The sequence below is a fragment of the Mesobacillus harenae genome, from assembly GCF_013343715.1.
Classification (GTDB): Bacteria; Bacillota; Bacilli; order Bacillales; family Cytobacillaceae; genus Mesobacillus_A; species Mesobacillus_A harenae.
In genome coordinates this window covers 1-57671 of record NZ_JABUNR010000006.1, presented here as the reverse complement: position 1 = coordinate 57671, position 57671 = coordinate 1, and the positions used below count along the sequence as shown (strand labels likewise).

Genomic DNA, 57671 nt, shown 5'->3' with positions numbered 1-57671 from the left:
ATTACAGTATCCCTGTTTTACATTGTCATCTCTTTCTCAAGCATCTTTCTTAGCTGGTGCTTTTGGATTTTATTCGAAGGGGTACGCGGCAGTTCATCGGTGAATCGAATAACTTTTGGCCACATAAACTTTGGTGTTTTTTGCTTAATCCACTCTATTATTGATTCTTCTGAGACTTCGATCCCCTCTTTTAAAACGATATATACAGCCGCCTCGTCTTCGTCCCCTACTTCAGCAGGTATTGGGAACGCAGCACATAAGTCTACCTGAGAATGTTCATTTATAATATCCTCTAATTGATAGGATGAAAACTTCTCGCCCCTGCTTCTGATGACATCACCGAGCCTGTCTACAAAATAAAAACAGCCATCATTATCTAAGTATCCAGCATCTCCTGTATGGAACCAGCAGTTTTTCATTGCTTTGACTGTGTTATCGGGCTTATTAAAATATTCGGTTAAGACGATGTCAGGAACATGCGGTCTTAAAGCTATCTGACCCATTTCTCCGGGTTCAAGCTCCTCGTCCCTTTCATTTAAAATCGCAACGTCAAACAAAGCGGATGGTTTTCCCATAAAGCCCTTCTTTAACTCTTTTTTTCCATCAATCGTTGTTATACCTAGCTGTTCGGCCCTATTCAGCATTTCTGCTCTTGAATACCCCTTTTGCAAAGTTTTAGGGGTTCCTTCATCTTCGCCTGTTTCAATGATCAAACCTACCAAAGGGTTTCCTGATTCTGTCTGTCCAAAACCTGCCGATACATAGTCAAATCCAAAGCGATCGGCCACTTTGTGATGGTAATTAGGCAGGGGCTGCATATGAACCTTATTGAGTGTATTTTTTTTGTCTTCGGCTGTAGGCTTTGCATTCATGAGCCAGGGAATCATTACATCGAGCAGGATGGCACTGCTTGCTCCACATTCATCAATACGCTGCCAAAATTCAGTTGGACTGAATTTATTCCACAATCCAATCGTACATCCCACATAAGCTGCTCTCGCAACATTGGCGAATGCACCCCCAACATGGTAGAGCGGCAAATCATTATATACGACATCGCTTGAATTCATGAGCTTTCTAAAATTATGCGTATATCCATTTATCCAGCGATGTGACTGAACGACTCCTTTAGCAGGCCCGGTAGTTCCAGAGGTATAGATAATATTAGCCGTATCCCAGAAATTTAACTCTACTTCTGGATTAGCTGATTTGTTTTCTAAAAGCTTTTCAAAGGAATTCCCTTTCGCCTCTCCGCTCGAGGCAGCCGTGTTAGAATAATATACAACTTCTTCAATCATCGAAATCCCATCAGAAATTTCTTTTAATGCTGGAACAAGTTCCTCCTCTGTCAGCAGTATTTTAGGGTTAGTATCCTTTAACTGATAGCTTAATAGTCTTCCTTCAAAGTTAAAGTTCACTGGGCAAAATACAGCTCCACTTTTCCATATCCCAAACATCGCTAAAGTTGTAATATAAGGATTCTTCATAAAAACACAGATTCGATCGCCCTTGACAATTCCTTTATCTATTAGAGAATGTGCAATGCTGTTGGCCATTCGATTAAATTGCTGAAATGTTACGCTCAGTTTCTCCTCACCATAATATACAAAGGTTTTATCAGGCTGTACTTCAGCCCAATGCTCGAGAGATTTTGTTACCATTTCATTTTCCTTCAGCAAGCTGTATTCTTTTTTAAACAGGCTTTTCATTTATCGCACTCCCTTATTATTCATCGTCAGAGAATCTTTTGAAAAGAAAAGCCAACCCTATATGCAGATTGGCATTAGTGAAACTCTATTCATTCATACTACGGTCTCATCCCATGCTGGGAAATTCCAAGCTGCTCAGGCAGGAGCCGGTAAGCGTCCTTTACCCATTCACAAAGAAGCGGTCTCGTGTCTCTTGGATCAATGATCTCTTCAATTCCAAATGCTTCGGCGGTCCTGATTGGTGAGCGGATCCCTTCAAGCCGATCCAAATATTGCTGAAGAAGGCCTTCAGGATCATCTGATGCCTCAAGCTCTCTTCGCAGACCTACTTGCAGCCCGCCTTCAAGCGGCAGAGAACCCCAATCACCGGATGGCCATGCATACCGCAAATTCAAGCCGTGTCCGTTTGTCATTCCTGCTGCTCCTACACCAAATGCTCTTCTAATAATGATTTCGATCAAAGGCACTGTCGCCTGATAAACGGCTGAAATGGCTCTGACCCCCCTTCGAATTGTCCCCTTCCGTTCACTCTCAAGTCCGATAACCATCCCCGGCTGATCGACAAGATTTACGATCGGCAGATGGAAGGTTTGGCAAAGGTCAACAAACCTGGCAAGTTTATCAGAGCTTTCTGCTGTCAGACCACCACCCAAAATATATGGATCGGGAGCAAGTACTCCTACCGGGTGACCGTCGAGCCTTGCAAATGCTGTCACAGTCCCTGCACCAAAATAGCGTCCCATTTCAAAAACCGAATCCTTGTCAAAAATCTTTGGCAAAATGTCTCTAATTTTATAGACCTTCCTCCTATTTTTCGGGATTACAGAAATCAACTCTTCCTCCCGGCGCTCGGGACTATCTTCAGCAGCGATAACAGGAGGCAATTCCCATACGTTTTGCGGGAGGTAGGAAAGGAACAGTTTCATTTGCCTAAAGGCATCCTCTTCACTTACAGCGATGTTATCAATGGCCCCGCTCGAACGATGGACCTGTGCTCCTCCTAGCTCCTCCTTCGTCAAATCCTGGCCAAGGCCATATTTGACTACTTGAGGACCAACAACAAACAGCTGAGAGCTACCCTCTACCATCACGGAAAAATGAGAAGCCGCCACCCTGGCAGCACCTAATCCCGCAACCGATCCAAGACAGGCAGAAACAACCGGAACACGTGTCATATTGGCGACGACAAGGTCCCAGGCAGGATTTACTGGTACGTAGGTATATCCCATTTCCTCCAGGACCATTACACTTCCGCCGCCGCTTGAGCCATCGACAAGACGGACAATTGGCAACTTCAAATCATGAGCCATTCGCTCTGCATAAATAGATTTCCCAATGATTGCTCCGTCAGCTGAACCGCCTCTTACAGTAAAATCATCTGCAGCAATGACGACCTTTTTTCCGCTGATCCTGCCGGTCCCGCAAACAAAATTGGCTGGCGTGAACTCCTTTAACTCCCCTTCACTATATTTGGCTTTTCCAGCGATCGCGCCAACCTCGCGGAAGCTATCTTCATCAAGTAGCTTGTCTATTCTTTCCCTTACAGGCAAACGGCCTTGAGAGCGGTGTTTTTCAACACGCTCTTCTCCGCCCATTTTCTTTGCCAGCTCTTCTCTGTGGCGAATTTCTTGAATTTCTTGCTCCCAAGACATAGCACAACCTCCGTATTACTTGTATTTCTTTAAGAAAGATTTCCAGATTCATAGGTTACTTAAATAGGTTTACACGTTTTTATTCTCGGGCTCCTTCAGTAAACGGCGAAGTACTTTCCCCGAGCTGGTTGCAGGCAGCTGATCAAGGAATTCAACATACCTTGGATACTTATAAGCGGCCATCTTTTCTTTTGCCCACTGAATAATGTCAGTTTCTGTTAAGTTTCCGGCAAAGTTAGGCTTCAATACTATAAAAGCTTTGACACTTTCGCCTCTCATTTCATCCGGCACACCAATTGCCGCACTTTGCAGGATGGCAGGGTGCTCATTTAACAGAGCCTCTACGTCCTCAGGAAATACACTATATCCGGAGCATTTTATCATTTCTTTAATCCGGCCATGGAAGTATAAATAGCCATCTTCATCCAAGCTGCCAATGTCACCTGTATAAACCCAGCCATCCTGGAGAGTTTCATCAGTAGCATCAGGCCTGTTTAAATACCCTTTAAAAACTCCCGGATTTTTGATAACAATCTCACCCTTTGTGCCAGGACCGACAGCTTCCCCAGAATCCAAGCCGATGATCCTCACTTCAGTTTCAAATGTAGGAATCCCACAGCTGCCCCACTTAATATTATCGGCGGGCATAAACGTGTCGCATGTATGGGTTTCGCTCAATCCATAGGCTGCCTCATACATAAGGCACCCTTTTGTAAGTTGCTTCCACTTCTCCGCAAGTTCTTCGGTTACAGGAATCCCAAAGCTTGTCGACATGTTCCTCCTTAAGGAAGATAAGTCCCTTTTTTCAACTCCAGGTGTTTGAAGAATTGCAACGTTCATAGGTGCAACACTGTACCACATGGTAATTTTATATTTTTCAATCGCATCAATGACTGTATTGGGTTCAAACCTTGTCAGCAGCACAGATTCGCAGCCGGTGTATATTGGTATATTGACGCCCATCACCATACCGGCAATGTGGCAGAGCGGAGCAATAGCAAGCGTACGGTCCTCTGGTTCTGCCTTATTCCCTTGAACAGTAGCCGCTGTTTTAAACAGGGCACTTCCGTAAGGGAGCAGGGCTGCCTTTGGCCGTCCAGTGGTTCCTGATGTAAATACCATTAAGCCAACATCATTCCATAAATCGATCTTGACTTCTGGTGTTAATGGCTGATGATTTCTTAACGCCTCGGTAAAATCATCTGTATCCGGAAGAAGCTCTTTCGTAACCTTTAATTCATCCGGCAGCGGCAAGCTTGGGGTTTCTGGCAGAAAGTCAGCATAACTCGCGGTTGTGATAAACTGGACGGATGAAATGTTTTTTCTTATGGTATGAAGCCGATTATAAAGTTCCGCACCTGCAGCAATCCCTTTAACGTTCCCCTCATTTAACAAAAATTCAAGCTCTGCTTCCTTATACATCGGATTTAACGGGACCACGACACCTCCTAAACTCTGAATGGCATAATGGCCAATAATGTATTGGGGACAATTTTGCATATATAGGCCAATGGCATCTCCCTTTTTCACGCCTTTTTCATTTAGATAACGGGCAAATCTGCCAATGTTTTCATGAAGATCTGTCCAAGTAATTTTTTTCCCGTAAAACGAATAGGCTACCTTGTCAGGAATTTGTGCTGCATGACCCCTGATATATTCATGCAAAGGCTTTTCTCCCTGAAGATAGTTTATTTCTTTTGCAACATCCGCCGGCCAACTTTTTTCGAAAATTTCTTTCATCTTCATATGTTCTTTCACCTCCTAATTCGAATGGTATGATGACATTTTTTCAACCTGTATTTTTGATGTCGAAGCAGTTATAGACGAAACGGTAAACATCGAGATAAATGATAATGGCAGCGCAATTAGAATTTCAGTATTATAGGGCATTTCAAAAGCGAAGAAGGCAATCAAAAAGCTGATAGCTCCAACGGATAAACCTGCAACGGCACCGGCTGCATTCGCTTTCTTCCACCATATTCCAAGCACAAGCGGATTAAAGAAGGACGCAACCATGAAGCCAACAGCTGCAGTGTACAAAACAATTAAAAACGGAGGCGGGTTAATGCTAAATAACATAACGACTATCCCAATAATCCATGTAACAACAAAGGATACCCTTAGCACCTGCTTTTGAGTCGCTTCCGGTTTAAGAACCCCTTTATAAAGATCATAAGCAACGGCAGAGCTCACAGCGAGCAAAAGAGCGTCAGTTGACGACATAACTGCAGCCATGATTCCGGCCGCAATAATTCCCATCATTAACGGGCCAAAGAATTTTTCTGCAACAAGCAGCATCCACATATCTGAGGCATTATTTTTCAATGTGTCTGCTCCGAGTGTGGCTATGAATGGAACAATAATCAAAGCAGAAACCAGCATTAAAATGCCATAGATCAGCATGCTGATATTAAGCGAAAGGCGGGCTGATTTTTCATCTTTAGAGGTAAATATCCTCATAACCAAATGCGGTGTAACGCAGACGGCTGCAGCCCATGTTACAAATGCCCCAATGTAGCCAGCAATTGGAACTGTCCCACCCGCGACCCCAAGTATCGGGTTTGCCTCTGTAGCCTGAACGAGAAAACTGCCGAGTCCTGTAGGCAAATTCATCAGGGCTGCAATGACAATAGCTGAAATCAGAAGAATCATCAAACCTCCCTGAAGAACGTTTGTCCACGTGACAGCCAGCATTCCGCCGAGCGAGACATATAAAATAAAGATGATGGTGACAATTATTAGACCCCATGTATAGGAGAAACCAGTAACATAGGAGGTGATCAAACCGCCGGCCTTCATCTGGGACATCAAATACATGCCAGAACCAAATATGATGACTAGCGGGACCGCTAGTTTAATAAACTTATTTCCTCCATACCTTTCATTCAGAAATTGAGAGACTGTCAGAGTGTTTGAGTTTCTTAATGGTTTAGCAACAAGGATGGCTGCAACACTAAAACCAGCAATCGCTCCAACTGTCATCCAGGCCAGAAACGGAAAGCCCAAGTTCCAAATGGTACCCGCCCCCGCCATAAACGATCCTCCACTGCCTAAAGCGGCCAGCAAGGCAAGAGAGTTAATTCCAGTTCCAATATTTCTTCCAGCAGCGTAATAGTCATCAATACCCGCTTTAGAATTCGCTATTTTCCTTTGCGTCCATAATCCTAGCAACACACAAAAGACTAAATAAATAAGTACGATAGATAACTGGAGTGTTTTCATGTAATATCCTCCCCTTGCTCGGCTTTACGTTCTCTCATTATTAGCCAAATTGCGAAAGCAGGGATTAGAATATGTAACGCATATGCTCCCCAAGCCAATAAGGAGATGTTATAAATCATGATTTCGTACGTAAAGGGCAAAAACAATAGCACTACTATCCCAAACATACCGAGTAAAAAGTATAGATCCGTCTTTTTCATAGTAAACCAATCATTTGAAGACATTTAAATTCCCCCTTATTTTTGTAAGCGTATTCATTTTGCTGCAAAAGCCTTCCATTTTCGCTTGTTTAATAGCTCTAGCAATATTGCATATTGAAATCTCGGATGAGTTCTAATTTTCCAAGGATGATAGGCTGCACTTTGGTCAAATGTTTGCAGAATGGTTTTAACTTTGCTTTTAGTCTCTGGAGTATAGTTTACGGATAGAAGCGTAATGCTTGCTTGTAATGAACCTGGGCTTATAAGCGACATGAAAAAACGATGAATCGGATCAGAGGTGACTTGCAGGAATGTGAATGAAATACCAGTTGACCTAAACTCAACCTGTTCTTTTCGTGCATCATACATAACATTTGGCGGCTTAAGTGACTTCTCGAAGGTTATTCCTATGGTTTTAAAAGCTTTTGCAAAAGATTCAACAACCTCTTCTTGCGGACTTCCTATATAAACTTCAAGTTTGTTGCGGTTGAATAGTAACAATTTCTCACCTCCTTTGCCGCACTAACTGAACGGTTAGTATGTTGACATATGCTTATTATACATAAACATAGTGAATATTATAATAATTTATTTGAAAATTAATATAATTTAGTTAATTTTCCCTAAATTTAAAAGTTACAAACTACTAGCTTAAAGGCCGTATTGCGAGGCTTATTATCGAGGTCGGACTTCATGATCTATAAAATGTTTCTCTATAAAACTACATTTAAAAAGTAAAAGAGCCGATAGAATATCGACTCTTAAGTTTCAGCCATAAAAAATGTATGTCACAGGCAAACCTATTATTTTCAGCCTAAGTTGTTCTCAATTAACGTCGGGTCTTTCAGTCGAAAAATTAGGGAGTGACAGAGAGGAATTCACCTTACGATCACGTTGGAACAGATGATTACCGCCTACCCCAATTTCTCCATGTAATATTTCACAAGCTCAGGATGCTCACTGATTTCTTGTCTTCCTTTCTCACTTAAAACATACGTTCCTCTCTTGATTCTTTCAAACCAGCCGTAGTAGTTTTTGGTTAGAATCGATGAGGTTTTAACGCCTGTTTCCAACTGGGTCAGGGCTTTTGGGGATAACGGGCCTAGTTTTTCCAGGCAACAGGCTATGTGAATGCAGTTTTCTTTATAAGCTGTCATGATTTTAGTCCGGTTGCTTCCTCCAATATTAAAATCTGCACTTCTGCCATTAATTTCTTTCATTAAAGAGTGTCTCTTTACCTTGCTTTGCCTAGTACTCTCCCGTTGGGTAAATGGAGACGGGTGAAACAGGATTTCTGCTTTGGTACCCCTTCCGGAGAATGAAACAAGAATAAGCCCCAGCTCCAGCCTCCGAATTAAATGGCATTTATCTCTCCACGCCTTTGAGTTTAAACGATGTTTTGGTTTTGGAATTGCAATATATACTTGATCTGTTAGGCGGAGCCGTTTCGCAGCCTGAATAAGTAAATCCACACTCAAGAGCAGCTTCAATTCGATAACTATTAACTCTTCACCTTTTACCGCAACAATATCACAATCCTTAACTTCACCATAAACCTCATAACCTTCCCGAACAAAATTCGTTTGAATGGGCTTATATAAATCCTTTTCTAGGAGTTTTTTCAATTCTGTCATTTGTAATCACCATCCAAATCAAACCAAGTTAAAATTCGTATTAATTCATGTTCTAGCTTACCAAACCATATACTTCTCTTCTAGCAAAAATAAATTTTCATCAATAAAAAAACTGGCGAAACTAAACAGTTTGCCAGTGAACAATTTATTTAAATCCCATAACAGGATGCGGTACATATGGTTCTTCCAGGAAAGCAACTTCATCTGTAGACAACTTAACTTCCAGGGCAGTTATGGCATCCTCTAAATGAGTCATTTTTGTTGCTCCTATGATTGGTGCTGTTACAGGATCTTTTTGGAGTACCCATGCAAGGCCGATTTGCGCCCGAGAAACACCGCGTGTTTCGGCTAGCTCAGCGACCCGTTCAACAACAATTCGATCAGATTCAGCTGTTTGAGCATAAAGGTACTTTCCGAATTCATCCGTTTCAGAACGGGCTGTACTTTCATCCCATTCCCTTGTCAGCCGTCCTCTAGCCAGTGGACTCCAAGGAATGATGCCGATCTTCTCCTCTTTGCATAGCGGCAGCATCTCCCGTTCTTCTTCACGGTATAAAAGATTTAAATGATTCTGCATGGAGACAAAACGAGTCCAGCCGTTTTTGTCCGCAATATGGAGAGCCTTTAGGAACTGCCATGAATACATCGAAGAAGCACCTATGTATCTTGCTTTTCCAGCCTTAACTACATCATGCAAAGCCTCCATTGTTTCTTCGATAGGTGTATGATAATCCCATCTGTGAATCTGGTAGAGATCAACATAGTCGGTTCCAAGTCTTTTAAGGCTGTTATCAATCTCACTCATAATTGCCTTACGTGACAAGCCAGAACCGTTAGGACCTTTGTGCATTCTGCCATGAACCTTTGTAGCGAGGACAATTTCATCTCTATGGGCATAATCCTTTAAAGCCATGCCGACAATTTCTTCACTTGTTCCATCTGAATAAACATTGGCTGTATCAAAAAAGTTAATCCCTGAATCTAGAGCCCTTTTAATCATAGGGCGACTCTCTTCTTCATTTAATACCCAAGAATGAGTCCCCCGCTCTGGAACACCAAAGCTCATACATCCAAGGCATAAACGTGAAACATCCATTCCGGTATTGCCCAGTTTTACATACTCCACTCTTTTGCACCTCTTTCTTCTATAAATATAGTTAGTGTGATGCCTTCCTTTAATACATTCGAGTTAAATTCACTTTCCCCTCCATAGACCGTCACTAATTTTTCCCTGTCATGATAATTTCTGTTTTATTTTTATAAATAACCATTAACTGGTTGAATTATTAACACTTATGTTGTATTATTTTAAGAAAATTCAGAATGTTGATCAAGCGAATGTTTGCTTTCCTATTCCAAGGAATTATAGTGAAGTACGGTTTTTTTCTATAAAAAGGAGGTTATTTAGATTGGGAAAAAGGATATATTTTTTTGATACAACGTTAAGAGATGGTGAGCAAACACCTGGTGTAAACCTGAATCAGGATGAGAAGGTAGAAATTGCCTTGCGCTTGGAAAGCTTGGGGATCGATGTGATCGAAGCTGGATTTGCAGCCGCCTCCCCTGGTGATGCCAGAGCAGTAAGAGCGGTCGCCAAAGCGGTTAGCAAACCGATGGTTGTGAGCCTTGCGCGTACGAATAAACAAGATATTGATGCTGTGATTGAAGCAATCGGCGATATTGAAAACACAGGCATTCATATCTTTATCGCAACTTCTCCTATCCACCGGGAGCGAAAATTGGGCATGACAAAAGAACAGGTCATGGATAAAGCGGTTGAAAGTGTCTCCTATGCTGCAAAGTTCTTTAAACATATTGAATTTTCATGTGAAGATGCCACTCGTACGGAGCTGGAATATCTTTGTGAAATATCGGAAAAAGTCATTGAGGCTGGCGCGACGGTCTTAAACTTCCCTGACACGGTTGGGTACACAACACCTGAAGAGTATACCCATCTCTTTCAATACGTGACCGAACATACAAAAGGAATCGAATCGGTTCGATTAAGCTGTCATTGCCATGATGATCTTGGCTTAGCCTTAAGCAATAGCATTGCCGCTGTTAAAGCTGGTGCCCTGCAGGTTGAAGGCTGCATTAACGGAATCGGTGAAAGGGCAGGAAATGTGGCGCTTGAGGAAGTGGCCGCCCTTTTGGAAACTCGAAAAGACAATTACCAGACTGAAACCGGAATTAACCTGAAGGAAATTGCGAAAACAAGCAAGCTGATCAGCAGGCTGACAGGGATTGCGATTCCTCCTAATAAAGCGGTTGTTGGTGGCAACGCTTATTCCCATAGTTCTGGTATTCACCAGGACGGTGTGATTAAAGACAAATCCACCTATGAAATTATGAAACCTGAAAACATCGGTTTTACGGAAACAAAGCTTGTTCTAGGCAAACTGTCTGGCAGGAACGCATTGAAAAAGCGGTTTGAGGAACTTGGCTATACAGTTAATGAGGATCAGCTTAAAGAAATTTTTAAAAGTTATAAGGTACTTGCTGACCGGAAGAAGGAAATATTTGATGAGGACCTGATTGCCCTCCTTGAAACGCAGCCAGCCAGAAATGAGTCACAATTTCAGTTTAAAGATATGAGCTTGCAAATCCTTAGCAGCAATCAATATCGTGCCTTCGTGAACATTACTGGAGAAAATAACACGATAATTGAAGGGATCGGCGAAGGAAACGGGCCGATTGATGCAATTTATAAAGGGATCGATGATGCCCTGAAGATCGAGGTAGAACTAATCGATTACAAAATTAATTCTGTTTCTAAAGGGAAGGATTCCTTGGGAGAAGTTTTTGTTCGAATTAAAAACAACGACTCACCAGTTAAAGGCAGAGGAATCGATGTTGATATTATTGTCGCGAGCGCCAATGCATATATTGATGCAATTAACAGATTAACTGGACTAAATGAAAAACTGTATCAAACCAACAGCATACCTGTCCAAAAATAACTTACATTATAATAAACCTACTTCAATTTAATGAAGTGGGTTTTCTTGTAAGATGGAAAACTGTAATTATCACCTCAAATCACAGGATAAATTACAGATAGGATCACAATAGTAAACATCAAAAAGACCAAATCGAATAAGATTTGGTCTTTTTATTTTCCGTAAAATGTCATCTCAAACCAACCCATCCGCTACTTGAAGAACCAGGAAACACAAAAGTGTCTTTTATAAAATTATATGTAAATCCTTCAAAATCTCTTAACAGAACTCCAATACCTAAGAGTTAAAAATCTTTCGTTTAAAATTAATTAAGTTAATTATGCTTATATGACTATATTGAATAAAGACTGACACTATATTCACTTTATATTTTTAAAGTTAGCGAAGGTCTCCTTTAGACTATTTTAACAAAATATTACTTTGGCTCTTAACAATCATTTATTAAGCTAACCTGCCTGATACTTGAATTGAAGCATCGCCCCAGTTAATTCAATAAGGTATTGTTTTTTACTAAAAGGCAGTAAATACAATAGGAGCTGCCGTATCGACAACTCCTTATGGAATATTCGCACCCGTTTGCTTAATAAAATTAATTACCTATTGTTCACCCTTTAATCGTCGCATTTCTTTTTCCAAGTAGTCTAATCTTCTATGAATCCTATAAAATATTGGCAAATATGCAATTATAACAATGAATAACCAACCCAATTTAAGCCCTCCCAGTTAAAACTTATAATCCCGTTTCAATTCTTGCCAGTTTAGTTCTAATAATTACGGTTTTGATTACCTTTATACCATTCGAGTGCTTTACTTTCTATTTCCCTAACAAGTTGCTCCTTTCCTTTAATGTAAGATTCAATATCATACGGAAATTGCAGAGCTAATTTCTCTTTCAAGTCACCGTAGCTCTTACTCAAATCTGGATGTATTCTCAGATAATCCCTAAAAGCTAAATGTCTATCTATTTCATAGCTCCCAACCACATAAATATGTACGTGATGAGTTCGATTGTCTCCGCCTTTTTGGAAGTATCTTCGTTCAGGTATTCCATTTTCACCTTTAGGTTCATAACCAATGTCCTTCATCTTATTAGAGAATTTATCAACCACGCTGATGTCTTTTACAACAGGCATAATATCTATAATGGGTTTGGCTTTAAGCCCTTGAACAGATGTGCTACCAATATGGTGAATTTCTACAATTTCATTATTGAAAATATCATTCAGTTTTTGGGATTCCTCAATGAACATAGAAAACCAGTCGGCATTGTATGGATATACTTCGATTCCCCTCAAAATTCCTCCCCCAATCTTTCACTAAACCATCCCTTTAGTTCTAAAAGAGCTTACTTTAAGAATTCTTCTAATCTACTCATTACCTCTCCTAACCCTGTAATGGACTTTATTGTATCAAAAGGTTCCATATCTAAAGAATGATTAGCATTAGGAACGTTTTGGATTATTATATTAGTTTTATCTTCAATTGCCTGTATTCTATCAAGTATGTAGTTAGGGTCATTTTCTCCAATAGCAATAAATGCTGAGTGATTGCTGCCTAGTAACGTCTCAAAAATTGAATCAAATTTCAGTAAAGGTGTAAGTAGAATAATTTTGGAATCCAAAAACAACCGATTTTTCATAAAACCATTGATAAGAGGAATTGTACCAAGTGATTTACCCAAAAAAACCTTGTCTTCATACTGCTTATTCTCAAGTACATTGGAAATGATCGGATTTATCTCAGTAGACATTATCGAAGTAATGTCTTTAATGGGCAGCTTTAAGATATTCTGTCCGTAGGAATAATGAATGTGAATAACATCATACTTATTTTGAAGCATAGTCATTGTTGAATAATAAAGTATGGGTTTCTCATATGTGTAACCCATTCCAGAAAACATAAAGCACACACTCTGGCTTCCGTTTTCGATATATGTGTATGGAACCTCTTTTCCATTAATAACTGCTCTTCTTTGATTTACCTTCATAATACGCTCCTTGTTTACTAACCCTTTATTTTAAATTTGTTGAGTTAGAGGAAAGTCTTGTTCAGCTAAACTGCTCCGTTTGTTTAACAGGAACTCTATAATAAAAGCATTAATCCTTACTGGATCAATGCACTTACTTCTGAGGGCTTATCAATTACTCTTCTTCTTTACTACTAAGAATATTCCTAATCCAACAACAACCATTAGTGACCACAAAACAAATGCAGGCAAATCCGAACCCCATGCCAGGGATCCTTCTGGATTCGCAATCCATGCAGCTGATTCTTTAATTGAATCTGATAGTTGTTGAATGGAGTAAACAATAACACCGGTAATAATCGCTTGTGCAATAAGAAAATATCCTAATAAATCTCTCATAACTTACCCCATTTCTTTTCTCTTTGATATATAAATTCTGCAATTTAAACGTTATTCCTTCTTAAACTATCCTGCCCGTTACTTAAGTACACTCTTTCAACAAATTCCGATACTCCTTATGTTATTTTTTAAAAAAATATCCAAATACCTTTGTAACCACAGCATATTTCACTCGCTAAATCACACCAAATTCACAAACCCTCCAATAATTATTCTCAGTCTGTGAATTATCCTGCGATTTGATATGTGATTTTTTAAAAAGGGCTCAATAATCATTGATATAACAATAAATATCTGAAGGTGATTTTCAATGTGAAAACCCGTGCGATTTACTTTGATATTGTCTTGTTTACATCTGAAATAAACCCACTTCAATTTAATGAAGTGGGTTATTTAATGAAAAAATTCTCTTATTGAAAGGCCTGATCGATCTCCTTGATTTCCTGATCGGTTAACTGAATATCTAAGGTTTTAAGATTATTCAATACCTGGTCTGCTTGCTTTGCCCCTGGAATAATGACGTCAATTGCCTCACGAGTTAAGTACCAGGCGAGCACAACATGTCCCACCTCTGCCCCTTTTGAATCGGCAATTCTACGGATATGTTCAAGCTTTTTCAAAGTTTCTTCAAACGTCTCTTGCTGGAATTGTGGCCGGTTTTGATTCTTTTCACTTACTTGAGAGAAATTAGTATATTTTCCTGTCAATAATCCGGAAGCTAATGGGAAATAAGGAATAAAAGAGATATCGTTGTTTTTCGCATAAGGAAATAACTCTTTTTCCGCCCCGCGTCTTAACAAATTATATTCCCCTTGATAGACGTCAACATATCCATCCTTATTCGCTTCTTTTAGCTGTTCAATTGAAAAATTAGAAACACCAATCGCTCGAATCTTCCCTTCATCCTTCAGCTCTTTCAACGCGCCGACTGCTTCATCCTTTGGCGTGTCCTTGTCTGGAAAATGAATATAAAATAAATCTATGTAATCGGTCTGCAGCCTTTTTAAGCTCTCCTCTACGGATTGCTTTAAAAATGCAGGTGAATTATCATGGACAACATCTTTCCTGGCATCTTCCCCAACTTTTTTATAAGAGGCCTTTGAAGCGATTACAATTTCAGAACGGTTTCCATTCTCCTTAACAACTTCCCCGATGATTTCTTCAGAGCGTTTTGGCCCATAAATAAAAGCTGTATCTAAAAAATTAATTCCGTTAGCCAACCCTGTCCGAACTAATTCTCTGCCGGCTTCATCATCAAGGTTTGGAAATAAATTATGGCCGCCTACCGCATTTGTTCCAAGACCAATCGGATTTACATAAAGAGCTGTCTTCCCAATACGAGTGTTCTTTTCCACTTCCCCATCATCTCCTTTAACTAATTAGTTTGATCATAGCAAATTATAGGTTATAAATGGTAAATTTAGCTCTGTTAAAAATTTAATGTTAAAAGATCGCTTACTAACGGACCTTCTATAAACTCGCCAATATTCAGCTTCCTTTTAAAATCCTGTTTATCTATTAAAATCAACCAGGCTCTTCTTTGCACACAAAAAATCCAGGGTAATTCTTTCCTACCCCGGAATTTAACACACTAAAACTTTATTTTTTCTTTAATTTGTCTTTACCTATCCCTCTTTTATCCCAGGAGCTGATATTGTCATTTTCATCAAACTCAACAACGACATCTCCAACTCCGTTTTCTTTCATTATTTTTTTCACTAGCCGATCCTTAATATCGTCAGCAGCTGCAATAGATATTGTAGGGTCGACTTCTACCGTTAGTTCAACGTGAAATTCGTCTCCCTCTTTCAGAACAGTAATGTCAGGTACATCTATAACATCTGGATCTTCGAGAACAACAGTTCCAATTTTATTTTGCATATTTTCATCAGCTTCACCTAACACTCCTGCAGCATTATCAAGGAATGTTTTCCCGACAACGTAGAACATTAGCAATCCAATAATGATAGAAGCGATTCCCTCTGCGTGGTGAAAAGAAGTGTATTGCGAGATAACTACGGCAATTAAAGCTAACAAACCACCGCCGGTTGCGACAATATCTTCAAGAAATACAAGCCTAGTGGCCGCTTTTGCTTTATTAACATTAACAAAACTTTTTGGAATAATTTCAAAGCCCTTAGCTTCTACCCCTACTTCATGTAATGTTTCTTTCATGGCTTTAAATAGAACCAAGGCTTCCAAGATTATAGAAATTACTAACACACTTACAATGATGAGAAACCCAGTAGATTCTACAGGATGTAAGATATGATGATACCCCTCAAGAATGGTTTCATATGCCATAATTCCAACAACTAATACAGCACCTAATAACACTAAATTTACTAACCTTCCAAACCCATTTGGGAAGCGTTTTGTTGGTGATTTTTTACTAAGTGCAGAACCAATAAAGACGAAAAATTGGTTAGCTGAATCCCCTATGCTATGCATTGTTTCGGCAAACATTGCTACATTTCCAGTCAATACGTATGCAATTCCTTTTAGTATTGCGATTGCTGCGTTAACTGTAGAAGCTATAAGAGCAGATATGTTTCCTTGTTTTAGCAGTAGAAATAATTTTTTCATTTTATCATCCCTTCTATCCTTTTTGGGAGAAATAAATAGGATGGTCAGTTTTAGGAGGAGCTGTCCTTATGATGGTTTATGTAAATTCGGTGTTGCCATCAATGTCTGGGTGTCAGATGAATTTCCCCTTGTAGATTTGCTGCTTCTCTTTTCTTACCTCTTTTATTAATTAGGCAAACTTCTTTTTACTTGTCCGAATTACTAGTCCTTTCTTGTTTTTTGTGTGCTAAAAGTTAATTAGATTGATTGACAGACTCCAAGTAAAAGCTAATTTCGATACAAACTGACATCACTATGTAACCAAACTGTAATACTATCTATCCTGGTTTGTTCATAGAAATAGATAGAGAGACAAGCCAATTATACCAACCAGGAGGACTAGAATATGAAAAAACTAATTGTGTTACTAATATTGCTAGCATCATTTTTATTTGCTTCACCGACTCTTGCCTATACCGTAAAAAAGGGCGACACTATGAGTAAAATCGCACGTGAAAATGGGACAACCTTACAAGAGCTTGCAGAGGCTAATCCGCAAATTGCAAACCTTGATATGATTCAAATTGGTGAAACACTTACTATTACAAATCCAGATAACTCTATTTTAGATTCCAATATCCCTGAAGCAACTGCCTCTGTGAAACAAGAACTCTCAGAAAAGCCTAAAACCCCTAGGGACCGTGATCTTTTAAAAACTCTTAAAACCACTGTTGAAACTGAGCCTATAGTTGAACCAGAAAAAACCGCCTCTGTAAAAGTAAATTATTCTGATGCAGAAATCGATTTACTGGCGAGAATTGTGCGTGCCGAAGCACAAACTGAGTCCTTCAAAGGAAAGGTTGCTGTCGCATGTGTCGTCCTTAACCGAGTAGAAAGCTCCCAATTCCCAAATAATATTAAAGATGTTATCTATGCCCCGCGCCAATTCCAGCCTGTTTCTAATGGTGAAATTAATAAAAAAGCAGATGAAGAGTCGATCAAAGCTGTTTATGCTGCCTTATCTGACCAGCGCCATATTGCCGGTGATTCCTTATTCTTCTATAATCCCACTATCGCTACTAGCCGTTGGTTAGATTCTAGAGAAACAACCGTAGTAATTGATCGACATGTATTTAAAAGGTAATCTGATAATAGCCACAGGAATGTACCATCTCTGCCATGTTTTTTACCAGCAGTTGCAACGAAATTTACCACTTACTGTCAACGGGTTTCTAGTAGAAAAACATAAGGATTCTAAACCTTGAATTGGTGCTGCCAAGCCCTGTGACTTAACATACATGAGTAATTGAGGAATATTTTTGAAGGTAAATCTTTTTGTGGCCTTTAGAAGAGATTGGTAGTCAAAATGTATTAATATAATTCTTCTTCAAACTCTTTTTCAGGTGGGGGTTACGCTGTCTAGTTAAACCTAAAAGACCAAACCACTATTGTGATTTGATCTCCAAGTTCTTATTTCTTTACGCGAATGACAATTTTCCCGCGTGCGTGATGTGATTCACTAAGGTCATGTGCTTCTTTTAGAGATTGTTCACTAAAGTCAAATATTTTACTGATAGCAGGCTTCACTTTACCCTCTACATAAAGGTCAGCTAATTTCTGTAGCTGTTCGCCATTCGGCTCTAACCAAACGAATCCAGCTTCAGCGTTAAAACTTGCTGCCTCTTCTTCAGAAGGTGGTTGGACGATAGAAACAAGCTTTCCATTCTCTTTAAGAACTTTATAGCTTTTTGACTGAATGTCTCCACCCATAGAATCTAACACAAGATCGAATCCATTCAACACCTCGCTGAAATCATTTTCTTTATAATTAATGACTTCATCTGCACCAAGCGATGTTAAGAATTCAATATTATTCTCACTAGCGGTTGTCGCGACATATGCACCAAAGCTTTTTGCGATTTGGATGGCAAATATTCCTACCCCGCCTGCACCAGCATGAACTAACACCTTTGCCCCTTTTTGAATATTTCCAAAATCAACAAGACATTGCCATGCGGTTAACCCAGCTAGAGGAATAGATGCCGCTTCTTCAAAGCTCATTTCTTCTGGCATTTTTGCAAGTAAATTAGTATCTACAGAAAGGTATTCTGCATACGTTCCTCGATTTGTAGTTGCTGGACGAGTAAATACACTGTCACCTACCTTGAAATCTGTTACATTGCTTCCTACTTTCACAACGACACCTGCTGCATCCCATCCTAATATGATTGGGAATTCAAAAGGAAGCATTTCTTTTAAATGACCAGCTCTTACCTTCCAGTCAATTGGGTTAATAGAGGTTGCATGCACTTCTACTAAAACTTGATTCTCCGCGATGCTTGGTCTTTCGATATTTTTCTCTACTAAAACGTTTCTATCTCCATATTCTTCAATAACAATTGCTTTCATCTGTGGATTCCCCCTCTTATTCACAAATACCGTCTGGGCCGCACGCCATGCCTTCACCCAAAAACTCAATTTGCGGCTTTATTTCAAATTCTTTTAAAGATGCTTGTGGTAATAGGATTTTTTGGAAGTCAAATTCCTCTAACTCCCTGCCATTCTTCACTTTGTTAGCCCAGTCCTGATTTGCAAGTGCAGCTTTTCCTACTGTTACGATATCAGCTTTCCCTTCATTAAGAAGTACTTCAGCTGCATTTGGAACACCTAAAGCACCATTTGCAATGGCAACTGTATTCGTGTATTTTTTCACAAGTTCTGTAAGAGATGGACCAGTCTCTCCAAACGCAGGTGCAGCCGCATTAGGCTCAGCAATATGGATATAGTCAACGCCTGCATCTACTAGTTTGGTGAAAATGACTTCAGCGTCAGACGTGCCACCCTTCCATTTATGATCAGAATCGTTTACCTTTGCCTGGGAAAGACGAATTCCTACTGGGTAATCGGCACCTACAGCTTCACGAACAGCTTTCACTACCTCGATTGTTAGGCGAAGACGATTTTCAAGAGAGCCACCATATTGGTCCTGACGTTGATTTGTATAGTCTGTTAAAAATTGATCAAGAACATATCCATTTGCTCCGTGTACTTCGATGCCATCAAAGCCTGCTTCCTTTGCATTTTTAGCAGCAACTACAAATCCTTTTGTGACATCTGCAATGTCAGCTTCCGTCATTTCTTTCGGGAGAGCAAACTCTCCACTCCCACCATAGAAACCAAGTTGTTCACCATGTGGTTTAACAGCAGAGGGTCCAGCTGTTTCAGAAGTGAAGCGATTTCCTTGTGACAATGCACCTGCATGCATAAGTTGTACGAAGATTTTAGCACCTTGCTGTTTTACAGACTCCGTTACTTTTTTCCATGCATTAATTTGTTCTTCATTGATAATTCCTGGTTGATTGAAATAGCCTTGGCTATATTGATTATCTGTATAAGTACCCTCAGTTAGGATGAGACTAAAACCGCCATTTGCAAAATTTGTATAATATTGAGCCATTTCTTCCGTTGCTAATCCTTCCGGTGTCGCACTTGTACGTGTCATTGGAGCTAAACCGATACGATTTGCTAATTGAATATCTTTTATATTCGTTGATGAAAATAAAGTTGAAAAACTTTCTAGAGTCATGACTTTTGATTACCTCCATATATTTGTCTTCTGTAGGATGTATTTCTATACTTAAAGTTATTCTTTACTTTTTAAATAAATCAGTACCAACAGAAAGGTACAGCAAAGTTTAATAAAAAAGAAGAACGGAGTCAACGTAAACGCTTGGTTGTCATCCATTTTTTCTTTTTTGCCTTTTATAATAGATTACACAATGTTCAGGATCGGCTAATGTTCGATATTCAATTTGAATCAGTTCGATAATATCCCGAAACACTTCTACGTCTTGTTCACTTTTCATTATTGAAAACCCCACAATTGTGGCAATCATGCACGGGCTTTTTTCAACGTATTTAGTTTAGAGGTGATCTCGCCATTTTGCTTTATCGTATCAAGAAACTGTTGAACTTTTTCCACCCACTGTTCCAAAAAATGTTCCTACTTCTCACTAAATAAGAAGGACCTATAATAGATTTGAATTAAAAAGGATGCCATGAAAACGGAAACTAAGGATTTTTCACCTTAAAAAAGTAGGATTTAGGAGAGGAGGCGTAATCAACTGACTTCAAAAATAATGATATTATTTGGACAGTTTTCTCAAAGGCATATGAGAACACCAAACTTGGTGAAATTTTAGAAGAAACAGAGATTGTACGTTGTTTTTATATTAATAGGTAGGACAAAATATATTTCTAATACCTCTGCTATTAAAGCACAAAAAAAGGCGAATTTTGGAAATCCGCCTTTACTGAGCCTCTGACCCGCGCCCAAAGTGGTTCATATCGGTTAACTCAAGCATATACTCATAATTCGCAATCGATTTCTGGATCGTTTCTTTTTCTTCTGCTAATAAGTTGGGATCTTGCATCTTCAAAATTAATTCCTGTTTAGCGGCTTCTAATTTTTCTTTTACTTCATGATAGTTCATTTAAAACACCCTTTCATAAAGGTTAGAATTTTGGATGCTAAATCAGACAAACATGAAATCGCTTTCTTTCTTTCTTACTTTTATTATACCCGCTAACCCATTAAAAGTATTTTTAAAATATTGCGAATTTGTTAAATGTTTTATTAAGTTTTTAACCCCTCGAAATCTAATGCTTATAACATAGACTTAGCAGCATTTTCAATTGTTCATCAGCCAGGCGGTATTTTTCAAAAGTAATGCAGTGGCAGGTGTGAACACTAATTAGCTCTGTTTCCTGAATTTCCAATCTACCATCTAAATCTATTAAAAAGAGAGTCGGTTTTTCTTTGCCGTTTTCCTGCTGGCAATTTACGAGAATTTCCCCGAAGGCAGCTTGATTGAAATTCTGAACTGTATGGTGTGGCCTGAAACGATCCAGTCATTCCCGTCCTTGAACGCTGTTGAAGTTACGCTTCTGAGATCGCTATCCTCCATTTCTTACAATATGGCGACAAAACAGCCTTTTCGTTCTTCATAGTTCGTTTAACGTATGTCTCAATTTGATTGAAAGAACACTTTTAAAGGAACCGTGGAATCTCACCGCCGAACGCACCGCCATTTGCTAGATATAATCCGAATATATGCTGGGATGCTTTTTCAAAAAACAAAAGGCAAAAGTCGCTTTACTGCTTACTTTTGCCTTTTTACTATGTATGAATTTTTTAGATTATCTAAAACACGTATACTTCTAAAAGCAACGCAGCATATTAGGTACTCGGAAAAACAGTGATCTTGTTTCTTCCTCCTTGTTTAGATACGTAGAGAGCTTTATCAGCTTCTCCAATAAGATCATCTAATGTTTTTTCGTCCGATAAAAGGCTTATTCCTATTGAAACAGTCAGGTTCCCACCAGGCTGGTTTTCTTCCCCTCCAAATGGGTGGTCTTCAACCTGTTTTCGGAACTTCTCTGCATTGGCAGCCGCTTTTTCCGTTGTCGATACATTTGAATAACAAATAATAAACTCTTCCCCGCCGTACCTGGCGAAACAATCACCATTTATCACGCTATCCTTTAATATCTGTCCCATGGTTCTTAACACTTCATCTCCTGCAGGGTGTCCATTGGCATCGTTATAATTTTTAAAATAGTCAACATCAAACATACAGATTGCAATAGGTATCTTTCGATCCATTAAACTTTGAACTTCTTTTTTGAAATAGCGGATATTTGGTATAAGTGTCATAGGATCGTAGTTTGAGAAAAATTCAAGCTCTGATTTGGAAATCTCACTCTTGTTATAGTCGTTTAGCATAAGCCCAATACTAAGTAAGGCAACCAACGCAAACATTAACATGGCAAGGGTTACCGATAAGGTAGCCGGCGTAGTCACAATCATAAGAGTGGATTTTATTAGTTGATAAAGTAAAAATGCAACCATCATGTGCTTTATATTAATGATTGTATAAGGCGGTTTAAATGACTTTTTGTTATGAAAAATGGAACCTATCAAGACAGGAAGCAGGATTGTTTGAAATATCCCTTGTATTAAGGTAGGTCCACCAAGAGAAAAACGGAACGCTCCTGGTATAATGGCTGAAATAACACCCAACTTCCAACCGCCTATATAGGAAATAAAAAACAAAGGCACCTCTCTTAAATCAAGAAGCATTCCTTCGTACCTTAATGGATAGTACATTATTGATAAAGATAAAAATCCAATAAAAAGTGAAAAGAGAAATAGAAACAGATTTTGATTTTTTTCCTTATATATGACCAATCCTTTTAATTTTAAATATAAAAACATTAAAGCAATAATTAACGACATATTTTCTAAAAAGAAAAAAATAACGGGTGCATATGATAATCTCCTGTTTTTTAGACTCCATTTATAAATTTAGCAGAAAAGGATCCAGTTCTCCATATGAATTTCTTTAATATCATTATTAATAATAAAAAAAATTCAAAAAGGCGAACAGTGCCAGTCACTGTTCGCCTTTTTTCAATTTATTTATTAGATTATTTGTTTTTTAAAATCACCCATGCTGACAAGAAACAGTCTGCCCTGTTTACAGATCATGAGTCATTGCATGCTTTTTAAGTGTAAAGCTAATACAGTTATGTGATGACTTTTTCTCGGAGAAATAAGATGTGAGCTCGTCAATTACTAGAGGAATAGGACTTAAGGTTGCGTTGGTTATCGCTGTGTTTACATCAGTGAGAACTGATTTGTATAATTCAAGATCTTCAGGCTTATCTCCGCAAGGACATTTCCCTTTCTTTAGGTGCCTATTTAACATGAAATAGGCTTGCCCTAACTCATATCTCACTAATCCTAGTACTTCGAATGACCATGGTTCATTTAAAAGATGAGACAAAGCAATAAGTGCATGGTCATGTGCTTTTCTTCCTTCATTTATCTGCATAATTATTCCTCCTTTCAATTTAGTATTCAAAAAACACCCACCATTACAGTGAGCCACCAGAAAATAATGTATTTATATAATATTCTGATTATTAAATTATATAATAAATTCACAATGATGCAAGCACTAATTATAAATAAAATGTCGTTAATTGGGTAGTGTTGATGAAATTACTCAATTAGTATTAGTAGCTTTCCGAAAAAAGTCTTATTCTTTTATCCGGCTATGTATTTATTAAAAACAGAAAAAAGAGGAGGCAACCGCTCCTCTAAATCACTTAATAGCTATCATGTCATCTTCGGTGATAAAAAATGATGAATCAGTTAGATATTCCTGAGGATACATAAAGTGCAATTCAGAGTATCCTAGCTGATTTTTGACACTGGCAGCCATCTCTGATGATACTGGTAAGTTGGCGGGATTTGTATCATTAGTTATAACATAAGCCAGCTGTCCATTTAATACCTTCACACCAATGATATCAAGGTAAACAGACATTTCTCCTTCACTAAAATCAGCCTCAATAGCTGATGCCATTTCGTCCATCATATTTACGGCAGCAGCATCTAACTGTAAAGCCTCTTGGGATACCAATTCAGGGTAGAAGTTAAGGTAAGAAATCTCCTCAGGGGCAGTCTCTTCAACACCCTCAATCATTACCTCTTCTGTGGTAAGAGCATCTTTCTCATCTTGAGTCAAAGGCTCGTATGAAACCTCATTATCAGCAGTCTTGGCATAAGTCTCTAGCTCTGCAATCTGTGCATTAGCTTGTTCCAGTTCAGTTACAAGTCTGTCAATCTCTTGTTGCATCTTGGCCTGTTCTGCTGTCGTATCCGTCTTTGCATCAAGCTGCGCCTGCAGGTCTACGATCATATCCTCCAAGTGTAAATTACTTGCTCTTAATCCTACAATTTTTGCGTTAGCTTCTTCAGTTGCATTCGTGTACAACCCCTGCAAGCTAACTAATTCATCTTTTAAAAAGCCGTTATCAGCCATAGCCTCAATAGCATCCTTTTTCAAGCTATCAATATTCCCTTTTATCTTGCCAATACCTTCCGCTCCTGTCCAAGCGATGGTGGATACTACGATCCCGGTTCCTAAAACTCCTGCTAAAATTGTTTTCGTTGCAAATGCCATGCTGTCTATTCCCCCAGTAAGTTTTACAGCTCGGTTCAGTGAAACAATCATCTGAAAAACTGTTATAATCATATCCTTTTACTAGCCTACCAACTGGCGTCCGCTCTGCTCAATGCGAAATACCTAGCAAATAGGTAAACTCTTAACATTCACCCCAAGGATTAGAAAATTCCCCAATAATTCTACTTATCATAGAAGCATTCCTGGCTGACTTCATTCCTTCCTTATAAGCTTTTAAGTTTGCCGGCCCAATTGTAATAACTTAGTATAAAAAGGGTGTGTTCCCTTGCTAATGGAAATGCACTGAAATTCAGGGTAGTAAGAGGATCAACTAGAGAAAGGAGATTTATATGAAAGTGAAAGGAATCATCTTGGTTTTGATAGGTGCTGGAAGTTTTGGGTTTACACCTATTTTTGTTAAAACTGGTTTTGAATATGGATACTCCTTAGGACAAATAAATTTAACCCAAATGCTAATAAGTTTGGTTTTGTTATGGACGATCAGTCTATCTCTAGGATTAAACATAAAGAGAATTCCAAAGACAGATATTATAAAAATCGTTGCTACAGGCACTTCTGTGGGATTAACCGGAATCTTTTATTATGGTAGTATGCAGTATTTATCAGCATCATTAGCCATCATTCTTCTTTTTCAATTTGTTTGGATCGGTATGATTTATGAATGGATTTTTAACAAAAGCAAACCAACAAGAATCAACCTCATAGCCATGTTCGTGACGTTAACAGGCGTTTTCCTTGCTTCAAATATCCTATATGGGAGCGTATTTCAGCTTCCGCCCCTTGGACTTATTCTAGGGTTATTATCCGGTGCATCATATGCAGGGTTTATTTTCTTTAGTGGCCGTGTTGCAGTAAATTCTCATCCCGTAATCAGGAGTTCCCTGATGATTACTGGTTCAATGGTTCTCATGTTGATTGTGTTTCATCAGGATATTCCAACCCTCAACCTTGTTGACGGCCGTTTATTGGGCATTGGAGCTGGCGTTGCATTATTTGGGGCTGTCATTCCACCCTTGTTCTTTGCTGGAGGAGCTCCACTAATATCAGGCAGACTTGCCAATGTATTAAGTTCTGTTGAACTGCCAATTGCAATCATTTCTGCCATGATCATTCTTTCAGAACCCGTCACAGCCCTGCAGTGGGTCGGTATTATCTTGATTATTGCAGCTATATTCATTAATGAATCGGGTGGGCTGTCGGTAACGAGGAAAACTAGAAGTGAAGTTATGTAAAAAGGCTATTTTAGGTAATAAGGTAGTCTTCTCAAATTGATGAGAAGACTCCTTTTTTTATATTCGTATCAATAAGCTAATTAAGTTTTTTATGGTTGCCGCTTTTTCAATAGAGTCGATTTGCTGGAATTATTGCATCAATTTCTCTCCAATAATGTCTCACAAATCGTTGAGTAATTATCTTACATACCTATAACTGCTGCTCGAATCTTTAAACAATCGTTATAATGTCTTGATCACTACTCTCTACTCCTTTATTAAAAGTAAGCTTAGTATGAAAACGATATGATATGTCTCCAGATGATACTGGGACATCAATCGGTAATTTAAAAGTAAATGGAAATTCATTTTCTTCTGTTGAGTTAATTATTTTATTTGTGAGGATTGTTGTGAAATCAATAACCTTTTCAGTTCCGTTAGTCTGGTTAATCAATATTAAATCACTGTCTATACGATGGATTTGTTGTTCGATTGTCCCACCTACAATTTTAAAATAACCCTTAATATTTTCTCCGGGACTATATGTTTCCTTAGGTAAAATAAGATCTATCCTTGCCGAACCTACTCCTAACAGAGACATGTATTTCCTTAGTATCAACCATTCCACCTCCAAAGAATTTATTTAAAGCTAATTATTTTTTGGTCAATACGTTTTTCAATCTTTTCGATTTGAATCTTATCTTTTAAAAGCTCTTCTTTGTTTATCTTTACTAACTCAAGAAAATTAACCTTTTTTTTTCTCATCTTTTATCTCTCTCCTTTTTATATGAAAATTGTTTTGAAACAGCAGAGTTTTCCGCTTTGTAACAAACGATTTACACCTTAAGAATAGAACCTTCATAGGAGATTATTGATAACAGTTATCAATTATAGCACAAAAAAAACCTTTACCAAAGATGGTAAAGGTTTAATAAACATAAATAGACCTTTACCGTAAAAATGGTAAGGTCTTGCTAACAACGTAGGTTGCCAATAAAGCCGAGAACAACTGTTCCGTAATGACGACTTTACTGTAAAAGCTACTCCCCTTAGGAGATAATTATTTAACTGTTACGATAATATTATGTTAGAACAATCATTCTGTCAATTGTTATATCATTCTCTCTACTTACATTATACTACTCATTAAAAATTATTTATAGACTACACTTTCTAAAATTCCCATCCTATACTGTTATATACAAAGCTAAAATATAAGGGGTGTACAGTATGAATGACAAAAAAGGTGTCTTAGATAATGGTCCTTTCTTTCATGGAACTAAAGCAGAACTACAAATTGGAGATCTTTTAGAACCCCAACACTTATCAAATTACCAAGACAAAAAGTCCAACTATGTATATTTCACTGCAACATTAGATGCTGCTAAATGGGGTGCTGAATTAGCAGCTTCTGAATCAAAAGAAAGAATTTACATTGTAGAACCATTAGGTGATTTTGAAAATGATCCGAACTTAACTGACAAAAAATTCCCTGGAAACCCAACTCGATCTTATAGGTCTAAAGCGCCTTTGAAAATAGTAGCTGAATTAAGCTCGTGGGAAAGACATTCCGATGAACAAGTGAATCATATGCTTACAACTTTAAAAAAGTTACGTGAACAAGGAGAAGCTATTATATATGATTAATCTTTAACATCTATGTTTACTTTAACTGGCGTTTTAATACTTTACTGGCGATCAAGATAGCAACTGACCCAGTACAGTACGAAGGGTTTAACGTATTTAAATCTTTTCAATTAATTTAGAAGCTAGGTCATTTTGTCTAATTAGGGTAGCTATCTGTTCCTGATAAATACGCTGATTTTCAAGTAGAAGGGTTACCTGCTTCTCTAATGCATCTATACGGTTAAATGTCGATTTGCCTTGTTCAACATATGTGTGAAAAACTGTAATTAATTCAGTAGTATTTTTATGAATGTCGGTCATGTACGCCATGTACTCTGAAAGACGTTCTTCTTGGAACTCCCTCGCACCCTGCATTGAATCTTGTATTTCGTGCATCTGCATACCTGAAGGTTCAGCCTGTTGGTTGCCAATAAGGCCACGAACCTTCTTGAACTTCCAAATAGATGCGTTAACATTTACTTCTTTGTTAGTCTCAATGTCACCTTCTAGGTCACCTGATAGCCATTTGTATTTAAGCATTATGATATTGTCTTCAATATAACGGTCAAGTATTTCAAACTTACCAGTTCCGTTCTCATGTACCGCACCTTTATTGAACTTACTTGATTTCTTTAATCCCCTGGTCGGTACATTTGCCATTTCGGTATCAGATTTCGTATTGTCCATTATTGTAACCTCTCGATTTTTTTAATAATTTCTTTACGTTCTTTTAATAGCTTCTCTAGCTTGTCCACTAATTCTTGGTCATTGTTTTTGTTAAGCATCGTTGTCATCATGTCAATACTTTCATTTAATTGAATAAGCTCCATTTGTAAATCTTTCAAATTCAGCACATTGCCCTCCTAGAAGTTACATATTCAATAGCTTCTTCAATTTATTAAGGGAGAAATAAATAATGGGATAATTTACATAGTATTATTAGAAGCCCCTCATTTTATTTCTTATTGTAGGGTTTCCTTTTAATGAAAAAATTATTTGCACTAAGAATTCGTTAAAGTAAATGCCCCGTTAGCCCAAAACCAAAAAGCTGCCTAGTTTAGAGGCACAACATAGCACTCTTATTAAACCTTATTGCCACGTTAGTACAAAAAGGAGTTCAATAAAAAAGGCAGTTAATTCTTCTTGGATCAACGCTCCAAAATTACTTTTTCTTTCCTTCTGGACCAACTTCCTTCATTCCCATTTCAAGATAAAACTTAAAAGCATCAACATTTATTGGGGGAGACTCTTAGGTAATTTACGAAGGTTAATTCTAGTTGTCCTCCTTTAAACATCAATTCTCTTGTACCACAAAAATGCCCTTTACTTTAATATTTAAGGGGTGATCTTCGTCTTGAAAATACGCATCCGTTCCTTAATCTACACGGACGTTTGAATTCCCCCCCCCTATTAAGGAGTTCCATGATGATTACTGGGTTCTCATGTTGATTGTGTTTCATTAGGGTATTCCAACCCTCAACCTCGTTAACGGCTGTTTATTGGGCATTGGGGCGGGAGTTGCATTATTTGGGGCTGTCATTCATCCCTTGTTCTTGGCTGGAGGAGCTCCACTCATATCAGGCAGACTTGCCAAAGTATAAAGTTCTGTTGAACAGCCAATTGCAATCATTTCAGCCATGATCATTCTTTTGGAACACATCACAGCCCTGCAGTGGGTAGGGATTATCTTAATCATTGCAGCCATTTGGTAACGAGGAAAACTAGAAGTGATGTTTTGTAAAATGCAATAAAATAAATAGGTAGTAATTATTTTACTGCTTTAATTATATTGAAGGTTAATTAGGTAATAAGGCATAAAAAAGTAGTCTTCTCTAATTGAGAAGACTATTTACATTATTAATATTTGTTCTTCTATTAATAATATTTCTTACCATCTATCTATCTTTTAATGAGGGTGGAACTAATCTACAATCAATTTATCAGTTATAACCCATACCTTTCTAACTTACGGTATAATGCTGCTCTTGAAATACCAAGTTCACGGGCTGCTTTTGCTCTGTTTCCTAGGGTTTGATCAAGGACGGTTAGCAGCAATTCTTTATCATCTAGGCTAGTATCCGTTTGAGTAAGATCAAGGTAGTTACCTATGTGTTGGATATCAATAATATCTCCATCATGAAGAAGGGCGGCTCGTTCGAGAAAATTTCGAAGCTCTCGAAGGTTTCCTTTCCAATGGTAGTTTTGTAGTCTTTTTATAGCTTGCGGTGTAAAAGAAATACTGGGACGGCCTGCCTTCTTGAAAATATCTAAACCAATTGAGTTAACGATTTCTTCTAAATCGACCATTCGTTCTCGTAAAGATGGAAGTGAAATGGTAAATACGGAAAGTCTGTAATATAAATCTTCACGAAATTCTCCGCTTTTAACTAATTCCTTTAAGTTCTTATGAGTTGCTGCAATAAAACGTACATCAACTGGAATAGATTTTGTGCTGCCTATTCTTGTAATCTGCTTTTCCTCTAAGGTCCGCAGCAGTACACCTTGAAGTTCTATAGGCATATCTCCTATTTCATCTAAAAAGAGTGTTCCTCCGTTTGCGGCTTCTAATTTGCCTGGACTTCCATTACGATTAGCACCAGTAAAAGCTCCCGGAGAATGGCCAAATAATTCTGAAGAGATAAGTTCTCGAGGCAATGCAGAACAGTTTATGGCTATAAAGGGCTGATTTCCTCGTCCACTTTCCTTATGTATAGAGCGTGCCATGAAATCCTTCCCAGTCCCACTCTCCCCCTGCAGTAAAAAACAATTATCACTTTTGGCAACTTTAACAGCGTTCTTTAGCGTCTTCTTAAAACCCTCTTCTTTTGTTGGAAAGGAGGATAAGATAGGGGAAGCTTCCTTATATGCCACATTGCCTGCACTCTTTGATTTAGGATGTACGAATAATAAAGTAGATGTTAACTCCTCTCCACTTTTGCATTCCTTTAACTCAATATAAAATTCATTCTTGCTATCATTAAAAACAAAATGGGCATTTTTTTGATCTTTAGTATGAAAAGCTTTAGAATTCATAAGTTGATTAGGATCCGTTAGCAATAGGTCTGAAGCTGTTCTCTCTCTTTTAAGGTGTTCTACAAACTCAGTGGCTGCCTCGTTACAGTAGACTAATCCTAGTTGGTTATTAAAAGCTAATATTCCAGGTGAACCTTTTTTCGTTTCAGAAAGTGACAAAAGATCGAGCATTGTTCTTTCCTTCATTTGCATATATTCAATTTTTATTCGTTGACTAATACTATTTGCAGTCGAAACTGCTAATGACAGATGCTCCTCTAATCCATCCCCACCTCGTGTTATCCTGCATATGTTCAGCACGCCTAAGAATTTATTGTCTACAATTATTGGAGCTGCGGCACAATCCCAGTTCCACAGCATCACACAGAAATGTTCTGCCCCCGATGTGACCATCGCGGAGTGGGTATTAAGTGCAATGGTTAAGCCGGTTGTTCCAACATCCTTCTCCAGCCATCTAACTCCAACTGATGTGCCAATTTTACCTGAAAGCGCTTCCACTTTTCTGTCAGCTAAAATTTTTAAAAAATAACCATCTACATCTGTAAGAGTGATTTGATAACCGCCACCTTTTAATTTTCCATATAAATCGTTTATGATCGGACTTGAAACATTGAGAAGCGTTCGATTTGCTTGTACTCTCTCTTCCATTTCCTGCTTATTGATAAACAGCAAATCCTTGTTTTCTTCATGAGATACACCGAACTGTTTGCTTCGATTCCATGATTCCCAGACTGGCTTTCTGACACTAACATTTTCTTCACCTAAGAGAACAAACTTTTGCCAATTTGATTCCATTTTATTCAATCTACCATCTCCTAAGAAAAAGTAATCAATAAAAAGTCAGAATATAATTAATATTTTAACAATATATAAATAGAAATGTAAATCTATTAAGAAAAATACTTAGATTATTAATAACCTTATGTTAGCTATATCAATTTAGAAGGTTATTTTCGGTAATATTTAGGCCCACTCTAAATGGTTAGAGTGGACAGGATACAAATCAGCTATGCGCTTCTTTTTTACATAACGCTTGTTGCATAAATACGATTTCTTCTGCTAAATAATTAATTCTGTTTAATACATCCTCATCAATAATTTTATTATTGATATCGAAGTGCCCATTATGAGCATAAACGTAACTAGGTGCGATGAACGAACGAAAATAACCTGCAATAGGCTTTAACTGATTCTCGACAACCAAAAAATGCTGGTATGTCCCCCCTGTTGCAACAAATCCCATTACTTTGTTGCGAAAAACTTCTACAGGAATTAAATCAAATAAGTTTTTTAAGGCACCTGATAATGATGCCTGGAATATAGGTGTCCCTATCAGATAACAATCAGCAGAACTAACTATATCAATAACTTTACGAGTATCTTCAGAGTAATTATTTGGATTTCTTCCATCACAAAATTGAATATCGTACTGTCTTAAGTCTAATAATTCTGTTTCTATGTCAGGAGCTCTTAGCTGAGCTTCCTCTAAAACTTTTTTAACTGTTACAAGGGTTTTTGAGCCTGTTATCGTTCCCGAAATTCCTAATAATCTCATCCTCTTCCCCCCCATATCAAAATCTAAAACACTATTTATAAGAACCCCCACCAATTAACTAGCCAAGATAAAATTTTTTAAAACTCTATTAAAATTTTATTCTTCCATAATTGCGACAACACGACTCCATCCAGCACTTGCTCCATCGATTTTTACCGGTAAGGCGATCACTGTAAATCCGTACGGCACTGGAATGGACTCTAGATTAGCTAAACGCTCAATTTGTAAATACTCCTGTTCTTTTCCGTAAAGGTGAGACTCCCATAACTGGCTTCTATCGCCTTTCTTAGCTTCCTCCACCATGACATCAAATGGACGATCTAATCCCCAGGCATCAATGCCAATCATACGTACACCCTTTTCTACTAAGTATTGAGTCGCTTTTCGACTTAGACCGGGATGCAATTGGTCGTATCCCTGCTGGCCAAATTTTTTGGATGTATCTGTCCGAATTAGGACTATATCATATGGCTGAATATCGTACTCAATCTTCTCTAATTCAAGCTGGACATCCTCATCAGTAATGCGTTCGCCTGCTTTCTTGTGACTCATGTTCAAAACAACGCCATTTCCAATACACCATTCAAGTGGAACTTGATCAATCGTCTTTGCAGGCTGCCCGCCCGAGGTAGGACCATAATGATAGGGAGCATCCACATGCGTACCAGAATGTGTGGATAGAGTTACATTTTCAGCAGCCCAACCATGTCCGTCTGGCCAATCTTCTTTATTAAGTCCAAATAACTTATTACTAACGGCTAAACTTTCTTCGTGATCCACATAATCAATCTTATGGGGATTAGCTTCAACTGCACTGGTTTTGTTACTTAAGCAGTCACTTAGATCTATAATTAACTTTTTGCTTGATTTCTTAGAAAAAAAGACCAACGAACCTCACCCTTTCCTAAGATATTATTTTGTTTTTTAAAATTCCAATTCCTTCTACCTCTAGCTCAATTACATCATTCGGTTTTAAAAAGCGATTGAGTTCTAATCCACATCCAAAAGCCATAGTCCCTGAACAAATGACTTCACCGGGATATAGAGTTTCCTCTTTTGATATAAACTCAATGAGCTTTGCAAAAGAGTAGTACATATCTGAACTTCTGGCATCTGACCATGTTTCTCCATTTACCCTTGCCTTGAGACTTATATTGGTAGGGTCCAGTTCATCACTTGTAGTAATACAAGGGCCAAGAATATTTCCATTTGTAAAGTTTTTACTTTTACTCGGTCCCATTGAGGTAGACATATCTTTGCGTTGGTAATCTCGTATGCTAATGTCGTTAAAAATGGTATAACCCATAACATATTCATGAGCCTTTTCTGCTGGAATATTAATCCCTTTTTTACCAATCACCGCAGCAAATTCAAGTTCAAAGTCCAGTTTGTCCCCAAAGCTTGGCCACGGGACATTATCGCCTGTCCCTGCAATGGCAGTATGGCTAGTTCGGTAATAATAAGGCCGTTCGTAAAAGAAAGCAGGTAATTCAGTCAGGCCTACTTCCTTCAAAGAATTCTTGAAATGAACCTCACTATTCAACGTATCTCTAATAGAAACTGGCTGAAGAGGAGCTTTTAAAGTAATTTCATCTAAAGGGAATATAATTCTACCCATTTCATTGTGTGCCAATTGATCTATAGCTTTTGACTCAATAAAACTATGGGCGGTTCTTGCTGCCTCAAGTGAAAACACACCCCCTTGTATAAAAGAAAGCATATTCTCTCCTAAAATAGCCTTTGCTTTTTCATGCGCTCTAGCACTTTCTTTCTCCTCATGTAAAAAAAGAGCGTATGAGTGAACCAAATCAATCACATCTGTATTTCGCAGTATTCCTATTCTTTGAAAACTGCCTATAGCGGTTTTTACAACATAAGTCACCAATTTCAACTGATTCACCTACTTCTTTACAAAATTTTTATTTCGCGTGTTAAATAAATAGGGGAAGCAGTTAAATACATCCCCTATCAATAGTTCTATTTAGCTACTTCAGCAGGTACATCATATGTCATTCCGAATTCAGGCATTACCTTTGTTGCAAAAAGCTCAAGCTGCTTTAAGCCCTCTTCTCTCGGGATCAATCCCCAGTGGAATAACCAAACAAAGTATTCTAAGTTTGGCACCCGGTTGAGGACTGCCTCGACCTGACGCTTCACATCATCTACAGTCCCGCCAAGAAGTATTCCGCTATTTGTTAAGCGATCCATCATATGCTCTCCTGGCTTTGGAACTGGTCCCTCTTCACCTGTGAATCGTGTCCCCTCCATAAATCCAAATTCCTTATACCAGCCTTCCCACACAGGCTTCTCATACTTTTCAACAGCCTCATATAACTCTGAACGGTCATTTACGATATGGAAGGTACGACACAGACCAACATTTTCGCCGAATCCAACTGTCCGTCCTCTAGAAGCAGCTCCCTCTTGATAAGATCGAATTAACTTCTCCACTCCATCCATCGGTCCCCACAAGATCGTTGGGGATATATCTTCTTCTCCGCACCATTTTAACGTTCGTTCACTTGCTCCAAAGGCCTGAAACAACTTAGGGTGTGGTTTCGTGTATGGACTTGGCACAACACTTACCGCTTTTATGGTGCCATTTTCATCCACTTCTCCTGGTGTGCCGTATGGAAGAGTCGTTGAGTGTGTTGGCGGCCAATTCGGAATTCCATCAATAGGATTCGGAATTTTATAGGTTGGCCCGTCGTACTTAAGCAGGTCCTCTGTCCAGGCCATTTTCATGATTTTATAGTGCTCTTCAAAAATGATGCGATTGTTCCTATCCGCCTCTGATTTATCAGAGGAAGTTGAAGTTACATTGAATTTCTGGCCAATAATGTTTTGCCAGCGAGCCTGATACCCGCGGGCTAATCCAACAAAGAATCGGCCCTTAAGCATATGATCAACCATCGCTGCCTCTTCAGCTAACCGAATTGGATCATGAGTTGGCAAGACGATCCCTAATTGTCCATGGTTCAATTTTTTCGTATATTGTCCAAGATAGGCATTTAACAGAAGAGGTGAAGGAGAGTTTTCAAGACCTTCAGAGTGAAAATGATGCTCAACATGAGTAATTCCCCAGTACCCTAATTCATCCGCAGCCTTTACCAATTCAACTAATCCTGAAAGTGTGTTTTGATACGCATCACTATTTCGGCCAATTGGTCTAAGTCTTTTCATTTCTTCTACTCCACCCATTGATGGGTATACTTGCAAAATAACCTTAGTCATATAAACGCCTCCATTTTTTATTTTGTTAAATGATGTAATCGGTAATTTCATCACTTACTAACCTATATTGCAAAAATCATGCCAAGATCTAATTATTCAAAAAATACAGGTAAACCAGGTGCTTCTAGTACTTCTTGTTCAAAAAAAGTGTCTCACTGTATGTCCGGAAAACAAAAAGCGGACACTTCTTATCTTCTGTTGTATCTTAATCTAGCAATTAACTTGATTGTTTTATTTATCTATCACTCAATCATATGGTAGCTAGTTTTTTCGTCTTTATGTTCAAATCGCTCTTTATGCTTTTTGTGGGATAAAATCTTTTGTTTACTTTTTCAATATCACTGGTTATTTGGTCTATTAATTGTTCTACTCCAGAAAAAAGGATTTCTTCTCTTAAATAAAAGTAAACATCCACTTTCAATATTGTGTTGTAGATTGTTTTGTTAAAGTTAAATATATGCACCTCATAATGTATAGTTTGATCCCCATCATTAATGGTTGGCCTTAAGCCTATGTTCATAATTCCATCATATATATTATTTTCAAAATGAACCTTAACCCCATATACACCGTTAACTAAGTGTTTTTTATCATGATCAACATCCAAATTAGCAGTTGGGAATCCTATTTTTCTTCCTAACTGTTTTCCTTTGATGACTGGACCGCTTAAAGAATCTATAAGATCGTTCTTCTTTAGTTCTAGGATTTTACTTATTTTTATGATGGGAATATTATAGACCAACGATAACTTTTTAATGTCCTTTATCTTAGCAACATTACCGTTTTTGCTTAATATCTCACACATGTATGCGATTGGTTTAACTGAAGCCATCTTCGCTAAGTCTTGAATGGCTTCAACGAAATCCACACGTTGAAGAAGTCCTTTATCTTTGCCTATCAGTGGAAATACATGACCAGGCTTTTGAAAATCATTTAACTGAATATGATCAACTGAAACTGCTTTAATCGTATCGGAACGTTCAAAAGCGGATATACCAGTGGTACAATCCTTATAATCAATTGAAATGCCAAATGATTTTGATTCATAATTTATATTGTTTTCTACCATTAAAGGCAGCTTCATTTCCTCTGCTTTTTCCTCAGTAATACAAACGTAGATTAATCCCATTCCTATCTTTGTCATAATGTTTACTTTCTCAGGATTTACACTTTCTGCAACCCCTCCTAAATAAGCCATTTTAGTTTTCATATCATCATAAATAATAATTAAGTTCCCATCTTTTAATCGGTTAATAACATTCTTAACAGAAACACCGGACATAAAAACTCCCTCCGATCTCAAATAATTACATTTAGTCATCTTATGATGTAGAACATTCGTTACCGCTAAAGTTCTTTAAACTCGAAAGATGGCTAAGGGATAATAACTATTCATCTAGTTATTCATCACCTATTAAAATTATATTTAGCTACTTCTGCAGGTACATCATCTGTCCTTCCGAATTCAGGCATAATCTTTGTCGCAAAGAGCTCAAACTGCTTTAATCCCTCTTTTCTCAGGATCGATCCCAAGTCCACTCCATCCATCGGTCCCAACATGATCGTTGGAGAAATATCTTCTTCTCCATACCATTTTAACGTTCTTTCACTTGCTCCAAAGGACTGAAAAAGCCTAGTTTGTGATTTCGTGTATGCACTTGGCACAACACTTACCGCTTTTATGGTGCCATTTTCATTCACTTCCCCTGGTGTTCCGTATGGAAGAGTCGTTAGGTGCGTTGGCGGACAATTCGGAATCCCTTCATTTAATCATGTGAACGCCTCCATTTTATATTTTTTAAATGATGGAATCGGTAATTCAATCACTTACTAACCTATATTGCAAAATTCGTGCCAGGTTCAAAAAACATAGGTAAATCAAGTAAATTCTAATACTTATTGCTTAAAAAAGGTGTCTCACTGTATGTCCGGATATCAAAAAGCGGACATTATTACTGAGAAAATTTAAACTGCAGAAATTTATGACGCTCTCGTTAACCTGTTAAAAAAGGCGAGCCGAGGAAAGCAGCTGCTAATAAATGAGAAAATCCCCGGCATATGTACCGGGGATTTTTTGATTTAAACTTGGTCACGTATTTTAAAAGTGATACCATCATCTACAAATTTTCTTGTTGGAGGCTATCATGAAGAAGGTTGTTAAAGTTGTTGCTGCTATTATTGAAAACGATCAAAATGAGACTTTATGCGCGCTTAGATCTCCTGAAATGGCAACCCCGAATATGCGGGAGTTTCCAGGTGGTAAAGTGGAAAAGGATGAAGATATTTACTCAGCCCTTGTGAGGGAAATTGATGAAGAACTAGGTTGTGAGGTTAAGACATCGGATGAAGTGTTCAATGACACTACACACGAATATGACACCTTTACGATTAACTTAATTTCTATTAAGGGTACCATTGTCAAAGGCACTCCAATGCCGAGTGAGCACAGCAAGCTGCTTTGGCTGAAAAAAGAAAACTTACACTCTCTCATATGGGCACCGGCAGACAGTCCCAGCAGTTAAACGTATCATCCATAAAAAATAGTCTCCTCATATTGAGTAGACCTCAAGTGGAGCCAAAAAGCCTTATAAGAATTCTTTTTCCACGATCTTGTGGTGAAAAATTATATATTAGTTCCTTTAAAACAAGATTCTTACTAATACCAAACTGATTGTTCCCATGATAACAGAAGATGCTAGCCCGACTATCAAAGGTCTTACCCCGACAGACTTAATCTTTTTAAAATCGGTTCGAAGGCCAACACTTGCCATCACCATTAATATAAGAAATTTAGCAACATATGAAGTAATTTCAACAAAATTTGTTGGAAGCGAAATAACTGTATTTAGAGATGCAGCACCAACAAACAATAAAATGAAAAAGGGAAAGACCTTACGAATTTTTAATTTGTTGTCCTCATCTGAATTCAGCTTAGAGTTTTTAAATGAAATATATAACGATAAAATGAGTGCAACTGGTACGAGCATCAATGTTCTAATTAATTTTACTACTACAGAGGCATCACCCGCCGATTGACTGTAACTGTAGCCTGCTGCCACTACTGAAGAAGTATCATGGATAGCTGTTCCCACCCAAACCCCAAACTGATTATCAGGAATTGATAATAAATGACCAATTAAAGGATAGATGAGGACTGCCAGCACATTAAAAGCAAATATAGTATTAACTGCATAGACGATCTCCTCATCTTTTGCTTTTATGATCGGTCCTGAAGTTGCGATCGCAGTGGCACCGCAAATTCCGGTGCCTAAACTAATAAGTAATGGAATATTTCCTGTTAGCTTAAACAATCTAGCCACAAAATAAGTTAAAAAAATACCTATAACAACAGCAATTAATACGATGATAATGGCATTTAAACCAACATTAAAAATTTGGGAGAAACTGAAGCTAAAACCAAGCAGAACAATAGCAAGCTTTAATAACCTGGTAAATGTATAACTAATTCCCTCTGAAAATACCTCTGGGACACTTAAAAATTGCCTGATAAGGATTCCTATGACGATGGCTATTACGGCTCCGCCAATAAGCGGGAAATCCTTTCCTAAAGAATCAGCTATAAGGCCGATGACGATTACTAAAGCAATACCAGGTAAATTCTTTGACTCATATAATTTTGAGAATATATTTGGTAAAATTGTAACTTTGGATCTTGTGGGTTGATGGATTTCTAGTAAGTTTTTCATCAGAACCCTCCTTAATTGATTAACTGCATAAAAAGTCAGCATAATGACTAAATCTTGTTTAGGAATAATTATGAATTTATTTATCTGTAATGTAGAAGAATGAGAATATATTTTCTACACATAATCACCAAATTAATCGTTACCTAAGTCCACTGCGGACTTATTCTTAAAGTTAGAGTCATTTTTTATCTGCTCAATTAAAAAATCTTACAGTTCTTCGAAATCATTCTATTGACCTCTTACTAGATTGCCTAGATATATGGTTAATGGTCACTTCAGATGTTTTCCACACTCCGGAAATGAAGCGAAAGGTAGGACCGTGTGAGTAGGCAGCTGCTGGACCCGCAAAATATAAATTTGGGATCGATGATTCAAAATATTCATTTAGTTTGGGCTCGCCTTGTTCGTTGATTTGCATATAATTAACAAATGATTGGAGAAAGAAAAGCTTATTAACTGAAAATCGATATCCTGTTGCTGCAATCACATGATCATAAACGGCAGAGCTCTGATCGTTAAAACTAACAAGTAATTGTTGATTTTCTGTTAAAAAAACCTGATCGATCATTGTATTTGGTCTTTGTGTTACTTTCCCTTCAACTAATGGAATTAGAAAATCGGAAACAGTAGGTCTCTCTAGCTGCCGGCGTATTTCTTCTTTTTCCTGGTACGATAAAAAGTAAAATTTCCCAGCTAATTCTTTTTGTATAGCATTCGTGTTTTTATCTGGACTTAAACGTTGAGGCCTGCGGTATACCAATTCAACTTCAGCACCTGCTTGGTATAATAATGCTGCTGCCTCCCAAGCGCTTTGACCGCCTCCTAAAACCAATACAGATTTATCTTTAAATGACCGATAATCTGTATGATCTGCGGTGTGTGAGATATAACTTTTAGAGAACTGTTTAAAGTTTTCCGGAATGTATTTCGCATTTGTTAGACCTACGGCAATGATCACATTCTTTGCTCGTAATGTAGTTCCATTATCAGTCTCTAAAACGAAAAAATTTTTAGATTTTAAAACTTTGGTAATATAGGAATTTTCAACTGAAATTTTCGTTTTATTTATAAACCAATTAGCATACTCTACTAATACAGAGCGAGGCATAGGATAGGTCAAGTTAATATTTCTTTCAGACTGATAGTTTTTTAATGTAAATTGATTGTCCGGATCAGATAATCCTGTATGTTCCAATAATGTACGGATATACATATTAGGAGGCATTTTTGAGTGCCAAAACTCCATGGGATAACCAAACACTCTATAATGAAGACCAGCCTTTTTTGCATGGGCAGCCATTGAAATTCCATATGGACCTGCTCCAATAATTGCTACATCTAACACCTATATCCCCCCTTGGAGTTGGAGCTTTACTTCTCCCCTATAATTGTTCACAATCCGAGAATTAATGTTCCAAAGCATCTTTGATTTTTACCCTTCTTGAAATGGCTACGATTACTTTAGGTAAAATAATACGGCTAACACCATACGGATAACTTGAAAAGCGGTTACAAGCGGAACATTGGCATCAATCGCAACAGCTGTTATGCTCATTTCAGCTACTCCTCCAGGTGCAGTGCTAAGTATAGCTGTAAGCAAATCAATGTTTCCCCATTTCGTTAATAGAAATGCGGTTAGAAGACTCAAAGCCGTTAATGAAATGCCTGAGAAAAAGCCAAGCAGCAAATACTTATGTACTCGTAGAAATTGCTCTTTTTAAAATAAGTCCCAATTGTTATTCCGATAAAAACTTGAGCAAGATGAAGCAAAATAGAGGGCATTTCAACCAAATCATAACCGGACAATGAAATAACCGAAATAATCATTAAAGGCCCAGTAAAATAAGGGATAGGAATTCTTAAAACTTTTCCAATAAATATCCCTAAAATTCCTAGTCCGATTAAAAGGAAAACGTCAAAGAAACTATAATCCTCAATCGCATTTACCGTAACTGCAGCGGAAGGTTTAGAATCTGCAGCGAAAAACATTATGGTTGGGATAATTGCAACAACTAATACAATTCGCAGGGTTTGCTGGATTGCAATAATCTCCGGTTTCCCTCCTAATTCTTTCCCTATTTCAACCATTTGTGATAATCCGCCTGGTATGCTTCCGAAAATAACGGTCATCCAGTCAAGTTTAAAAAGTTTTTTATAAAAGAAACCGTTTATCATGCCAAGCATAATAGTAACTAATGACATCACAACAATATATTTGATATTGTCAACAATCACAGCCCCCGTACTCGGAACAAAATAAAGACCTAAAGAAATACCTAGAATGAAAAAACCGGAAATCGTACAAGACGGAGGGATATATGCCTCCCTATAGGTCATTGTGAAAATGAGGGTAAAGAGCATGGGACCAAGAACCCATGATAACGGTAAATTAAAAAAGGAAAATGTGTATCCGCCAAGTAATCCAAAGGCAAATATATATAAAAACCGGAAACCCTTTTCTTTATTGAAACCGACTCTTAACCTCATCATATTTTCCATCTCCAAAACCTAAAGATCTACAAGACAAACCCTCATTAGAAAAGATTTGAAACCATTAAAACATTCCCTCTTACATTTTTTGGAATAAATGTTCCGGAAGTTGGCACGATAATATTCTAATATCGGGAAACTTTTAATTAATTCAGAACTCATGGGAATTCATAAAAACTTATGGGAATTAATTTTAAATTAATAGCCCTTTCACCAACAAAAGTAGATCTGCCGGCAATACCATAGTTAGAGCATTTAAGCTTTTATTTTCTTCTTAATATATCTTTCTATAAAACTTGTTGTTGTATCTCCTCTCTCAAATGCCTCATGACTTAAAACTTGTATTAGCATAGGGATATTTGTTTTGATCCCCTCGATCTTATATTCTTCTAAAGCGTTAATCATTTGTTTAATGGAAGAACGACGATCTTCAGCATGGATAATCAGTTTTGCAATCATGGGATCATAAAAGGGAGTAACGGCAGATCCTTCTTCCACTGCCAACTCATGACGAATACCTTCTCCTACTGGTATTCTGAATTTGCTTATTGTGCCTGGAGAAGGAAAGAAAGTTATCGGATCCTCTGCATATATTCTTACTTCTATCGCATGACCATTACGTTTGACCTCTTCTTGCTTAAACGATAGCTGCTGTCCTGCTGCTATTTTTAACTGTTCCTCGACAAGATCAAGTCCTGTAATTTCTTCCGTGACTGGATGCTCAACTTGCAGCCTTGTGTTCATTTCTAGAAAGTAAAAGTTTTTTTCTTCATCGACAAGAAATTCAATCGTTCCAGCGTTTTTATAGTTAAGAGATATTGCTGCGTTTACCGCAGTTTCTCCCATCTTTCTTCGGGTTTCTTCATCTAAAAATGGCGAAGGTGCTTCTTCTACCACTTTTTGATGTCGGCGTTGAATGGAACATTCTCGTTCCCATAAATAAACAGTGTTCCCCTGTTCATCTGCTAGAATTTGAACTTCAATATGGCGAGGATTTTCGATGTACTTTTCAACATACATGGCTCCGTCTCCAAAGAAGTCTGTCGCTCGTTTTTGATTCCCTGAAAATGCTTTTGTTAATTCCTCATTGTTACGGACTAACTGCATGCCAATGCCACCCCCGCCTGCGGATGCCTTTAACATGACTGGATAGCCCATTCCTGCAGCAATCTCGACAGCCTCCTCAGCATCTTTTAAATGATAGGTGATACCTGGTACGAATGGAACACCTGCTTCTTTCATTGCTTTTCTCGATTCTATTTTGCTTCCCATTTTAGCAATGACGTCTGGAGATGGGCCAATGAAAGTGATTCCCTCTTTCTCACACCTAAGGGCAAAGTTTTCGTTTTCCGATAAAAGACCATAACCAGGATGAATTGCTTCAGCCTCTGTCTCTTTGGCAACTTCAATAATTTTTTCTACATTTAAATAACTTTCATTTACTCGAGCTCCACCAATTAGATAGGCTTCATCTGCCATTTTGACATGTGGAGATTCTGCATCTGCTTCGGAATATACAGCAACAGTTTTAACTCCAAGTTTATTACATGTTCTAATAACTCTAACAGCAATCTCTCCTCGGTTAGCAATAAGTATTTTTTGAAACATTACACTCCACCTCGTATTCTCTTGATTTTATGAGTTTTTATTTTCTCGTTTCGCACCTAGCTTAAATAAAGCCGCCCTTACTTTCAAAATCAGAAAGTAAGGGCATCAATATAGGTTAACCTTCTATTATAACGGCAACCTCCCCTTCAGATACTGAGTCACCTTCCTTCACCTTAAGCTCTTTCACAGTACCACTTACTGGAGATAATAAAGGGATTTCCATCTTCATGGATTCCATGATAATTAGCGTATCATCTTCCTCGACTTGAACCCCTTCACTTACTTCAATTTTCCATATAGAACCTGTTATTTCTACAGTCACTTCAGTTAATGCCATTTTGTATACCCCCATATATTTAATAACTTGTTGGCCATGCGCGCATCAAATGTTGGCCAATACCGTTTGTTAATCGCATTTGGTGAATATCTAGCATATCTATCAAGTAGTCTCTTGTTTCTCTTGGATCAATAACTGACTGTGTTCCATAAACAGCCGCCATATCGTAAGCTGAAGTATCTTTTTTCATTTCTGTTAGCAGTTCTTGGAATCTCTCAGGATCATCTTTTTCGTTAACACCATACACAATACTGACTGCAGAACCTGGATCCATAAAACTAACGTCTGCAGTCCACCAGGCAACCGTTTCGTCAGCATTACCGCCACCGCCCATATTTAAGAACGCCTGGCCATAGCTTTTCCGTAAAATAACCGATATTTTAGGGACTGTGCATAAAGAGAGTGCATTCATCCAGTTCATTACTTTTCCAGGCATGCGCTTTTTCTCAGCCTCTATCCCTATTAGAAAACCTGGCTGGTCTACCATAAAGACAAGCGGAATATTATAAGAATCACATAATACTAAAAAGCTGACGACCTTATCACATGCATCTGCATCAAGAGCTCCGCCTTTCATTAGCGGGTTATTGGCAACAACTCCGACGGTTTTCCCATTTAGTCGAGCCAGAGAGGTTACGACCGTTTTGCCGAATTTGGGCTTTAATTCAAAATAACTATCCTTATCAACGATGGCTTTTATTACCTTACGAACATCATAGACACTTTTGTTTGATTCAGGTATTAATTCCAATATGTTTTTAATCGCCTCATCTGACCCTTTTGGTACAGGGGCAATAGGGGGTGCTTCATTATGATTACTTGGCAAATAACTTAAAAATGTTTTAATAGCGTCGATGGCTTCCTCATCGGTTTCAACGACCATATCAGCGAAACCGGTCGTTTCCGAATGCATCTTCCAGCCCCCTAATACTTCAGGATCAACTTGTTCTCTTGTGGCGAGAGAGGTTAACCGCGGACTTGAGACTGCCATAATCGATCCTTTTTTCATCACATTGAAATCTGACATGGATGCATACCAAGCAGATGAGCCAAAACAGTTTCCTAAAACTGCAGAAACCCAAGGGTTTTCCCTCATTCTTTGATACTGTGTTGGGTTCGATGAACCTCCCATACTATCAGCACCCATTACATCGGGCATTCTTGCTCCTGTTGACTCACCAAGGAAAACAACTGGTATCCCACGCTTTTTAGCAACACTTTTCATATGAGCCATCTTCTTACTGTTTGTTCGGCTGCTGGAGGAACCCATAACCGTAAAATCATTTACGATCGCACATACATCCCGTCCGTTTATCTTTCCGAATCCTGTTACTTTTCCATCCGCTGGAGTCTGATCCTTTTTCTCTGGCCGAAAAGATGTTGCAAACAATCCAGATTCAACAAAAGTCCCATCATTAAACAAATAATCCATTCGTTCTCTCGCATTTAGTATCCCTTGTTCGCGCAGCTTGCTTAGCTTTTTCTCTCCACCCATACGCATGGCTTCTTTTTTTCGCCGTTCATGCTCGGCAATCTGTTCTTCAAATTTCATAAGATTGGCACCTCCTTGCAGAATTTAAATTCGCATTGTGCGTCCCCTAGGACCCACCAGTTGAGGCAGCTGGTCATAGGCTTCTTCTACCCATTCAGCTAGGATTGGCCTAGTCCTTCTAGGATCAATCATCTCCTCTATTCCAAATCGTTCCGCCGTTCTTAGTGGTGATTCAAACCGCTTATAATAATCAATTAGATCTTTAAGTTTCTGTTCAGGATCTTCTGCGTTTCCTAGTTCTTTTCTAAATGCTGCTTCTACTCCTCCTTCAACAGGAATTGAACCCCAGTGTGCTGAAGGCCAAGCGTACCGGACATTTGCTCTTCCACGCGGTGCATATGCTGCACCCGCTACACCAAAAGATCTTCTTATAAAAACCGTACTCCAAGGTATATTTACTTGGGATAAAGTCATCATGGCCCGAATTGCCTTCTTTATCGTTCCTTTTGCCTCTGCTTGAGATCCAATGGATACACCTGGCTGATCCACTAGATTGACAATCGGCAAATGGAAGGTGTCACATAGATCCACAAAGTTCTCTATCTTTTCAGCTGATTCGGCACTCATTGACCCACCATATATGTATGGATCATTTGCCATAATTCCGACTGGATAGCCATTGATTCTGCCAAACATTGTTATCGTTGATCTCCCATAATGCTTTCTCATTTCAAATAGGGAATCCTTATCAAAAATTAACTCTAAAACTTTTCGCATTTTATAGACTTTTCTTTTATCACGAGGGATGATTGAAGCAAGTTCGTCCTCACAGCGATCGATTGGATCAGATGATGGAATCCGAGCTGGAAGTTTGTAAATGTTAGAAGGTAAGTAGGATAAAAACTTTTTTACTTGATTAAGCGCATCATATTCATCCTTCGCTTCATTATGGACTGCGCCACTCTTATGGACATGGACTTGACTTCCGCCAAGCTCTTCTTTTGTAACATTTTCTTTGACCCCTGGGGCAACTACCTGAGGACCGGCTGCGAATACTTGGCTTGTTCCTTTCACCATCACAGAGAAATGAGAGGCAACAACACGGAGTGCACCAAGGCCGGCACAAGGACCGAGTGCCACTCCTATAACGGGAATCTGTCCCATCATTTCCGCCATATTCCACTGAGCATAGCCTGGTATTTTGGTTGATTGATTTTTCTCCAGTAAACGTATACTTCCTCCAGCTGCATCAACCAGGCGAATCAATGGAGCTTGCAGGTCCAAAGCAAGATTTTCTGCAAATACCATTTTTTCTGGAGATGCTGCTTCCGAAGAACCACCTCTTACTGTGAAGTCATCTGCAGAAACAACAACCTTTTGTTTTTTTATTTTCCCTTTCCCGATTACAATATTGGATGGTATGGAGTCTATGAAATTTCCATCTTGATCGTAATTTGCTTTTCCAGTTAGAGCACCATATTCGTGGAAACTTCCTTCATCAAGTAATGAATGAATTCTTTCTCGAGATGTAAGTTTCCCAGAATCATGCTGCCTTTTTATATTTTTTTCTCCTCCAAGCTTTTCAGCATATTGCTGTCTTAGTTGAATTTCATCCAATTCAGCCTGCCAAGTATGTTCATGTTCACTGTTGGTTTTATCAAGGTCTTTCTTTTGGTGTAATTCAACATTATTGTCCATCTTTACCTCCGTCTTCCCTTATTGTTTCAACACTATCCTTGCATCAACAGCTACTGCTCCATAGCCATTTTCTTTAAGAATTACTGGATTGAGATCCATTTCTACAATTTGTTCATTTTCCATGGCCATAGCAGAAACTTTTTGGCTTAAGGAGATTAGCGCGTTCACATCAGCCTGTTTTCTTCCACGGAAACCATTTAACAAAGGAAAACCCTTTAACCCTTCTATCATTTTCGAAACATCTTCCTCTGTTAAAGGACAAATTCCTAGTTGGACATCCTTAAATAACTCAACAAAGATTCCGCCTATTCCGATAACTAGGACTGGACCAAAGATGGGATCTCTTTTAATCCCCACCAATATTTCTTGCACACCCTCGATCATCTCTTGGACCACTACACCTTCAATCTCATTGCGGAGTACACCTTTTCTTGCAGCATTCTCATAAATACGATCATAGGCCTGTTCAACCTCTTCTACTGTTTTAAGCCCTACCTGCACACCTCCAAAATCACTTTTATGAACAATCACTGGAGAAACAACCTTCATGACTAACGGGAATTGCATGGTTCTAGCCTGATTAACTGCTTCCTCTTTTGTTCTAGTAAAAGCGTATTTATTTAGATTAATATTTTGGTCTTCCAACAGCTGCCTGCTTTCAATTTCATTCAATATGATTGTTTGCATTTCCGCGGTTTCCATGTAGACCCTCCATTTCTTAATGGTTTACAACGCTGCTAATTCCATCTAACCCTTGTTCAATCGTTGAAAAAACAGGAATACCTTGACTCTCTAATAGTTTTGCGGCTTTAAATCTTATATTTTCTACCTCTGGATCTCCGTTATATCGTAATACACCGATAAGATTCGTTTTGGTCCGGTCAACTACTTTTAATTTCTCTATCATTTTTTGGACGATATTCTCTAAGTCCATATAATTCATGATAGGTATTAGATTAAAATGAAAAAGCAGATACCCTACCTCTTCATCTTCACAGAGTGTTTTTACAACCTCTCCAAATAACTTTCCTTCCTCGGCGGCCAGCTGGCCGGCCGGCATATCAATAGGGTTTATATTCCGTCCATTTTCAGCTACTCCTAAACTAGTTAATTTCTCAGCTGATTTTGGTTGCAGTTGTGCTAATTCTATGTTCACTTCTTCACAATAGTCCGTCGCAAGCACCGTTGCTCCACCACCATTGCCAACGATTGCAATTTTCTTATCGACAAAACGTTTAATTTTTTGTTGACTTAACAATGTGATCAGCATCTCTTCAATACTAGTTACCGGGATAGCCCCTGTCTGTTTAAATAACGCATTCCAAATTTGAAAATCTCCTGCCACACTTCCAGTATGCGATGCAACCGATTGAGATCCTGATGCTGTTCTGCCGCCTTTTAAGATGACCACTGTTTTTTTAGAGGCGGCTTTTTGCAATGCCTTCACGAATTTCCTGCCATTTCTTACACTTTCAATATAAAAGCCAATGATCTCTGTTTCCTCATCATCAGCTAAGTACTCGAGGTAATCTGAGTGGTCTAAATCAATACAATTACCAACCGAAATCACTTTGCTATAGTGAATGCCCATAATATGGCCTCTAGTTACCATGTCAAAAGCAATTCCTCCACTTTGAGAAACAAAGGCAATGTTACCCGTTTCTTTAGAAGCTCCTTTTGTAAAATTAAGTCCACTAGAGGGACAATATGTGCCAATGCAATTAGGTCCAATGATTCTCATTTGGTAATGATGTGCTATTTCCACCATTTCCCTTTCAATTTGTTCCCCTTTCTGCCCCATTTCTCCGAATCCAGCTGAGTAAATTTGTACGACCTTTACACCTTTTTCACCGCACTCTTTCACTACTTGAAGAACCTTACTGGCTGGAACAATAATTGAAGCACGATCAACCGGACCAGGTACATCTAAAATGGAAGGATAAGCTTGCTTTCCTTGTATAATCGATTCTTTTGGATTAATAGGATAAATCTCACCTTTAAAGCCTGAATGTATTAGCAGACGCATTTCAGCCCCGCCAAGTCTAGGACCATTTGATGCACCTATAATTGCAATTGAATTAGGTTTGAATGCTGCTTTCAATGAATCTTGTAAAGGTAGAGTTGCACTCTCCATGATCTTCCCCCTTATTAACAAAAATTTATAGGGCTTAGCTTCTGTTTTATGAATCCTAAGCCCTAATACATGAAACTAGGACACTAGTTTATTATTCGTATGCACCATCGATTCTATCGTCCCAAATTCCTATCTCTTTATAATATTTAACAGCTCCAGGATGGTATGGAAAATCTGTACCTAATAATGCATTTTCTTTCGTCCACTGTGATGCTGCAGGGTGTACTTTTTCAACGTCAGGAGCATTTTCGATAAAGATTTTGGTTAGGTTATAAGCTATTTCTTCAGACATTTCCTTATGAACTACATATCCAGCCGGAGAGCCGGCCGTTAAAATCTCTTCGGTTTGCCCATCATAGATCCCAGCTGGGATTTTTGCATCTACAAATCTTCCGCCAAAATCTTCACTCAGTTTCTTAACATGTTCGGCATCAACCTCTAGGAAAACGAGATCTTTTTGTGTAGCTAATGACAAAATCCCTGGATTAGGCAGCAAGGTCGTAATTAAGATGGCATCAACCCGATTATTCTGGATTGCATCCACAGATTCTGTAAAGGATAAATATTCTGGCTTAATATCCTCATAATTCATTCCATAGGCAGCAAGAAGACTTTTTGATACTAATTCAGTTCCGCTTCCAGGTTCCCCAACGGATACTTTTTTGCCTTTTAAATCGTCAAACGTTTTTATACCACTTTCTGCAGTTGCCACGACATGCTGCAGGTTTTGGTGTCCAGTAGATATATATGCAAGTGTTTCCTTAAGCTCTGGCTTATCCTTGAATGATGCATCCGCATTTTTCCCACTTGTAGTTCCGATATCTGCTTGTTGTGTTGCCACTAATATAGCATTTTCCCCATAGCCAGCACTGCCTACTACGGTTACTTTAGAACCGGGAAGCTCTTTCTCAATTACTTGAGCATAGCCTCCGCCTAAAGCGTAAATGGCCGATGATGTATTACCTGTGGTTAATTTTAATGAGACTTTTTCAGGCTTATCCGTTTCAGAACCCTCTGAATTTGACTCTTCTGTATTTGAACAAGCTGTCATAAAACTAAGTAGTAACACCAACATTAATAATGATAATTGCTTAGTCTTTTTTCTCATTTGAAATTCCCCCTTATTTTTTAAAAGACTGCCTTCACATCTTGATGATCTATGACCCTCCTTTTCCTATTTATCAATTGATAAATTAATACAGCTGAAAACAACCCTACGCCAAATATGTCAGTTATTAAACTAGAATCAATTAATAACAGTGAAGAGCCAATAAGCAGAATCCTTGAAACCAGGTTCGTCTCGTAAATTAAATATTTTTGAGCACCTGCGGCTAATCCAAAAGTTCCAATTAAGGCAGTGAATAACGCCATCAAAACCTCCACTGGTGATCCCATCATAAGAAGTGCATCATTCCTAACGAACATATATGGAACAATAAAACCAGCTAAACCTAATTTTACAGAGACCATTCCTGTTTTTAGCGGATTCGCATTTGCAATCCCAGCAGTAATGTAGAAGCAGCCTCCGATTGGAGGAGTAATCAACGCTAATACCCCAAAATATAAAACAAACAGGTGAGCGGCAATTGGCTGTATGCCAAAATCTATTAAAGCAGGTGCCACCAAAATAGCCAGAATAATGTAGCAAGCTGTAGTCGGAAGACCCATTCCAAGGACAATCGAACTAAACATCGTCAAAATTAATAGTAATAGGAGTGAACCGCCTGCTAAATTAATTAACATTGAGGATAGTTCTAATCCAACACCTGTTAAGTTAATAATTCCAACAACAATCCCAGCTAAAGCACATAATGCAACAATTGCAAGTGCTCCCCTTGCACCTTCTTCAAGTGCAACCAAGATTTTTTTCGGTGTCATTCTTTGACCCTTTCTTAGCCAACTTACTGCTACAATGAAACCAATCGTAATTACTGCAGAATACAGCGCAGTAAACTTAAAGACAGTTAACAGCAGCACTAGTACGATCGGAGGAAGAAAGTGATGGAAGTTTTCCTTTAATAAAGGCCCCATTCTTGGTATATCTTCATCTTGCACTGGCTCCAGTACTAATTTTTTAGTTTCGAAGTAGATCATAAAAAATATTGTAATGAAAAACAGAAACGCTGGTATCAATGCGGCTTTCATTATACTTACGTATGGTACTCCTAAAAAATCGACCATCAAAAAGGCGGCTGCTCCCATTACAGGCGGCATAATCTGGCCACCAGTTGAAGCAATTGCTTCAACGCCGCCAGCGAAATATGGTTTAAATCCAACTCGTTTCATAAGTGGGATCGTAAATACACCTGTAGTTGCAGCATTGGCAACTCCACTTCCAGAGATCATTCCCATTAAAGCGCTTCCAAGAACACCGACATAAGCAGGGCCACCTTTTAATTTACCAACGAATGCAAGTGCAAATTTAATATAAAATTCACCTGCTCCAGATTGATTAAGAAAGGCGCCAAAAAGAATAAACATAAATACAAATGTTGCTGAAACTCCGATAATTGATCCGTATAAACCTTCAGTAGTTAAATACATGGAGCTTATAAAGCGCGAAAATGCTACACCTGAATGCTCAAATAATCCTGGTAAATAAGGTCCCAAGAAGACGTATGAGATGGCAGCAAGTGTTAAGATCGGCAGACCCCAACCTGCAATTCTCCGTGATGCCTCCAATGATGCAATAATAATGATGGTTCCAAAAAAGATATCTAATACCGTCGGGAAACCAAAACTTACAATTAACCTCTCAAATTGTTTGACGATATAAATGGTTGAAATAACGGAGGCTCCAATGAATACCAATTTAATAAGAGTTTCTTTTAGGGTTCCATTCCACCCTTTTTTTGTGGGGTAGATCAAAAACGTCAATACTAAGCCAAACCCTAAATGAACGGCTCTTTGCTGCATGAGTCCCAGACCAGAAAAAAGTGAGATATACAATTGGTAGAGCGACATGGTAATTGCCAGTATAGTAATGAACTTAATGACTGATTTTGGCATCTGTTTACCAGGAGACACATCATTTGTCATTTCCAAGCAACCAACCCCTTTCAACTTAAATTGGATTTCTTTGCAGCTATAATCTTTTTGCATTTTTTGAATCTTCTGACTATAATAATAATATTAGATGATGAATCAAAATAAGTAAAATTGATAATTCCTATGTTCATCATAGGTAATAATAATGTATTAAGAATTCACTTTAAAAAAGCGAATTCAATATTACTATATAAATGTAACAATAATTATTTATATAAGTTATTAAATAAACAGGGGGATCTTAATGAGAATCGAACAGCTTGAATATTTAGTTGCGATCAGTCGCTCTGGTTCATTCTCAGAGGCTGCTGCGGAGCATCATATTACCCAACCCACTATCAGTCAAGCAATCAACAGCTTAGAAGTTGAATTAGAAACAAAAATCTTTCACCGGTCAAGAAAGGGTGCAGAGGCCACAACTGAGGGTAAAATTGTAATCAAAAAGGCACATGAAATACTATCTAAACTGAACGAATTAAAAGAAGATATTAAACTTCATTCCGAGTCTTTAACTGGTTCGTTAAAATTAGCCATGGTACCAAGCGCGTGTTCAGCCCTGTTGCCAAAAACACTTGCAAACTTTAAAGCAAAATATCCCTTGGTACATATTGAAATTATCGAAGAAGGATCGCAACATGTAAATAAAGACGTTCTCGTCGGAAATGTTGATTTCGGTGTCATAGCTATACAGAGCGGAACTTGGAATGAAGATGCAAGTCTACACTTTGAAGAGTTGATAGCCAGCGAAGTTAAAGTTTGTGTCGGCAAAAGCATTAAATTAGAAAATCAAGGGTCCATTACTCTTTCAGAAATTATTAAACAACCTATAATTATGTTTAAATCTGGTTACAATATGAGTAATTTTATGATAAATCTTTTAAGTGACTATGGAAATTTAAACATTCTATTTACCTCTGACAACACAGAAATTGCAAAAAAAGTTATAGTAGAAGGAGTTGCTATTGGCTTTTTTACAGAGTTGTCCTTAAAGAATGACCCATACTTATTAAATGGTGATTTGATTGCGTTAGATATAAAAGACTACAAAAGAAAAATAACTTTGGGATTGATACGTTCAAAAAACAAGCATTTTTCAAAAGCAGCCGAAGAATTTGTTAAAGAATTAATTCAGCAAGCAAAGGTATATCACAGTTAATAAGTAGAAGTCACAAACGGGTCCAATGGTTCAAGCTAAGTACAGAAGATATCAAATGGATTAAACAGGGTCAGTACACTGAAGAAATTTCAAACACCCTTATCGACCAAGGGACTGATGAAGATGTTTTACTCACCCCTTAAGCAAATCGACTTTGCCATGAATCTAATCAATAAACTAAGCCAGAACTATCAACTAGCCATAGATCCCTCGACGCTCACTGTAAAAGATCTAAATAGATTACAAGTCTACTTCAAATATAAGAATCAAGGCGCACTCGTTAACCTTGTTAAAAAAGGCGTATTGAAGCCGAGGAAAGCAGTTGCTAATAAATGAAAAAATCCCCGGCATATGTACCGGGGATTTTTAGATTTAAACTTGGTCCCATAATTCAAAAGTGATATCATTATCATAGAAAAGTTATTGTTGGAGGCTACCATGAAAAAGGTTATTAAAGTTGTTGCTGCTATTATTGAAAATGATCAAAATGAGATTTTATGTGCACTTAGATCCCCTGAAATGGCAATCCCGAATATGTGGGAGTTTCCTGGTGGCAAAGTGGAAAAGGATGAGGATATCTACGCTGCCCTTGTAAGGGAAATTGATGAAGAACTGGGTTGTGAGGTTAAGGCGACTGGCGAAGTTTTCAACGACAATACACACGAATACGACACTTTTACGATTAACCTAATATCTATTAAGTGTTCTATTGTCAAAGGCAGCCCAATGCCGAGTGAGCATTCAAAGCTGCTTTGGCTGAAAAGAGATAATTTAGACTCGCTGAAGTGGGCGCCAGCCGACATTCCAGCAGTTGAACAATTAATCCACGAAAAAATAGTCTTCTCAAATTGAGAAGACTATACTTTTTTAGTGAATTCTGTATATAGGCTTGGTGGTACCTCATGCTCTAACTCCATTTTTACTGTGATCGGTTTATCCCCTTCAAATTGTACGGAATTTCCTTTACCAATATAAATATAGGGCTCCGTCTTTCCATCAATCTCCTTGTACTTTCTTATGAACAAGTGGAGATTGATTCCTCTTTGTTTATTGTAAATAATGTTTTTCCCTCTTTCAGATTGTTGAGTAGTATTATTTACGGACTGCCACTGGAATTCGTGTGGATTAAAGAACTTATCATTGTAATTGATGCTTTCTTTTACATCGGCCTCCTTATGTAAGTCTATGAATAGAAAAAATTCATTCCCATTTACAAGCAAACCCGATCCTCTAAACGAACTATGAATCTTTCTGTAATTGGATAAGAAGGCAGCATCGATCATTTGATATTGCTCATATAGCTTAAAGTGAGGAATACCATAATATTCTCCTTTAAATTCCTTTTCGTAACGGAAAATTCCATATGAAATAATGTCTTCAATATATTTTCGATATTCATCATTTCCTAGCAAGTCTATAAGAAGTTGCGTTTTAACCAGTTGTCCGTTCTCATAATGAAATAGTTTTGGTTTGTTTTTGACCTGCACACTATCATAAAAGTTCTGATTCAAACACTCAAAGCTATGTAAAATAGTATCTGCATCAACGCTTTTGATCATCTTTAATATTTGTTGCTTGGCAATTTCCATATTGATTTGCTCATGCTCCAACAAATATCTGATAATCACAAACTCATGAACACGTTTAAGTGGTAGCTTACTTGATAATTCCTTTAAGGCGCCTTCAAATTTTTCGTTAAGTAGTAAGCTTTTGAGATGGTCATCCTTTTCCACCTTGGCAACGAATTGAATATACGTTTTTTCTCGATCAATAAATTTTACCGGATCAGGGGCCCCATCATACTTTAAGTAATCCAATAATAAGTAAGGAATCCGGCCTTGGTTCAACTTCTTAAATTCAAAGTACTCTTCCTTTAAGTACTTCATTGAATTAAAATTTTCAGCATCAATTTGCGCCAAAATTCTCTCCTGTGAAATCTTATCCATTTGAATGTGAGTACATCCTGGAATATTAGCAAATCCTGTTACAATTGCCACCTTCAAGCTTTCTTTATCATAGTATCTGCTTCCATTCAATGCTAAGGCAATTAAGAAGGTTTTATTGTGATTCCCAATAAAATCAAGCACGGTTAAAAAGCTCTTATTCGCATGCTTCCGCAGCCCTCTCCCTAGCTGTTGAATAAACACGATCGGTGAATTGGTTGGTCTTAGCATCAAGACTGTATTAATGGAAGGAATGTCTACACCTTCATTAAAAATATCAACAGTGAAGATAAATTTCAGTTCATCCTGCTCATCTTCTAATTTGTTTATAAATAATTGCCGTCTATCAGATGAATCTTCCCGATATAAACAAACACTGTTGTATCCTCTTTTATTAAATTCACTTGCCATATATTGTGCATGCTCAATACTTGCGCAGAATCCAAGTCCTTTTGTTTTCTCTCCATCATGACCATAGAAGTTCATCTTTTCTATGATAAAATCAACACGTTCATTCACTTTTAAACGTTTTGTGATTTCACCAATATCGTCTATATTAACGTCACTTAAATCAATGCCGTCAATATCCGTAATTCCAAAGTAATGAAAAGGAATTACGAGTTCATCCTCGAGAGCCTCATGCAATCGAACTTCAAGAGCCACATTATTATCAAAAAGATCAAATACGTTACGGCTGTCACTTCGTTCAGGTGTTGCGGTCATTCCTAAAGTAAACTGAGGTTTAAAGTAATCTAATATCGTTTGATAGGTTGAACTAGTCGCATGATGAGCCTCGTCTATTATGAGGTAATCAAATTCACCTTTTTCAAATTCATGAAAACATCTAGAAATTGTTTGAATGGTGGCAAATACATAATCAACATTTTTTTGTTTATGATTACCGGTAAGCAACCCAAAAGTAAGACCGTCATTTGGAAGAAGTATTTCAAAGGTTTCCTTAGCCTTCCTTAGGATTTCTTCTCTATGGACAACGAACAGAAGTTTCTTCGGTTTATAGCTTTTGACGTCAAAGGCAGACATATAAGTTTTCCCTGTGCCGGTTGCTGCAATGACAAGTGCTTTACTTTCTCCAAAGTTTCGAAGCCGGTCAAGATTTTCAATGGCCCTCTTCTGCATTCTATTTGGAATAATGTATTGTTTGTCCTCATAAATCATTTGATGGGTCAATGTTGTTTTTTTGAAACTGTTTAGAAATTCCTCATACCTTTTAATGAAGTCTTGGTCGGCATCTACACTAATGTTCCAGAGCTTATCGTATTCCTTTAATACGTCTTTTATAAAATAAGCATCCTCTTTTGAGACGATCTCAACGTTCCACTCTATATTACTCTTAAGAGCGCTTTGCGTAATATTAGACGACCCAATAATCACCTTATAGCTATCTTTATATTCAAAAATATAGGCCTTTGTATGAAAACCAATCTCTTTATCTGTTACAAAAACCTTTAATTCCACATTGTTAAACTCTCTTAATTTCTCCAAAGCTTTTGCATCAGTAAAATTAAGATATGTGGACGTAATAATCTTCCCTTTTATCCCTTTTTCTTCAGCTTCTTTAATTGGATCTAGTAAAAGCTGAAGACCGCTAAAATTGATAAATGCCACACTGAAATAAAATCGTTCACATTCACTGATCGATTTCACTAACTCTCTTAATAAATTCCCTTTATCTGAATTCACGATTAACTTCTTCTCGACAGCTTCCATGGTTATCTCCTGACTGTACGTATCATAAAATATTAGATTATGTAAAATTGTACTATATATGGGATTAAATATGTATAAAAAATATACCTTAAGATTTATACCATTCGTTTTTCATACGATTTAAAAAAGAATCCCTGTTGCCTAAACAGAGATCCCCTAGGAAATAGATTTTATTTAGCTTTCCGCTCAAAATGATAATGGAGCCTATATTTCAACTATCTCTTGGGATCATTGATAAAGCAGTTCCTCATCTCCTGCGACGATATCAAAATTAATCTTGAAGATTCCGTCTTCGAAACTCGTTAATCCCTCTGGTCCTCTATCCCACATTGTCATCGGCATCTTTGCAATAAGCTTGCTAACAGCATCTTCATTATATTCCCATAGCCTTTTGGAAGACTTGTCAGAGAAATCAATTGTTCCGAATGTCCAGCAATGTGTGAACAATCTGGATGTAAAGGTTATTGATTTCTTAAGATCAAATTCTTTTAGTGTACACCTCTCCAGATGTGATCACATGCTTAACGTAGAAATTGAGGTTAATTTTTAATTGATAGATTAATTCCATATTGGATGTTCACAATTTGTACTTCCTTCTTTTATTTTCATTCAACTGCATACATAAACAAATAACTTTATAATATGAATATAGGCTTGTTGATCTTTTATATTTAAGCTACTAATATACTTTGATTTATATTCATAATAATTTTGAACTGATTAGAGGTGAAATTTATGACACAAATGGCGTGCAATAAATGTAAAAAAGTTCTAAATCCTGAGGAAATAATTAAAACTGATGAATTTAAGGAATATGGTTCAAATGTGAAACAGTATTGCACTAACTGTTTTATCAGGGAAGTTAAACACGGCTTCGGTAACTACAATATAGGTAATTGTGAAGTCTGCAATAGCCCATTAATTCTACAATATGATTATGAAGAAACCATCTCATTGGCTCAAGACGACTATACAGTTAATTACGTTTGTAAAAAGGTTAAAGAGGCAATGGATAATGGGAACGATGATGAAGTTGAGCGTTTGGACCAAGAGGATCATGACTGGTTAATCCTATATACTATTCAACCTGATCCAGAAGAACCAGATGATTTTGCCTAAGTTATAAATAAAAGGATGGGAGATTCTATGAGCTATACCCCGTATAACGGACACTGATAAAAAAGTGTCCCTTATACGGGGTTTTTTGTGTTTCAATAGAATTATTGAGGGGACGGAGGAGTATCATGGGGAAGAATTTATATACCGATTTTCAGATAAAAGAACTTGAAAAGAATCCAAATGTTTTAAGT

At 37.9% G+C, this 57671-nt stretch carries 50 protein-coding genes and 1 pseudogene; 8 read left to right on the top strand and 43 right to left on the bottom strand.

The genetic code is table 11. The features are described from left to right. Positions 1-17: 17 nt before the first annotated feature. From HRJ06_RS08890 to HRJ06_RS08855, 8 genes are all read right to left on the bottom strand, one after another. Positions 18-1709, bottom strand: coding sequence for a class I adenylate-forming enzyme family protein (locus tag HRJ06_RS08890; RefSeq protein WP_174732153.1), 1692 nt, complete (start codon positions 1707-1709; stop codon positions 18-20). Positions 1710-1807: 98 nt separating this feature from the next. Beyond that, positions 1808-3361, bottom strand: a complete 1554-nt coding sequence (locus HRJ06_RS08885; protein ID WP_174732150.1) for an acyl-CoA carboxylase subunit beta — start codon at positions 3359-3361, stop codon at positions 1808-1810. 69 nt (positions 3362-3430) lie between these two features. Beyond that, the gene (locus HRJ06_RS08880) at positions 3431-5101 is read right to left on the bottom strand and encodes an AMP-binding protein (protein WP_174732487.1); all 1671 of its coding nucleotides are present in this window, start codon (positions 5099-5101) and stop codon (positions 3431-3433) included. A gap of 21 nt (positions 5102-5122) precedes the next feature. Continuing rightward, the gene (locus HRJ06_RS08875; protein ID WP_174732147.1) at positions 5123-6583 is read right to left on the bottom strand and encodes a sodium:solute symporter family protein; all 1461 of its coding nucleotides are present in this window, start codon (positions 6581-6583) and stop codon (positions 5123-5125) included. After that, on the bottom strand, positions 6580-6807 hold the full coding sequence (locus HRJ06_RS08870; protein WP_174732144.1) for a hypothetical protein: 228 nt from the start codon (positions 6805-6807) through the stop codon (positions 6580-6582). The genes HRJ06_RS08875 and HRJ06_RS08870 overlap by 4 nt, the downstream gene beginning before the upstream one ends. Before the next feature lie 30 nt (positions 6808-6837). After that, positions 6838-7284 carry a hypothetical protein gene (locus tag HRJ06_RS08865; protein ID WP_174732141.1) on the bottom strand — a complete coding sequence of 149 codons (447 nt, stop codon included), beginning with the start codon at positions 7282-7284 and terminating at the stop codon, positions 6838-6840. 413 nt (positions 7285-7697) lie between these two features. Further along, positions 7698-8417 carry a DUF2161 family putative PD-(D/E)XK-type phosphodiesterase gene (locus HRJ06_RS08860; RefSeq protein WP_174732138.1) on the bottom strand — a complete coding sequence of 240 codons (720 nt, stop codon included), beginning with the start codon at positions 8415-8417 and terminating at the stop codon, positions 7698-7700. A gap of 145 nt (positions 8418-8562) precedes the next feature. Further along, positions 8563-9543, bottom strand: coding sequence for an aldo/keto reductase (locus HRJ06_RS08855; RefSeq protein WP_174732134.1), 981 nt, complete (start codon positions 9541-9543; stop codon positions 8563-8565). Between the two features lie 283 nt (positions 9544-9826). Between HRJ06_RS08855 and HRJ06_RS08850 the strand changes: the two genes are divergently transcribed. Continuing rightward, the gene (locus tag HRJ06_RS08850; RefSeq protein ID WP_242035175.1) at positions 9827-11377 is read left to right on the top strand and encodes a 2-isopropylmalate synthase; all 1551 of its coding nucleotides are present in this window, start codon (positions 9827-9829) and stop codon (positions 11375-11377) included. A gap of 764 nt (positions 11378-12141) precedes the next feature. Here the strand turns inward: HRJ06_RS08850 and HRJ06_RS08845 are convergent. From HRJ06_RS08845 to HRJ06_RS08825, 5 genes are all read right to left on the bottom strand, one after another. Beyond that, positions 12142-12672, bottom strand: a complete 531-nt coding sequence (locus HRJ06_RS08845; protein WP_174732130.1) for a GrpB family protein — start codon at positions 12670-12672, stop codon at positions 12142-12144. 50 nt (positions 12673-12722) lie between these two features. Next, positions 12723-13364: an alpha/beta hydrolase gene (locus HRJ06_RS08840; protein ID WP_174732127.1), complete on the bottom strand. Its 642-nt coding sequence runs from the start codon at positions 13362-13364 to the stop codon at positions 12723-12725. A gap of 150 nt (positions 13365-13514) precedes the next feature. Next, positions 13515-13742, bottom strand: coding sequence for a hypothetical protein (locus HRJ06_RS08835; protein ID WP_174732124.1), 228 nt, complete (start codon positions 13740-13742; stop codon positions 13515-13517). A 410-nt stretch (positions 13743-14152) separates the two neighbouring features. Beyond that, positions 14153-15097 carry an aldo/keto reductase gene (locus HRJ06_RS08830; protein ID WP_174732121.1) on the bottom strand — a complete coding sequence of 315 codons (945 nt, stop codon included), beginning with the start codon at positions 15095-15097 and terminating at the stop codon, positions 14153-14155. Between the two features lie 244 nt (positions 15098-15341). Then, positions 15342-16328, bottom strand: a complete 987-nt coding sequence (locus tag HRJ06_RS08825) for a cation diffusion facilitator family transporter (protein WP_174732118.1) — start codon at positions 16326-16328, stop codon at positions 15342-15344. A gap of 385 nt (positions 16329-16713) precedes the next feature. Here HRJ06_RS08825 and HRJ06_RS08820 point away from each other — a divergent pair, with 385 nt between their 5' ends. Continuing rightward, positions 16714-17451 carry a cell wall hydrolase gene (locus HRJ06_RS08820; RefSeq protein WP_174732115.1) on the top strand — a complete coding sequence of 246 codons (738 nt, stop codon included), beginning with the start codon at positions 16714-16716 and terminating at the stop codon, positions 17449-17451. Positions 17452-17777: 326 nt separating this feature from the next. On the opposite strand, the gene HRJ06_RS08815 is transcribed toward HRJ06_RS08820, so the two are convergent. The 7 genes from HRJ06_RS08815 to HRJ06_RS08790 all read right to left on the bottom strand — a co-directional run bounded on the left by HRJ06_RS08815 (position 17778) and on the right by HRJ06_RS08790 (position 24340). Further along, complete coding sequence (locus tag HRJ06_RS08815) at positions 17778-18716, bottom strand: NADP-dependent oxidoreductase (RefSeq protein WP_174732112.1); 939 nt, start codon at positions 18714-18716, stop codon at positions 17778-17780. A 16-nt stretch (positions 18717-18732) separates the two neighbouring features. Beyond that, a complete protein-coding gene (locus HRJ06_RS08810) occupies positions 18733-19893 on the bottom strand; it encodes an oxidoreductase (RefSeq protein WP_174732109.1) in 1161 nt (386 codons plus the stop codon). A 151-nt stretch (positions 19894-20044) separates the two neighbouring features. Beyond that, positions 20045-20173, bottom strand: coding sequence for a hypothetical protein (locus HRJ06_RS23455; protein WP_277874664.1), 129 nt, complete (start codon positions 20171-20173; stop codon positions 20045-20047). 444 nt (positions 20174-20617) lie between these two features. Beyond that, on the bottom strand, positions 20618-20800 hold the full coding sequence (locus HRJ06_RS08805; protein WP_174732106.1) for a DUF3896 family protein: 183 nt from the start codon (positions 20798-20800) through the stop codon (positions 20618-20620). 746 nt (positions 20801-21546) lie between these two features. Next, complete coding sequence (locus tag HRJ06_RS08800) at positions 21547-22584, bottom strand: diguanylate cyclase (RefSeq protein WP_242035189.1); 1038 nt, start codon at positions 22582-22584, stop codon at positions 21547-21549. Between the two features lie 262 nt (positions 22585-22846). Then, positions 22847-23203: a hypothetical protein gene (locus HRJ06_RS08795; RefSeq protein ID WP_174732084.1), complete on the bottom strand. Its 357-nt coding sequence runs from the start codon at positions 23201-23203 to the stop codon at positions 22847-22849. Positions 23204-23476: 273 nt separating this feature from the next. Then, positions 23477-24340, bottom strand: a complete 864-nt coding sequence (locus tag HRJ06_RS08790; RefSeq protein ID WP_174732082.1) for a hypothetical protein — start codon at positions 24338-24340, stop codon at positions 23477-23479. 350 nt (positions 24341-24690) lie between these two features. On the opposite strand from HRJ06_RS08790, the gene HRJ06_RS08785 reads away from it, so the two are divergent. Beyond that, positions 24691-25593 (top strand): EamA family transporter, encoded by a 903-nt coding sequence (locus HRJ06_RS08785; RefSeq protein WP_174732079.1) that lies wholly within the window; start codon positions 24691-24693, stop codon positions 25591-25593. 211 nt (positions 25594-25804) lie between these two features. Here the strand turns inward: HRJ06_RS08785 and HRJ06_RS08780 are convergent, their stop codons facing one another. Together HRJ06_RS08780 and HRJ06_RS08775 are read right to left on the bottom strand one after the other, a co-directional pair. Beyond that, a complete protein-coding gene (locus tag HRJ06_RS08780; RefSeq protein ID WP_338421068.1) occupies positions 25805-26200 on the bottom strand; it encodes a sporulation protein in 396 nt (131 codons plus the stop codon). 11 nt (positions 26201-26211) lie between these two features. Next, positions 26212-26337, bottom strand: a complete 126-nt coding sequence (locus HRJ06_RS08775) for an FbpB family small basic protein (protein WP_174732076.1) — start codon at positions 26335-26337, stop codon at positions 26212-26214. 465 nt (positions 26338-26802) lie between these two features. Between HRJ06_RS08775 and arr the strand changes: the two genes are divergently transcribed. Next, positions 26803-27219 (top strand): NAD(+)--rifampin ADP-ribosyltransferase, encoded by a 417-nt coding sequence (gene arr, locus HRJ06_RS08770; protein ID WP_174732073.1) that lies wholly within the window; start codon positions 26803-26805, stop codon positions 27217-27219. A gap of 96 nt (positions 27220-27315) precedes the next feature. Here arr and HRJ06_RS08765 read toward each other — a convergent pair whose 3' ends face one another. The 9 genes from HRJ06_RS08765 to HRJ06_RS08725 form a co-directional block, all read right to left on the bottom strand. Continuing rightward, positions 27316-27885: a hypothetical protein gene (locus HRJ06_RS08765; RefSeq protein WP_174732070.1), complete on the bottom strand. Its 570-nt coding sequence runs from the start codon at positions 27883-27885 to the stop codon at positions 27316-27318. Beyond that, on the bottom strand, positions 27885-28052 hold the full coding sequence (locus HRJ06_RS08760; protein WP_174732067.1) for a hypothetical protein: 168 nt from the start codon (positions 28050-28052) through the stop codon (positions 27885-27887). The genes HRJ06_RS08765 and HRJ06_RS08760 overlap by 1 nt, the downstream gene beginning before the upstream one ends. Before the next feature lie 1090 nt (positions 28053-29142). Beyond that, positions 29143-31026: a sigma-54-dependent Fis family transcriptional regulator gene (locus tag HRJ06_RS08755; protein ID WP_242035188.1), complete on the bottom strand. Its 1884-nt coding sequence runs from the start codon at positions 31024-31026 to the stop codon at positions 29143-29145. Positions 31027-31234: 208 nt separating this feature from the next. Continuing rightward, positions 31235-31786: an NADPH-dependent FMN reductase gene (locus tag HRJ06_RS08750; RefSeq protein WP_174732061.1), complete on the bottom strand. Its 552-nt coding sequence runs from the start codon at positions 31784-31786 to the stop codon at positions 31235-31237. 96 nt (positions 31787-31882) lie between these two features. Then, the gene (locus HRJ06_RS08745) at positions 31883-32674 is read right to left on the bottom strand and encodes a cyclase family protein (protein WP_174732043.1); all 792 of its coding nucleotides are present in this window, start codon (positions 32672-32674) and stop codon (positions 31883-31885) included. 16 nt (positions 32675-32690) lie between these two features. Then, positions 32691-33668, bottom strand: a complete 978-nt coding sequence (locus tag HRJ06_RS08740; protein WP_338421072.1) for a fumarylacetoacetate hydrolase family protein — start codon at positions 33666-33668, stop codon at positions 32691-32693. A 95-nt stretch (positions 33669-33763) separates the two neighbouring features. Beyond that, complete coding sequence (locus HRJ06_RS08735; protein ID WP_174732037.1) at positions 33764-35020, bottom strand: LLM class flavin-dependent oxidoreductase; 1257 nt, start codon at positions 35018-35020, stop codon at positions 33764-33766. Positions 35021-35270: 250 nt separating this feature from the next. Continuing rightward, positions 35271-36302 (bottom strand): 3,4-dihydroxy-2-butanone-4-phosphate synthase, encoded by a 1032-nt coding sequence (locus tag HRJ06_RS08730; RefSeq protein ID WP_174732034.1) that lies wholly within the window; start codon positions 36300-36302, stop codon positions 35271-35273. 125 nt (positions 36303-36427) lie between these two features. Beyond that, positions 36428-36721: a hypothetical protein gene (locus tag HRJ06_RS08725; RefSeq protein ID WP_174732031.1), complete on the bottom strand. Its 294-nt coding sequence runs from the start codon at positions 36719-36721 to the stop codon at positions 36428-36430. Between the two features lie 443 nt (positions 36722-37164). Between HRJ06_RS08725 and HRJ06_RS08720 the strand changes: the two genes are divergently transcribed. Beyond that, on the top strand, positions 37165-37542 hold the full coding sequence (locus HRJ06_RS08720; protein WP_174732028.1) for a (deoxy)nucleoside triphosphate pyrophosphohydrolase: 378 nt from the start codon (positions 37165-37167) through the stop codon (positions 37540-37542). 117 nt (positions 37543-37659) lie between these two features. Here HRJ06_RS08720 and HRJ06_RS08715 read toward each other — a convergent pair whose 3' ends face one another. The 11 genes and pseudogenes from HRJ06_RS08715 to HRJ06_RS08660 all read right to left on the bottom strand — a co-directional run bounded on the left by HRJ06_RS08715 (position 37660) and on the right by HRJ06_RS08660 (position 51525). Then, on the bottom strand, positions 37660-38727 hold the full coding sequence (locus HRJ06_RS08715) for a YeiH family protein (RefSeq protein ID WP_174732025.1): 1068 nt from the start codon (positions 38725-38727) through the stop codon (positions 37660-37662). A 223-nt stretch (positions 38728-38950) separates the two neighbouring features. Then, positions 38951-40072: an NAD(P)-binding domain-containing protein gene (locus tag HRJ06_RS08710; protein WP_174732022.1), complete on the bottom strand. Its 1122-nt coding sequence runs from the start codon at positions 40070-40072 to the stop codon at positions 38951-38953. Between the two features lie 111 nt (positions 40073-40183). Beyond that, positions 40184-41214, bottom strand: a pseudogene (locus HRJ06_RS08700) (AbrB family transcriptional regulator). Positions 41215-41472: 258 nt separating this feature from the next. Next, positions 41473-42825: an acetyl-CoA carboxylase biotin carboxylase subunit gene (locus HRJ06_RS08695; protein ID WP_174732013.1), complete on the bottom strand. Its 1353-nt coding sequence runs from the start codon at positions 42823-42825 to the stop codon at positions 41473-41475. Positions 42826-42940: 115 nt separating this feature from the next. Then, positions 42941-43162: a biotin/lipoyl-binding carrier protein gene (locus HRJ06_RS08690; RefSeq protein ID WP_174732009.1), complete on the bottom strand. Its 222-nt coding sequence runs from the start codon at positions 43160-43162 to the stop codon at positions 42941-42943. A gap of 19 nt (positions 43163-43181) precedes the next feature. After that, positions 43182-44714, bottom strand: a complete 1533-nt coding sequence (locus HRJ06_RS08685; protein WP_174732006.1) for an acyl-CoA carboxylase subunit beta — start codon at positions 44712-44714, stop codon at positions 43182-43184. 24 nt (positions 44715-44738) lie between these two features. Next, complete coding sequence (locus HRJ06_RS08680; protein WP_174732003.1) at positions 44739-46352, bottom strand: acyl-CoA carboxylase subunit beta; 1614 nt, start codon at positions 46350-46352, stop codon at positions 44739-44741. 18 nt (positions 46353-46370) lie between these two features. Then, positions 46371-47054, bottom strand: coding sequence for an acetate--CoA ligase family protein (locus HRJ06_RS08675; RefSeq protein ID WP_174732000.1), 684 nt, complete (start codon positions 47052-47054; stop codon positions 46371-46373). Between the two features lie 16 nt (positions 47055-47070). Beyond that, a complete protein-coding gene (locus HRJ06_RS08670) occupies positions 47071-48486 on the bottom strand; it encodes an acetate--CoA ligase family protein (RefSeq protein ID WP_174731998.1) in 1416 nt (471 codons plus the stop codon). A 91-nt stretch (positions 48487-48577) separates the two neighbouring features. Next, positions 48578-49594 carry a TAXI family TRAP transporter solute-binding subunit gene (locus tag HRJ06_RS08665; RefSeq protein WP_174731995.1) on the bottom strand — a complete coding sequence of 339 codons (1017 nt, stop codon included), beginning with the start codon at positions 49592-49594 and terminating at the stop codon, positions 48578-48580. A gap of 20 nt (positions 49595-49614) precedes the next feature. Continuing rightward, positions 49615-51525: a TRAP transporter permease gene (locus HRJ06_RS08660; RefSeq protein ID WP_242035186.1), complete on the bottom strand. Its 1911-nt coding sequence runs from the start codon at positions 51523-51525 to the stop codon at positions 49615-49617. 253 nt (positions 51526-51778) lie between these two features. Between HRJ06_RS08660 and HRJ06_RS08655 the strand changes: the two genes are divergently transcribed. Together HRJ06_RS08655 and HRJ06_RS08650 are read left to right on the top strand one after the other, a co-directional pair. Next, on the top strand, positions 51779-52690 hold the full coding sequence (locus HRJ06_RS08655; protein WP_174731989.1) for a LysR family transcriptional regulator: 912 nt from the start codon (positions 51779-51781) through the stop codon (positions 52688-52690). A gap of 438 nt (positions 52691-53128) precedes the next feature. Continuing rightward, complete coding sequence (locus tag HRJ06_RS08650; protein ID WP_174731986.1) at positions 53129-53542, top strand: (deoxy)nucleoside triphosphate pyrophosphohydrolase; 414 nt, start codon at positions 53129-53131, stop codon at positions 53540-53542. A 5-nt stretch (positions 53543-53547) separates the two neighbouring features. Here the strand turns inward: HRJ06_RS08650 and HRJ06_RS08645 are convergent, their stop codons facing one another. Further along, positions 53548-56361 carry a DEAD/DEAH box helicase gene (locus HRJ06_RS08645; RefSeq protein WP_174731983.1) on the bottom strand — a complete coding sequence of 938 codons (2814 nt, stop codon included), beginning with the start codon at positions 56359-56361 and terminating at the stop codon, positions 53548-53550. A 735-nt stretch (positions 56362-57096) separates the two neighbouring features. Here HRJ06_RS08645 and HRJ06_RS08640 point away from each other — a divergent pair. After that, positions 57097-57480, top strand: a complete 384-nt coding sequence (locus HRJ06_RS08640) for a hypothetical protein (RefSeq protein ID WP_174731980.1) — start codon at positions 57097-57099, stop codon at positions 57478-57480. Positions 57481-57671 lie beyond the last annotated feature (191 nt).

Coding starts and splice junctions, on each gene's coding strand:
- HRJ06_RS08640 (WP_174731980.1), top strand. CDS start 57,097: ATGACACAAATGGCGTGCAATAAATGTAAAAAAGTTCTAAATCCTGAG.
- HRJ06_RS08825 (WP_174732118.1), bottom strand. CDS start 16,328: ATGAAAAAATTATTTCTACTGCTAAAACAAGGAAACATATCTGCTCTT.
- HRJ06_RS23455 (WP_277874664.1), bottom strand. CDS start 20,173: ATGAAAAGTGAACAAGACGTAGAAGTGTTTCGGGATATTATCGAACTG.
- HRJ06_RS08665 (WP_174731995.1), bottom strand. CDS start 49,594: ATGAGAAAAAAGACTAAGCAATTATCATTATTAATGTTGGTGTTACTA.
- HRJ06_RS08690 (WP_174732009.1), bottom strand. CDS start 43,162: ATGGCATTAACTGAAGTGACTGTAGAAATAACAGGTTCTATATGGAAA.
- HRJ06_RS08840 (WP_174732127.1), bottom strand. CDS start 13,364: ATGAAGGTAAATCAAAGAAGAGCAGTTATTAATGGAAAAGAGGTTCCA.
- HRJ06_RS08835 (WP_174732124.1), bottom strand. CDS start 13,742: ATGAGAGATTTATTAGGATATTTTCTTATTGCACAAGCGATTATTACC.
- HRJ06_RS08715 (WP_174732025.1), bottom strand. CDS start 38,727: ATGAAAAACTTACTAGAAATCCATCAACCCACAAGATCCAAAGTTACA.
- HRJ06_RS08805 (WP_174732106.1), bottom strand. CDS start 20,800: ATGAACTATCATGAAGTAAAAGAAAAATTAGAAGCCGCTAAACAGGAA.
- arr (WP_174732073.1), top strand. CDS start 26,803: ATGAATGACAAAAAAGGTGTCTTAGATAATGGTCCTTTCTTTCATGGA.
- HRJ06_RS08660 (WP_242035186.1), bottom strand. CDS start 51,525: ATGACAAATGATGTGTCTCCTGGTAAACAGATGCCAAAATCAGTCATT.
- HRJ06_RS08695 (WP_174732013.1), bottom strand. CDS start 42,825: ATGTTTCAAAAAATACTTATTGCTAACCGAGGAGAGATTGCTGTTAGA.
- HRJ06_RS08645 (WP_174731983.1), bottom strand. CDS start 56,361: ATGGAAGCTGTCGAGAAGAAGTTAATCGTGAATTCAGATAAAGGGAAT.
- HRJ06_RS08815 (WP_174732112.1), bottom strand. CDS start 18,716: ATGAAAGCAATTGTTATTGAAGAATATGGAGATAGAAACGTTTTAGTA.
- HRJ06_RS08675 (WP_174732000.1), bottom strand. CDS start 47,054: ATGGAAACCGCGGAAATGCAAACAATCATATTGAATGAAATTGAAAGC.
- HRJ06_RS08765 (WP_174732070.1), bottom strand. CDS start 27,885: ATGGACAATACGAAATCTGATACCGAAATGGCAAATGTACCGACCAGG.
- HRJ06_RS08670 (WP_174731998.1), bottom strand. CDS start 48,486: ATGGAGAGTGCAACTCTACCTTTACAAGATTCATTGAAAGCAGCATTC.
- HRJ06_RS08685 (WP_174732006.1), bottom strand. CDS start 44,714: ATGAAATTTGAAGAACAGATTGCCGAGCATGAACGGCGAAAAAAAGAA.
- HRJ06_RS08755 (WP_242035188.1), bottom strand. CDS start 31,026: ATGGAATCAAATTGGCAAAAGTTTGTTCTCTTAGGTGAAGAAAATGTT.
- HRJ06_RS08720 (WP_174732028.1), top strand. CDS start 37,165: ATGAAGAAGGTTGTTAAAGTTGTTGCTGCTATTATTGAAAACGATCAA.
- HRJ06_RS08650 (WP_174731986.1), top strand. CDS start 53,129: ATGAAAAAGGTTATTAAAGTTGTTGCTGCTATTATTGAAAATGATCAA.
- HRJ06_RS08775 (WP_174732076.1), bottom strand. CDS start 26,337: ATGAGAAAAAAAAAGGTTAATTTTCTTGAGTTAGTAAAGATAAACAAA.
- HRJ06_RS08885 (WP_174732150.1), bottom strand. CDS start 3,361: ATGTCTTGGGAGCAAGAAATTCAAGAAATTCGCCACAGAGAAGAGCTG.
- HRJ06_RS08880 (WP_174732487.1), bottom strand. CDS start 5,101: ATGAAAGAAATTTTCGAAAAAAGTTGGCCGGCGGATGTTGCAAAAGAA.
- HRJ06_RS08730 (WP_174732034.1), bottom strand. CDS start 36,302: ATGTCCGGTGTTTCTGTTAAGAATGTTATTAACCGATTAAAAGATGGG.
- HRJ06_RS08655 (WP_174731989.1), top strand. CDS start 51,779: ATGAGAATCGAACAGCTTGAATATTTAGTTGCGATCAGTCGCTCTGGT.
- HRJ06_RS08820 (WP_174732115.1), top strand. CDS start 16,714: ATGAAAAAACTAATTGTGTTACTAATATTGCTAGCATCATTTTTATTT.
- HRJ06_RS08750 (WP_174732061.1), bottom strand. CDS start 31,786: ATGAGATTATTAGGAATTTCGGGAACGATAACAGGCTCAAAAACCCTT.
- HRJ06_RS08810 (WP_174732109.1), bottom strand. CDS start 19,893: ATGACTCTAGAAAGTTTTTCAACTTTATTTTCATCAACGAATATAAAA.
- HRJ06_RS08790 (WP_174732082.1), bottom strand. CDS start 24,340: ATGGCATTTGCAACGAAAACAATTTTAGCAGGAGTTTTAGGAACCGGG.
- HRJ06_RS08735 (WP_174732037.1), bottom strand. CDS start 35,020: ATGACTAAGGTTATTTTGCAAGTATACCCATCAATGGGTGGAGTAGAA.
- HRJ06_RS08860 (WP_174732138.1), bottom strand. CDS start 8,417: ATGACAGAATTGAAAAAACTCCTAGAAAAGGATTTATATAAGCCCATT.
- HRJ06_RS08785 (WP_174732079.1), top strand. CDS start 24,691: ATGAAAGTGAAAGGAATCATCTTGGTTTTGATAGGTGCTGGAAGTTTT.
- HRJ06_RS08795 (WP_174732084.1), bottom strand. CDS start 23,203: ATGCAGATAAATGAAGGAAGAAAAGCACATGACCATGCACTTATTGCT.
- HRJ06_RS08890 (WP_174732153.1), bottom strand. CDS start 1,709: ATGAAAAGCCTGTTTAAAAAAGAATACAGCTTGCTGAAGGAAAATGAA.
- HRJ06_RS08870 (WP_174732144.1), bottom strand. CDS start 6,807: ATGTCTTCAAATGATTGGTTTACTATGAAAAAGACGGATCTATACTTT.
- HRJ06_RS08875 (WP_174732147.1), bottom strand. CDS start 6,583: ATGAAAACACTCCAGTTATCTATCGTACTTATTTATTTAGTCTTTTGT.
- HRJ06_RS08800 (WP_242035189.1), bottom strand. CDS start 22,584: ATGTTTTTATATTTAAAATTAAAAGGATTGGTCATATATAAGGAAAAA.
- HRJ06_RS08680 (WP_174732003.1), bottom strand. CDS start 46,352: ATGGACAATAATGTTGAATTACACCAAAAGAAAGACCTTGATAAAACC.